A 42,038-nucleotide genomic window follows, 5' to 3' on the forward strand; every position below is an offset into this window, starting at 1 on the left:
GACCTGCGCTGGAGTAGGCCGGTGACCCTCGCGTGGTTGCAGCCAGTGTTCGCCGAGTACGGCACCAGCCTCGGCTACGACCAGGGCGTGATCAGCCATGGCCGCTACAACGCCGAACAGCACGGGCGCATGACCAGCAACTCCGTGGACTTGTTCGCGCGCGGGCAGAACGTCGCCGCCACGGTGACCTTTGCACACTCTTTGGAACGCCCGGGGCCGATCACTGAGCGTGAAGCGCCGGTTTATTTCCGCCTGGATTTCTTTCTTTAAATTTTTTACTGCCTTCGGGCATTGAGACATGACATGGACGTTCGCCAGTTCGCCTTCCTCGCGCGCCAACCTTCTGCGGCCCTGAAAAGTCGTTCCAACTTCCTTGGATTGCCCAAGCGTGGCGTGGCGTTAGTGTTGGCCAACGCGATGTTCTGGCAACCGTTGCTGGCGCAGGCGGACGGGATTGTGGTCAGCGCGCCTGGCACCAGCCTGGGCCAGGCGGCGAATGGTGTGCCGATCGTCAATATTGCTGCACCAAATGGCAGTGGGCTGTCGCATAACCAGTTCAAGGATTACAACGTCGGTCAGCAGGGCGTGATCCTCAACAACGCGACCGGTCGGACCCAGTCGACCCAGTTGGGCGGGATCATCCTCGGTAACCAGAACCTCAACGGTACGGCTGCCAGCGTGATCCTCAACGAGGTCAACGGCGGCAGCCCCAGCCAATTGCGCGGTTTTACCGAAGTGGCGGGGCAGTCGGCGCATGTGATCGTGGCCAACCCGTATGGCATTACCTGCAACGGTTGCGGCTTCATCAACACCCCACAGGCCACGCTGACCACCGGCAAGGCCGTCATCGAAAACGGCCAGATCACTCGCTACCAAGTCGATCAAGGCAGCGTCACCGTTGAAGGCGCAGAGCTCAACGCGAACAACATCGACCGCTTCGAGATCATCACCCGGTCGGCCAAGATCAATGCCGAAATCCAGGCCAAGAACCTGACGATCATCGCCGGCGCCAATGACGTCGACGCGAAAACCCTCAAGGCCACCGCCCGCGCTGCAGCCCCGGCGACTAAGCCGCAACTGGCCATCGACTCCTCGGCGTTGGGCGGTATGTACGCCGGTGCCATCAGGCTGGTCAGTAGCGAAGCCGGCGTAGGGGTAAAACTCGATGGCAAAATGGTCGCCAGCGGTGGCGATATTCAACTCGAGGCCAACGGGGACCTGAGCCTGGCGCAAGCCACGGCAGCTGAAGCGGTTGTCATTAACGCCAGGAGTCTCGATGCCCAAGATGCGATTTATGCCGGTACCCGTGTCGAAGCCACAACCCAAGGCACGCTGACCAACCGCCGATCCATCGCGGCTCAGGACAGCGTCAAGCTGACCAGCGACGGTCAGCTCAACAACCTGGGCATGATCGAGGCCGGCGTTACCCCGGAGAACACCCGCAACCAAACCGGTGATGTGACCCTCGCCGCCAAGAACATCGACAACCGTGGCCAGAGCGTCATCGCCAGTCGCGACCTTAAGGCCACCGTCACCGAGACCCTCGACAACCGCGCCGGTACGCTGTCGGCGAACACCGGGATGGTCCTCAACGCCGAGGACCTCGACAATCGCGGCGGCACCCTGATAAGCCAGGGTACGGTCAAAACTACCCTCGGTGGTACGCTCGATAACCGCGACAACGGTACCCTCGCCAGCAGCGGTGAGCAGACACTGACAGCGGCAGCGGTGAAGAACACCAACGGTGTCGTCAGCAGCCAGGACACCCTCGGCCTGGACGTGGCCAGCCTCGACAACAGCAGCGGCAAAATCACCGCCAAAGGCGCACTGACTCTGGGCGGCACCACCGTCGAAAACGGTAAGGGCCAGATCACCAGTCAGGGAGACATCCTCGCCACCGCCAAAACCTTCAATCAGCAAGGCGGCAAACTGATCAGCCAAGGCCAGCTCACTCTGGTCGCCGACACCATCGACAATAGCCTCGACGGCTACATCGCCTCCGCCAATGCCATGGCCCTCACAGCTCACGAGCAGTTGACCAATACCGGCAAAGGCATCATCAGCACTCAGCAGGGCCTGACAATCAATGGCGGTGCGGTGGACAACACCACAGGTAGCCTGCTCAGCCAGAGTGGCATCACCGCCACCTTGAGCGGTGGACTGAATAACCAAGATGGTAGCGTCATCACCCAGACCGATAACCTCAACATTGAAGCCAACAACGTTGATAACCGGGGCGGCGTTTTGGCCAGCGTTGCGGGCACGCTTAAAACCACCCTGGCGACGGTGCTGGACAACGGCAAGTCGCTGACGGCCCCGAGTGAAGCGGGACTGATCCAGGCCCAGTCGCTCAACCTGGGCGCGCAACAGTCGGTGCTCAACAACGGCGGCCAGATTTCCGCCCTGACCGGCGATACCGAGATCACCACCTCTATCCTGGACAACCAGAACGGTGCATTGCTGGCAAAGCAATTCCTGACCGTACGTGCGACCGATCTGAACAACACCCAAGGCCGTGCGGCCGCTGATGCCATCGATTTCGGCCTGACCGGCGAGCTAAACAACCAATCTGGCCTGGTCGAAGGCAGCAGCGGTTTGCTGATTGACGCTGCATCCATCAACAACCAGAACGGCAAGCTGCGCTCACTTGGCCAACAAGGCACCGCCAGCGTAGCCAGCGCGCAGTTACTGGATAACCAGAGCGGCACGATCGAAGCCGCCAACCATGACGTGTCCCTGCGCATGGCCAGCTTCAAGAACTCCGACGGTAATGTCCGCCATGTCGGTACCGGCACTTTTGGCGTTGATCTGGCGAAGTTCAGCAATATCGGTGGTAGCGTCGCCACTGCCGGCACACTGACCGTCGACGCCGCGACCTGGGACAACAGCACAGACGTTCAAGCTGATGTGCTCAACGTCACCGTAGGCCAGTTCAACCAGGCAGCCACCGGCAAGCTTGCCGCCAGCCAGAGTTTCACCGGTAAGGGCGACACGTGGACCAATGCCGGGCGCATCACCAGTGGCGGGGCGTTCTCCCTGACCGCTACCAACGTCACCAACACCGGCACCCTCGGTGGTGCGGGAGCAGTTGAGCTGAACGCCGATGCCGTGCGCAATGATCGCGGCCTAATCTTCAGCGGCACCGACATGGCGCTGCGTTTCAAGAATCTTACCAACTACTACGCCGACATCTACAGCCTAGGCGGCCTGAGTATGATGGGCCGCGATGGCGTCGCTCGCAGCGGATCGCTGGAAAACGTCTCCAGCCATATCGAAGCCGCCAACGATGTGCTGGTACGCAGCGACAGTGTGATCAACCGCAAGGATGTGTTCAGCACTGTCGACGAGGCGGTGTCGGGTAGCCTTAGTGTGCGGTGCTACGACTGCAGCGGTGACCACCACAACGTCGACTACATTGCTAACGAAGTCTCCAAAAGTGTGGTGGCGACGGATTCGGCGAGCTCATCGATCCAAAGCGGTGCCAAGCTGACCATTGATGGGTCAAGCGTGCTCAATAAATACAGCACCATGGCCTCGGGCGCGGATCTGCTGATCACCGCCGACAACTTCGCCAACATCGGCGCTACTACCGGTATCAGTACACGCACGCGTACCTGGAACACAGGCCGAGTGACGGATGGCACTGATGAGCGCTTCCGTGCCAACTGGATCAACCCCTATAACGCCCAGCCCAACCCAAAAGTATTGCCGGTTGGCGCGCTCAACTCGTTCAGCCTGGTGGGTGACACCACCACTGTGACCCCAGGCGATCCGATAGCTGCGGTGATTCAGGCCACCGGTAACGTCAATATCCAGGCAACCCAGCAGCTGGAAAACAGCAGCATCGTGCAGTTCACACCGCCCAAACCGGTCGGGGATAAGGGCGGCGCCACTACCGTAGCCCAGCCCGCAGTCGTTGTGCTCAACCCGCAACTGCCACCCGACCTGGCGCAACAACAAGTCAACCCGACCACCATGCCCGGCTTCACGCTGCCGACCGGCCAGAGCGGCTTGTTTCACCTGGTCGACAGCGCCGCTGCTGCCAAAAGCAGCCAGGACTTGAGCCAGGCCAACATCCAAGCTTCGGACGCCAGCCGTGTCATCACCGGGCCGAAATACATGGTCGTCACAGACCCGGCGCTCACCGACCTCAAGCAATTCATGAGCTCGGACTACCTGCTGGGCAAGCTCGGCTACGACCCGGAAACCAGTTGGAGGCGCCTGGGCGATGGCCTCTACGAGCAACGCCTGATCCAACAAGCCGTCACCGCCCGCACGGGCCAACGGTTCATCGACGGCCAGACCACCGATGAAGGCATGTTCAAGTACCTGATGAACAACGCCATCGCCAGCAAGGAGCAACTCAACCTCGCCGTCGGCGTGACCCTCACCTCCCAACAAGTCGCAGCGCTGACCCACGACATCGTCTGGATGGAAGACCAAGTCATCAATGGCGAGCACGTGCTGGTACCGGTGTTGTACATGGCTCAGGCGAACAACCGCCTGACGGCGGATGGGGCGTTGATTCAAGGCAAGGATGTGACGCTGATTGCCGGGGCGGATTTGAAGAACGCCGGGACCTTGCGTGCCAGTGAAAATCTGTCGGCAGCCGCGGGTAACAATCTGGTGAACACGCGGCTAGCCGAGGCTGGGGAGAAGCTAAAGCTGGTGGCGGGCAAGGACCTGGTGAACATGCAAGGCGGCATCCTCAAGGGCAAGGATGTTGAGCTGAGCACGTTGACTGGGGACATCCGCAATGACCGGACCGCCACCACGATTGAAAACAGTGGAAAAGGATTCAGCTCCAAGACTGCGGTTGTGGATAGCGCCGCAAGCATTGAAGCCGGAAACAACCTGACGATGCACGCCGCGCGCGATCTGCTGAATGTGGGCGGGGCCATTACAGCAGGAAAGAACGCGGAGTTGAGCGCGGGTAATGACGTGGTGATTGCGGCGGCTCGCGAAGAGACCGGGTCTATGCGTCAGGACAAACGGCATTTTTGGGAACAAAGCCAGACGGTGCAGCATGCCAGTGAGATCAAGGTCGGTGGGGATCTCGATGTTGTGGCGACGAATGAGCTGACGATGGTCGCCAGCCATGTAAAGGCGGGGAGCGACGTCAACCTGTCTGGCAAGGATGTGAACCTCCTGGCGGCTGCCAACGAAGAATCAACTGAGTATCGCTATAAACGCAGCGGCAAGAAGGTCAATCAGGAGGAAGACCATATTCGGCAGCAGGGTACGACGATTGATGCCGGTGGAGATGTAAACGTCGCTGCGCTGAACGACGTGACGATGGTCGCCAGCAAAATCAACGCCGGTAATGAAGCGTATCTTGTTGCCGGTAACCAGATGAATTTACTGGCTGAGCTCAATCGCGACTACTCCCTTTATGACATGACCAAGAAGGGCAGTTGGGGGAGTAACGCTGCTAAACGGGATGAGGTAACACAGCACACGAACGTCGGGAGTGAAATCAAGACGGGCGGCGATCTCACGCTCAAGAGCGGCGGCGATCAACGTTATCAAGTGACAACCCTGGACAGCGGAAAGGACCTGACACTGGATAGCGGTGGCCGCATCGTGTTTGAGGGTGTGAAGGACTTCCACGATGAGAGCCATACCAAGAGCAAGGGTGACTTGGCTTGGTACAAGATGAAAGGCGAAGGGAAAACGGATGAGACCCTTCGGCAAAGCGCTCTGATCGCTCAAGGCAAGCTTGTCATTAAAGCGGCCGAAGGCATTCGTATTGACATCAAACAGGTCGATCAACAGAGCGTTAGCCAAACCATCGACGCGATGGTTCAAGCTGATCCGAACCTTGCTTGGATGAAGCAGGCGGAAGCTCGGGGCGATATCGATTGGCGCCAAGTAAAAGAAATTCACGACAGCTTCAAGTATGAATCGTCCGGGCTGGGAGCCGGCGCCAAGATTGCCATCGCAATTCTGATGTCTTTCATACTTGGCCCTGCGGGTCTTGGGTTGAGTGGAACTAACTTGGCCGTCGCGGCCAGCTTGAGCACTACTGCAGTCACAAGCACCATTGATAACAAGGGCAATCTTGGTCTGGCGATTAAAGATACGTTCAGCGCGGGTAGCCTGAAGAACGCTGCGATTGCAGGGTTTACTGCTGGGTTTCTTGATTACGCCGACGATAAATGGTTTACGGCAGCCGATGGTGCTGGGTCCGCCACACAGGGTATTCAACCCACCGATGGTGCTGCTGTAAGCGCAGCTAACCCTTCCAAAGATATCTTCCGTTGGAGCAATGCGACTGATGCGGCGACTCGTACCGTTGGGCGGGCGCTCATCTCTAGTGGGGTGTCCTCGGCTATTGGGGGAGGCAGTTTTGGCAGCAACTTCAGCGCTGCTTTGATGGGTGAGGCCGGCAATATGGCCATGGCCTCCGGCTTCAACTGGATTGGTGATAACGCCATTCGTTTTCCAGACGGTAGCGTCCAAAAAGTTGTTGCTCACGCGATTATGGGCGGGTTGTTGGCTGAGCTGACAGGCAGTGACTTCAAGACAGGCGCAGCGGCTGCAGGGCTTAATGAAGTCTTGGTCAGCTCGATGGGCGACCTGGGCCGGGATAACAAAGAGCTGAGGTTGGTTCTATCTCAACTTACCGGCTTGGTAGCGGCTGCGGCAGTGGACGGTGATCTGGACAAGGGCGTCGCCATTGCCAAAAGCGCTACTCAGTACAATCATGACCTGCATGAGACTGCTGCGAAACAGATGGCTGAGCAGGCCCTAGACCATTGTCGCAAAAACCCACAGATATGTGATCTGGGTATCGATTTCAACAAGTTGACTGTCGACGACGTTGTTCTTGCCATGCGTGTAGAGGGGGCTCACGGAAAGGGGATAGAGAACGTCAAACCTGAAGCGATCGATTTTGTTGACGGATTTATATTCTCAAGAGCTCCGAACCTTCGTGACGTTTTGTACACTGAAACAGAGTCTGAGCGGAGTCGGCTTGATGTTGAAAATAAGGCGACCCTTGCGCTTTCGGTCATCAGTCTGGGGAATGCGGTTCGCAATTTTGGTAATTTGTTACAAGGTTTGGTGAAGGCAACTCCTTCAGGTGTGCCCATCATTAAAACTGGAGAAGAACTTGCGGCAAAGGGCGGGGCAAAAGGCACAGCGGGAACCCCAGTAACGAAGGGGCCTTGCTGCTTTGCTGCGGGTACGAAAGTTTCTACACCGCAAGGCGACCGCGTTATTGAGTCGCTCAAGGTGGGAGATGTTGTCTGGAGCAAGCCTGAGAACGGGGGCAAGCCGTTCGCTGCTGCCATTCTGGCAACGCATCAGCGTTCGGATCAGCCGATCTACCGCCTCAAGCTCAAAAGTGTTCGTGGCGCTGGCGCAGCGGAAGGCGAAACCCTGCTGGTTACGCCGAGCCACCCCTTCTATGTACCCGCCAAACGTGATTTCATTCCTGTCAAAGATCTGGAACCGGGTGACCTGCTGCAGTCACTGGCTGATGGCGACACCGAAAACACCTCGTCCGAAGTCGAATCGCTTGAGCTGTACCTTCCCGAGGGCAAAACATACAATCTAACGGTCGATGTGGGGCATACGTTCTACGTTGGCGAGCTCAAGACCTGGGTACACAACACTGGTCCTTGTGATTTGCCTCCGGATTATTTTGCGGGTGGTGCAAAAGGAACTGGGGCTGTTGTAGATGACACAATCAAGGCATTACCAGCCCCAAGACAAATAGATGCATCGTGGAGCGCGAGCACTTATAACAAAGGCGGTTTGATGACAGGTATTGAGCATGTATTCTATCGCCATGGACCTGACTCAGGATTTGCGAATGTTAGTAAGTTCTCGCAAGGAACATCTGTTAAAGATGTCTCTAGTTATGTTGATAACGCACTGAGATATGGGAAGGTAACTCCTAATGGCCCAGGTGGGCACGTTATTGAGTACAACGCAGGTAAGGTGATTGGAACAAACGTCTCAGGCGCTCCAACATCGACAATCAAAATAAATGTTCGGGATGGTGTGATTCAGACTGCATTCCCGTACTAGTTAGGAATGGTTATGAGCAGTGGCGGCACAATAATAGAACGATTTGTCGCCCAAGAGTTGGACGACAGCGTTCGCTCTATTTTGAAAGATGCCTTTGATGAGCGGATTTGCTCAAAGAGCGTTCTGTTCAGGGAGTTCGAGTTTAATTGCTTTGACGTTTCTTTGGACTTTGAAAAAGGCATCGTCACATTGCAAGATGTTCTTTCCGCTGGAGAGAGTAGCTTTCTTGATATACCGATACGTGATTTTATCTCTGCTTGTGGTTTGAATGTCTCTTGTTAATTGTAGAGGCCTAGATGTGATCTGACGCCGGCCTAGCGCTGGTGTTTTTGCACCCAATCTGCACCCTTTTTGCCGCCTTCTTGCATCCTTTCTGCAGTCAAGTTGCATCCCTTTTGCACCCACCCTGACGACCTACGGTCTAGCTGCTCAATACGCCCTTTTTGAGCATGATTTTTCGCCCCTTAACAGGAGCAAAATCTCAATACACAACACGCACCTCTTGCGAGGTGGGTATTTTCTATATGTATCAATTGGTTATCCGGTTTATGTCTTCTAGGCGCTGCTATACACTTGTAATACGAAATGCAGGTTTCACCCAATAAACACTGACGTATGGCGTATAGCTTTTGCTATACGCAGCAGCGAAGCATGGGGGGCCGGTTTACTCTTTCAGATCGGCCCTTTTTTCTGGTTACGCACTGGGTGGTCGGCTCCTGTTATCCGCCCCCATGATTTTTGATGCCTGGTACTTGAGAATCATCCCATCGAGCAGTGCTTTGATCACTGATTTCTCGGCTTCGGGCATATGGCTGACGGCCTCAAAGCGGAGGCGCAAATCGTCGGACGGCCCGCGTTCTCCTTCAGCGAACACCAAATCATCCAGACTGACGTGCAGAGCCTGAGCAAGCCGAATTAGGGCTTCTAAGGTTGGTTGCGCCGTCCCTGCCTCATAACGCCGAATCTGATTAACGTGCACTGACGCGGTGTCAGCCAGAGTTTGCTGGGTTAGATCGGCGGCTTTGCGCAGCTGAATCAAGCGTGTGGGGAAATGCATGGGTAGGAACCAGATCGTTTCGGATTCCATAACTGTATGCCCTGTCTCTGATAAGGTTTGACTTTGAGACAGTATAAGGTATTAAAATAAAACCTCAAACGAGCGTTGACGTATTTTGGAGAAAACCCGATGGCCCGCATCCCCGAAGCTGAACTGGAACGCCTCAAGCGAGAGGTGTCACTGGTTCGGCTGATCCAGTCGCAGGGTCATGAGCTGAAAAAGCGTGGTAAGGATTGGGTGATGCACTGCGTATTCCATGACGAAAGCACGCCCAGCCTGTCGGTCTCCGAGGAGAAAAATCTCTATCACTGCTTTGGCTGCGGGGCGGCAGGTTCGGTGATCGATTGGGTGATGAAAACTCAAGGCGTGTCGTTGCCGCACGCGGTCCAACTGCTACGCAACGACGCGCCGCTGGAGAACACGGAAAAAGTCGGTGTGACACGCAGCCACGCTCGACACCTCCCTTCTTTAGCTGCGGGCTCTTCTGATCTTGAAGCCGCGGCGCTGCTGCGTTCGGTGGCCGAGTTCTATCACGCCAATTTCAAACAATCCCCCGAAGCACTGGCCTATCTGGAATCTCGCGGCCTGAACCATCCCGAGCTGATCGAGTATTTCCAGTTGGGCTATGCCAACAAAACCCTGACCTACCGCTTGCCTGCCGGGCACACCCAGGCCGGTCGCCAGGTGCGTCAGCAGTTGCAGACCTTGGGTGTTTTGCGTTCCACCGGGCATGAACATTTAAACGGTTGTCTGGTCGTGCCGGTGCTGGGCCTGGAAAGCGGCGCCCAGCCGGAGCAATCCGGGCGAGTGATGCAGCTTTACGGACGGCGAATGCAGCCGAACAACAAAATTCCGGCTAACCAATCTCGGCATTTGTACTTGGCCACGCCGTTGCGCGGAGTCTGGAACGAAGCGGCGTTGTTGGCCAATCTGGAAATTATTCTCTGTGAGTCGCTGATCGACGCCATGACCTTTTGGTGTGCGGGTTTTCGCAACGTCATCAGCGCTTATGGCGTGAACGGGTTTTCCCAAGATCACTGGCAGGCCCTGAAACACCACGGCACCCAACGGGTAATCATTGCTTTCGACCGCGACTCAGCGGGAGACGCAGCAGCCGAAAAACTGGCCGAGGAACTACGCTCAGCCGGCATCGAAGTGTTTCGTTTGTTGTTCCCGCAAGGCATGGACGCCAACGCTTTCGCCTTGCAGGTGGAAAACCCGGCCCAGGCGCTGGGCGAGTTGTTGCAACAGGCGCTGTGGCAGGGCAAAGGCACGCCGGTATCGGTCGAGCCAGAAACCACTTTTTCTTTAGCCGCTGCGCCGCAGGCAGCCGCTGAGTTGCCACCGGTGCCGGGTGTTTCCGATTCGGAAACTTTGACGGTCGCGGGGCCAGTTTCCGAATCGGAAACTTTTAGCGAAAACGCCCAGGGCGATCTGTTGTTGACCGTGGCCGACCGTCGATGGCGGGTGCGCGGCTGGAAAAAGAACCTTGGCCCGGAACAAATGCGGGTCAATGTGCAGGTGCGCCGCGAGGTCGCCGAAGAGCACGTAATGGGCCGCGAAGCGGCCTATTACGTGGACAGCTTTGACTTGTACGCCGCCAAAGCCCGATACAGTTATTTGAAACAGGCGAGCATCGAACTGGGCGTGCCGGAAGAAATCATCAAGCGCGACCTGGGCAAACTGTTGCTCAAGCTGGAAGGTTTGCAGGAGGCCTCAATCCAGGCGGCACTGGCCCCGAAAAATCCCACTCCGACACTGAGCGCGGAGGATGAACTGGCCGCGTTAAACCTGTTGCGTGCGCCCAATCTGATCGAGCGCATCGAGGCGGATTTGACCCGCTGTGGGGTGGTCGGTGAATCCTACAACCTGCTGGCCGGGTACTTGGCCGCCGTGTCCCGAAAGCTGGATCAGCCCTTGGCCGTGTTGATTCAGTCATCAAGCGCGGCGGGCAAAAGCTCGTTGATGGACGCCGTTTTAAACCTGATGCCGGAAGAAGAACGCATCCAGTACAGCGCCATGACCGGCCAGAGTCTTTTTTACCTCGGCGAAACGGATCTGCAACACAAGATTCTGGCCATCGCCGAGGAAGAGGGCGTTCGCCAAGCGGCCTATGCCCTGAAATTGCTGCAATCGGACGGCGAATTGACCATTGCCAGCACCGGCAAGGACGAAGCCACCGGCAACTTGATCACCAAGCAATACACGGTCAAAGGCCCGGTGATGCTGATGCTCACCACCACGGCCATCGACGTGGACGAGGAACTGCTCAACCGTTGTTTGGTGCTGACCATCAACGAAAGCCGCGAGCAAACCGAAGCGATTCATGCCGCCCAACGTAAAAAACAAACCCTCGACGGCCTGCTGGCCGACGCCGAAAAACAGGCGATTACTCGCCTGCATCAGAACGCCCAGCGGCTGATCAAAACCGTGGCGGTGGTCAATCCGTTCGCCGATCAGTTGACCTTTCTCTCGGACAAAACTCGGACCCGGCGTGACCACATGAAATACCTGACGTTGATTCGTTGCATTGCCTTGCTGCATCAGCATCAACGCCCGGTCAAACACGTCGAGCACCGAGGCAAATCCTTGGCTTATATCGAGGTCACGAAGGGCGACATCGTGTTGGCCAACCGGCTGGCCCACGACATTCTTGGGCGCACCCTGGACGAACTGCCGCCGCAAACGCGGCGTTTGCTGGAGCTGCTACTGGGCTGGGTCGAGGCCAGAAGCCAGGTGCAGGGGCTTAAAACCAGTGAGTTTCGGTTTGGTCGCAAGGATGTGCGCGAAGCCACCGGTTGGGGTGATACCCAGTTGAAAATCCACCTGGGCCGGTTGACCGAACTGGAATATCTGCTGCTGCACCGCAAGGGGCTGGCCCATGAATACACCCTCACGTATGACGGCAAAAGCGGTCATCAACCGCACTTGATGGGCCTGATTGATGCCGACCGGCTCGACAACAAATCCGCTCGGTCGGGGCAGGAAGATCAGCGGTCGGACTCAGGTCGGACCATGGTCGGTACTCAGTCGGACACCCTGAACCACGCGCAACGCCACGCGGTTTCTGGCCTTGAGCCGAAAGCGGTCGGCCTGAATCAAAAACCACTGATCCAGCCGCCACAAAATAACCACTCCGCATTGTCCAGCGCCGTCTAAGTCGAGGTGGTTATGCCGAAAAAAGGCGAGAGCACAAAGCAGCGAGTTTCGGAACAAATCATTGGCCCACTGGGCGATCCCGGCAGCCTGTATTTTCAGATGAAACAGTTTCTGCAATACCAGCGCGAGCGCAGCTACTCCGAACGCACCGTGGGCAACCGCGAACACCTGCTGATTGCGTTTATCCGTTGGTGTGACGAGCGGGGTTTGACCCGGCCGCAAGAAATCACCCGACCGATTTTAGAGCGCTACCAACGGCATCTTTTTTTGTATCGAAAAGCCGATGGCGAAGCGCTGTCAGCCCGCAGTCAGACGGTACGTATCACGCCGATTCGGGTGTGGTTCAAGTGGCTGACCAAAACCAACCGCATCCTGTACAACCCGGCTTCTGACCTTGATCTACCGAGGATGGAACAGCGCTTGCCGAAACATATCCTCAGCAGCGACGAAGCCGAACGCATCCTCAATGTGCCGGACACCCAAACCCCGACCGGCATCCGCGACCGGGCCATGCTGGAAACCCTTTACAGCACCGGCATGCGTCGCATGGAACTGATTAGCCTGAGCTGGAGTGCCATCGACTACGAGCGCGGCACGGTGATGATTCGTCAGGGCAAGGGCAAAAAAGACCGGATGATTCCCATCGGTGAACGGGCCTTGGCCTGGATCACCAAATACCGCGACGACGTCCGGCCCCATTTTGTTTTGGGCCAGGACGATGGCTCGTTGTTTTTGACCCAGCAGGGCGAAGGATTCAGCCCCAATCGACTGACGCAACTGGTGCGCGAACACATCGAAAAAGCCAACATCGGCAAGCGTGGCAGTTACCATTTGTTCCGTCACACCATGGCCACGTTGATGCTGGAGAACGGCGCAGACATCCGTTTTATCCAGGCCATGCTCGGGCATGTCAGCCTGAACACTACGCAGATTTACACCCAGGTCAGTATCCGGGCGCTTAAGGAAATTCATACCGCGACCCATCCGGCACGCTTGCAACGTCAGAACACAGCCAGCCAAACCATGGCTGAACCCCTTCCTGACGACCCCGTCGAAGCTCTGTTAACCGCTCTGGACGCCGAAGCGGATGAAGAGAGCGAGCAGGCCTGACCAATGCCAGACAAACACATGACAAGTGCCTGACAAGCACCTGAAGCCATGACAAATGCCTGACAACCTCCCTACAAATGCCTGACAGCCCCGCAGGCCGCGAAGCGGCCTCAATCAACGGCAAAAAATACAGGCACGCCAGGGAGGTATACACCTCCCGTGCCAAAGGGTGCCCCTTTGCAACCCGAACAGCCCGCCTCTACGAGTCGAATAGCAAAAGCCTAACGCGCTGCGCTTGTTGGCCCCTGGCTGCACGGCGGCTTCGCCACCGAGCCACCAGGGGCTGCGCATTTTCGTTTGAACAGTCACACCCTGGCGTGATGAAGAACTCTCACACCAGGTTAGTGGGGCGACGGAGCGCTTGTGCCAGCGGGCCATAGGTGTTCAGAACCCGTTCGCTGTTGGCCTGATCCTCGATGCGCAAGGCATCGCGTTCGTCGTCCAAACGTCCCTGCTCCTGTAGCGACAGGGCAACCAATGATTGATCGGGTTCAGGGCGCTGCCGCTCGGTATGGATCAGCTGTGCATAGTGGCTGATCATCAAGTCCAGACACCACTCGGCCTGGTCGAATGCCTTCCAATTTTGTGCTGTGGTCATGATTGCGCTCCTGGGGTTGAGGGTTGCGGTTGTTAGATCGCGTCGCCGGTGAAGGTTCGTGCAGATGCCCGGTTGGGCTGAAAACCCGCGTCGGGGTGGTTTTGTGGGGTGACAGCGCGCCACCTGATCCGACCGGCGTGCAGGCCGCGCCACGTCTGGCGTTGCGCGTGTAGACAACGAAAATCGTGTCGGGTGATACTGTTGGTGCAAAAGGCGCAGGTGAGGTTGCCTCTATAGGCGGAAAGACCTGTGTTTATAACTGCGTTGTTGATGGCGTGACTCGTTATGTTGGAATAACCAACGACATAGTTAAGCGCGGTCAAGCTCACCTCAGAGAAAAAGGCATCACGATTGACAGAATAGAGGGTTTACAGAACCTGTCACGTGCTGACGCACGGGCAGTCGAGCAAACACTGATCGATTACCATGGCCTTGGTAAAGATGGCGGCATGTTAATCAATAAGATCAACTCTATATCGTCTGTCAAAAATCCAACTAAGTATGAGCAGGGTTTGATTCGCGGCGCCGAGCTGCTGAAAAAAGCTGGATATGAAGGATTTTAAATGGCTAAGAAGGTAAAGCTGGGCGATATTTTGCAGGTGTTAACCTCGCAGGGTGTCGCATATGCGCAAGTTACTCATAAACATCCGGAATTTGGTTTTTTAATTCGTGTTTTCCCCGGATTTCATAATGAACAACCAAAAGATTTTTCGGTTGTTGTTGATGGTGAGCCACAATTTTCCGCATTTTTTGTTGTTCAAAGTGCGGTAAATCAAGGCCTTCTATCCGTTGTGGCAAATGTTCCGGTTCCTGAAAGGTTACAAGTGTTTCCTACGTTCCGTTCCAGGAATGGCGGGCCGGGAGGCTCTATTTGGCTGTGGAATGGAAGCGAAGCACTTCGGCTGGAGAGAGAGATTGGCTCGGAAGAGCTGAAGCATTCCACAAGAGGAATTATCAGTGCGCCATTGCTTGTTGAACGTATTGAAAATAATTACAGAGCTGAGACTCATGAGGTCTGGTGAGTTGTTGAAGTTTCAACTTGATCTGACACTATCGACACCGGCCTTGCGCCGGTGTTTTTGCACCCTATCTGCATCCTAATTGCACTCTTTTTGCATCCTTTCTGCAGTCAAGTTGCATCCCTTTTGCACCCACCCTGACGACCTACGGTCTATTTGCTCATTACAGAACACGCACCCCGTCCGGGGTGAGTGTTTCCTTGTAGATCAATGGATTAGCCATTTTTCGTGCTGATTGATGGCTATACATTTGTAATAAAAAAAAGAGCTAACTATTTGATTTGTCTAGGATCATGTGTATAGCTTTTGTTATACATCGCTCCATAGCTTCGCTTGCTTAGCTCTTTCGCCTGTCCCGAGCCTTTTCCAACGGATCAACCAGTTGCTCTGTCATCGCCAGCAGAAAGAATCCCCAGACGATAGCGGCATAAGCCCAAAAGCTATTGAGGTACTGTAGCCAAATGAAATGATCGTGACCAAATATGCTCAGCAGAGCATAGGCAAACAACAAAGCTGCGATAACTGGAAAGAGCAGAAAATTTGTCTTTAGGTACAGCTCAAAATGTAGTTCGGCAATTAGTTTGTAAGTGAGAAGTGCTATTCCGCCGGACCAAATGGCTTTTAGCCCAAAAATAAGAAAGAATCGTCTCGTCTGAACAGCTTCTGAGAGGTGATCTGGTATGCCTAACCATATGCTGCCGTCAACCGAAATCTGTGGGCCACTTATTAGAAAATAAGCGACTGCCAGCATTGGCCAAGCAAGGATTTTTGAAAGGTCTTGCAGGTTTTTTACATCAGTGAGTTTCGGCATTACGTCAGCCATATTCGAGCAGTCCTTAGTTTCGTATATCTACCCGTCCTTGGTTTTCTCGGTTATGCGCCGGGCAGCCTATTGTTATCCGCCCCCATGATTTTTGATGCCTGATACTTGAGAATCATCCCATCGAGCAGTGCCTTTACCACTGATTTCTCGGCTTCGGGCATATGGCTGACGGCCTCAAAGCGCAGGCGCAAATCGTCGGACGGTCCGCGTTCTCCTTCAGCGAACACCAAATCATCCAAACTGACGTGCAGAGCCTGAGCAAGCCGGATGAGGGCTTCTAAGGTTGGTTGCGCCGTCCCTGCCTCATAACGCCGAATCTGATTGACATGTACTGACGCGGTGTCAGCCAGAGTTTGCTGGGTGAGATCGGCAGCCTTACGCAGCTGAATCAGGCGTGTTGGGAAATGCATGGGTAGGAACCAGATCTTTTCGGATTCCATAACTGTATGCCCTGTCTCTGATAAGGTTTGAATTTGATACAGTATAAGGTATCAAAATAAAACCCCAAACGAGCGTTGACGTATTTTGGAGAAAACCCGATAGCCCGCATCCCCGAAGCCGAACTGGAACGCCTCAAGCGTGAGGTATCACTGGTTCGGCTGATCCAGTCGCAGGGCCATTAGCTGAAAAAGCGCGGCAAGGATTGGGTCATGCACTGCGTGCTCCATGACGAAAGCACGCCTAGCCTGTCGGTCTCCGACGAGAAAAACCTCTATCACTGCTTTGGCTGCGGGGCTGCTGGTTCGGTGATCGATTGGGTGATGAAAACACAAGGTGTGTCATTGCCGCACGCGGTCCAACTGCTGCGCAACGACGCACCGCTGGAAAACACGGAAACAGTCGGTGTGACACGCAGTCATGCCGACACCTCACTTCTTTAGCCGCGGGCTGTTCGGCTTCTGCTGCGCCTGAGCTCGAAGACGCCGTACTGCTTCGTTCGGTGGCCGAGTTCTACCACGCCAATTTCAATCAATCCCCCGAAGCACTGGCCTATCTGGAATCTCGCGGCCTGAATCATCCCGAGCGGATCGAGCATTTCCAGTAGGGGTATGCAAACAAAACCCTGACGTATCGCTTGCCCGCAGGGCATACCCAGGCGGGTCGGCAGGTGCGACAGCACCTGCAAGATTTAGGGGTTTTGCGTTCTACCGGACACGAACATTTGAACGGTTGTCTGGTCGTGCCGGTGCTGGGTCTGGAGGACGGCGCACGGCGCACGGCCGGAGCAGGCAGGGCGAGTGATGCAGCTTTAAGGACGGCGGATGCAGCCGAACAATAAAATTCCGGCCGACCAGTCCCTGCATATGTACTTGGCCACGCCGTTGCGCGGGGTAGAGACGCCTGCAGAGATGCAGGCTTTTTTTTGCCTTTCTCCGGCGTGATCAAAGCGCACAGCCTGACCAGCATGGAGCCACCTCTAATCCTACGATTCAGAGGTAAACATCCTGAAAAGTCGCTGCAGTCGTTTCAACCAAAGGCGGGCCGGGTAAAACCACGGTCGGCGTCAACCTGGGCGCGTTCTGCGCCGATGCAGGGATCCGCATCCTGCCCATCGATCTGGATAATCAGCCGTCGCTGTCGTCGTTTTATGCGCTATCGCATGAGGCGCTTGAAAGGATTGACTACCACTTCAATGAGGGCGAGAGCATTACTGGCATTCCCAGTGGTTTGGAGGTGATGCGCCATATCACAGGCGGCTTTCAAGATGCTGATTTGATCGTCATTGCGGCGCGTCCTTCTATGGGGAAAACCAGTCTGACATTTAGTGTCGTGGATGCCACGCCACAACAGAAGCCAACCAACACGGTCCAGATCTATAGTCATGTCGATGGGAGACAAACGGCCTCCAGCACAGATCAATCCGATAGCGACCGCAGCGCTTACCCTACAAGACTCCCTTGAAGCAGTGATGGCTCGGAGACATCACTGCTATCAAAGCGTTCCTAAGTTGTACAAAAATAAATATATGTACAGCTTTTCATAAAGTTCTCAATCTCAATGCCGACAGGATGTCTGAAACGTTCAATTACATAAAACGTGATTAGCCGAATGAGCCAGACAGAGCCAGGCATTCGAGAAAATGGAGTGTTCTCAACTACACATCAACTACAAACCGTCCCATTCCGGGCTGTGAGAACTCCATGAACATCCTTGCTCCTGCCGTACACCTGGCTGACCGATTACGCTTCTCGACGAAATTCGGTGTGCTTGCAATCATCGTCCTAATCCCTTTGGTTCTGCTCGGTACGCGCGTGATCCATCAGATCAACGGAAGCCTTGAGGTCATTCGCTCGGAACAAGTAGGCCAGCGCTATCTATTGGATGTAACGCCTGTACTACGCCTATCGATGTTGCAACGCGCACTCACCAACCGCTTGCTCAGCGGGGATAGAACCGCTCAAGCCGATCTGTCGGCCAACCAGTTGAAGTTGGAGGACGCGTTTTCGAAACTGGCTGCAACCGACCGACAACTCAACACACAGCTGGAAACCGGTGATCGAGTGCAGCGTCTGCACTCTGGGGCGCAGCGTTTGATTGAGCTGGCGAAAGCGGATGCCAACCAGAGTGCCATCTTCGACGACTGGAACGATCAGCTCACCGAGACGTTGAACTTCGTGTACTACGTATCGGCCACGTCGGGCATGGTGCTGGATGAAGATTACGCATCGTTGTTCATGATCGATCAGAGCACCTTGAGGCTGCCACGACAAATCAATATCGTCGGGCAATTGCGCGGGCTGGCCAGCGGGCTACATGACGGGCAAACGTTGAATGCGGGTGAGCGCAGCGTCATCAAGTCGATGCTTAAAAATGAGTTACTCATCCATAAAGAACTTCAGCAAAGCCTGGCACTTTTGCGCCGCAGAGAACCCGCCCTCACCGATAGTATTCAGGCGCCGATCACCAGTGCTTTTGCGAGCCTCGACAGCTTCCGCGCCGACCTCGAAGTATTGATTGGCGCGCCAGGCGACATCATCAGCGGCGTGCAGAACTTGCCGGCTAAGGGCAATGCGGTGGTGGCTGAGTTGTACAAAGCGCAAGACACGCTGCAAGACGCACTGTTGAATGCGCTTGAACGTCGAGTTCAGGAAAAAACGTCGGAACGACTATTCATTTTAGGTATGTTTGTCGTTCTTGGCCTGTTGCTGATGTATGTGTTCAGCGGCATCTACAGCGCCATGCGTCGCACGATCAACGATGTTTTGATTGCCACCCAACTCATTGCTCAGGGCGACCTGAGCGTACGAGTTCAAGTGCGCGGCAAAGATGAAATGGCCGACGTGGGCAACGGCCTTAACCATATGGTGCAAGGCTTTGGCTCCTCGCTTGCCCAGGTCGAGCGCAGTTCACAATCGGTCTCCGATGCGGCGGAGCGCATTGGGCTGTCGATTGACCGGGCTAAACGCGCGATGAGCGCCCAGCAAAGCGAAACCGAACAAGTCGCTACGGCTATCAACGAGATGACCACCAGCGTTGCGGACGTGGCGCAAAACACCGAGGGTGCCGCCCACGCCGCTGGGCACGCCAGCCAGTCCTCAAACACCGGCCTGGCGAAGATGCAGGAAACTCGCGTGACTATTGAAGCCTTGGCCGATGAGGTAGAGCGCAGTGCGCAAAAGGTTTCGGCACTCGCGCAACACAGCCAGCAGATCGGCGGCGTGATTGAGGTGATCCGCAACATTGCTGATCAAACCAACCTACTGGCGTTGAACGCGGCCATTGAGGCGGCCCGCGCCGGTGAGCAGGGTCGAGGATTCGCGGTGGTCGCCGACGAGGTCAGAACTCTGGCCTCGCGCACACAAAACTCAACCGAAGAGATTCGCCGGATTATCCAAGAGCTGCAACTGGCGACAGGCGACGCCGTCGAGCAAATGAAAGCGGGCAAACTGCGCGCGCAGGAATGCATCGAATCCGCTGATCAGGCGTCGACTAGCCTGGATGCAATCAATGACGGCGTTGAGCAAATCGTAGGAATGAACACCCAGATAGCCAGCGCGGCGGTTCAGCAGCACGCCGTTTCGGAGGATATCAATCGCAATGTGACCGAGATTCGTAACGGTAGCGTTGCGCTGATGGAGGGCATAGAGGACAACGCTGTGACTGCGGAGGAGCTCACGCTGCTGGCAGGGGAATTGCGTACTGTCGTTTCGCGTTTCAAGCTGTAACGCGGCAAAGGGGGGCCGAATTTGTTGGCAATAAAAGATTTGTGGCACAGTCCGTTTCGGGTAAATGGGGTCTGACCCCAATTAGTTTTTGAGCCCTAAAACTACCGTATACCCATTAATGTAAGGGCTAAAATGAAAATTAACTTTTATTTGGAAGAGTCAATGGGTGATCCAACTCCGTGGTGTAGCACGGATGTGGGGGGGGCAAATGACGTTGATCTTCTTGCGTGCCTTTTGCTTGACGATGGAGGACTACCTTTGGGTTGCACTATTTCTTGGCTGGATGAGGGGTTGAGTAGAATAATTTCAGTGAAAAACGCCGAGAAAGTTTTCACTGATTGGGTGCGTGAAACTTGGGCAGCTGATATTTCGATAAGTGAGGTTAAAGTCTACTCACTTCATGATGAGGAGTTTGCAGTTACAATTAGTTTAGATGACTTCGAAAAGGCTTTGCTAGGTTGGAGAAATTTTGTTGTGTCATTTCAGCAGGGAGAGAAGTTTTTAGGGTGAGGTACCCATAAAGGCGTTGAGACAGTCTGCTTGCCCGAGCGTACGAATTCGATGCTCAAGAGACTATTCAGGCGGCATTATTGTTTATAAGGTCTCGCGCGATCGGGCTTTCTAGATTTTTTGATGCGATAGTGGATGACGCTGAAAAGATACTTCTGGCCGGAGACTGGCCGAAAATTCCTGACATTTACAGCATTCCAAAAGAGTATGGCTATGCCGATGCCAAGTAATAACGGCCTGGGTCAAACTAGTAGGAAAAGGCTCTTGGCTGCAAAAACGTGCATACAGATAAGGTCGAGAAAGTAGATCGCTGAGACGCCTCGTCTCCGGGTAGCTGACAACGACCGTCTCCTTTTCTTACAGATCATTAATTTGCCCAGCTTTGACAAGCCATCCCAACCCGACTAACTTTCCTGGCGTGACGCATTCATGCGAACCACGCTATGCAGCAATTCCATCTCTCCACCACGTTTTTCGTGGCCCCAGTGCGCCTAACAGCCAGCAAATGACTGTTAATCATTGGCTCCCTGGTTCGAATCCAGCTCATGGAGCCATATAGCGACATAAAGAGAAACCTGCAGAGATGCAGGCTTTTTTTGCCTTGGATTTGACCCGGCCCTCCCTGGCCAACGCACAAGTCGTTGCCTTAGACAACGATCCTCAATGTCATAGCGTTGAGTCCGTAAAGCGGGCGTTTGTCCGACTCCTGAAAAATAAAGTCATGGATCCATTTTGGATGCGGTGGAACTGGCCTTATCTGCCAACCCACCACTGGCTTGTCTGCTGGCAAACGTCATCCCAGCAGTTATTCATCCGTCACCACCCATTTATTGTTCAGGAATCCAACAACCGTGATAGCCAGCACCGCATTGCCTTATTCCGCACCTCTATCCTTTTTGCAGCGAGAGCAACCCACCACTTCGCCAATGGCGTCGCACCCACCTACCGTCCCATCACTGAATGAATCACAAACACCTGTGTACAAGCCCTTCGTCTTAACGGGCGATGCTTCCAACTACTACCTCAAGGACTCTGCCAACCCCCGTCAATCGCACTCGCTCTATCTTCTGGATACCAAGAAGGGGGTCTATAAGCAGAGCGCCACGCTCGTCATATCCGATGGGAATGGAGGCTGGCAGAGGGATGTCGGTTTGAAGGGCGGCAAGGAAGATCCGAGAGTGACACAACAAGCCACTCTTAGACGAGAGTTGCAGCAAAACCTGGTTCAGGCCAGGTCTACGGCGGTCCAGACGGCTTCAGCGGTGGACGCAGAAGGTGCTGCTAACGGCGGCTATGTTTCGAACGCAACGCTTACCGCCAACGCTGAGGCTCAGAACGCAGTGCGGCTGCTTGAAGCAGCCCTGCGTAACTTAGCGTAAGGAGGAGGGGGGAAGTGTCCGAGCACTACGTCTTGCGTGATTATCACCCCCCGGCGCGCACCAGCACGCCGCGCTCCAGTTCATCCACCACCGCACTCTGCGGCAACCAGGCAATGCCATAGCCCTCGATAGCCATGCGCATCAACCTGAAATGTTTGAGATAGGGCTCACAGTGTCGCTTTGGTCGATCCCACAACGATCCTTGCGCGCCGGTGCATCAGCCTTTCTTCAGGGGATCATGACCCCGGATAAAAAAATTTTACGGACCCCGCTTGAAATTTTTCCGCCTGAACCTACTTAGGCTTTACGCGATGCCGAATCCGGGTCGCGTACTTAATCACTTGGAGAAAACTCAGGAGATTTTGCAATGGCTACTACTCTTTCGTTGGCCCCACTGTTCCGCCACTCCGTCGGCTTTGACCGATTCAATGACCTTTTCGAATCGGCGCTTCGCAGCGAGGCCGGTACCACCTATCCTCCTCACAACGTCGAAAAGCACGGCGATGACCACTACCGAATCGTCATCGCGGCCGCAGGCCTGGTGGAGGATGACCTGGATATCCAGGTGGAAAAAGGTGTGCTGACCGTCGCCGGCGGCAAGCGCGAACACAATGAAGGCATCACCTACCTGCACCAGGGCATCGCCCAGCGCGCGTTTCGCCTGTCGTTCCGCCTGGTCGACCACATTGAAGTGCAGGGCGCGCAGCTTTCCAATGGTTTGCTGAGCATTGACCTGCTCAGGGTCGTACCGGAGGAAGCCAAGCCTAAGCGTATTGCGATTGGTGGTGCTGCGAAGGCGGATGTGAAGTCCATCAGCGAGCAGTGACTGAAATGAATAAAGGCGCTCTTTGGAGCGCCTTTATTCGTGGTCTTCATACACGATGTCGCGGTGCCCAAACGGAGCAAGCTCCCTCGCCACTGGCACAGTGTTCTCCCTTAGCTGAAGGGATCACGGCTTGTTCTGCACACCACAATCCGGGAGTGTTTGGGCTGTTTGCTGCTGCGCAGCCCGTGCCTCCCGGCTCTCCCACTTGGCAATCACCAACGGCGCCAGCGCATTGCCCAACACGTTCAGGGCGGTCGTCGGCATTTCCATCAAGCGATACACCCCCGCGATGAACGCGATCCCTTCCAATGGCAACCCGGCACTGGCCAGGGTCGCCGACAGAATCACGAACATAAACCCTGGCACCCCCGCAGCGCCTTTCGAGGTGAGCACCATCGTCACCACCAGCAGCGCCTGGTCCCCAAAGCTCAGGTCGATACCGTACAACTGCGCCACGAACAAGGTGCCGATGCCGAGGAACAGCGAGGCACCGTCGAGGTTGAACGAATACCCCACCGGTACCACAAAGCTCACCAGTGAAGGCGGGACGCCGTAGGTTTCGAGCTTCTTCATCAGTTGCGGCATCACCGCCGCCGAGCTGGCGGTGGAGAAGGCCAATACCAGTTCATCCTTGATATGCCGCATCAGCGCGAACAAGTTGATGCCGCACAGGCGTGCCACCAGGTTCAGCACCACCAGTACAAAAAAGGCGATGGCCACGTAGCTGACCATGATCAACTTGGCCAGCGGCATCAGTGAGCCGAAACCGAAGTTGGCCACGGTCACCGCGATCATGCCGAACACGCCGATGGGCGAGTAGGCCATGATCATCGAGGTGACCTTGAACATCGCATCCGAGACGCCCCGTAGCAGGGCAATCACTGGGTCTTTGCGCTCGGCGGGCAAGCGCGCCACACCCAACCCGAACATCACCGCAAAAAACAGCACCGACAACAGGCTGCCCTGGGCCATGGCGTTGATCACGTTGTCCGGGATGATGCCGACGATGATTTGCCCCAGGCTGTGGCCGCCACCATTGCTGGTGGGCAGGGTGATAGTCGCCGCGTGCAGGCTGGACAATTCCGTGCCGGCGCCCGGCTTGAGCAGGTTGCCCAGCACCAGCCCGACGATGATCGCCAAGGTGGTGATGCAGAAAAAATACCCCAGTGAGCGCGCCCCGATCCGGCCCAGGGATTTGCCGTCACCGTGGCCCGCAATGCCCACCACCATGCAGGAGAATACGATAGGCACCACGATCATCTTCATCAACTTGATAAAGATGTCGCCCGCCGGTTGCAAGAGATTGTCCACCAGCCACGGCCGGGATTCGGGAAAGCGGTGCAGCAGGGCACCCAGGGCGATGCCGGCGAGCAAGCCGATCATGATTTGCCAGACCAGCGCGATACGGGGCGTGTGCATAGGAATGCCTCATTTGAGATCAATGATTTTAAGTTGTTGTTCTAGGCAGTCAAAACAGCGGCCGTCCGTGGGTCGCCGGGTGCAGCGGGAAACCGTCAGCGCAGGTCGCGGCAAGCGTCCTTGAGACGACGGCACCCTTCTTCGATCACTTCTAACGAGCTTGCGAAGGACAGGCGCACATAGGGCGACATGCCATACGCTGCGCCGCTCACGGTGGCCAGGCCGTAGTCACGCAGCAGGTAGTCCACCAGTTGGGTGTCGCTGTCGAGGCGATCGCCTTGTGGGGTGAGCTTGCCCATCAGTGCGCTGACGTTGGCGAACACGTAGAACGCGCCGTCCGGCGGGGTGCAGCTCACGCCGGGGATGCCCGCCAGCAGGGCCAGCATGTGTGCGCGGCGTTGCTGGTATTCCTCGCGCATCGCGGCGATGGGCGTCTGGTCTCCGGCAAACGCAGCCACGGCAGCCGCCTGGCTCAACGAGCTGGGGCACGTGGTGGTCTGCGACAGCAGCTTGGCGATGGCCGCGATCAGCCAGGTGGGGCCGGCACCAAAACCCAGGCGCCAGCCGGTCATGGCGTAGCCTTTGGAGGCACCGTTGACGATCAGCGTGCGCGGCTTGAGGTCGGGCGCCAGGCGCGTCAATGGCACGTGCCGGGCTTCGCCATACACGAAGTGCTCGTAGATTTCGTCGGCCATGATCAGCACGTGAGGATGACGCCGCAGCACCTGTGCCAGCGCCTGCAGGTCGGCCTCACTGTAGACCGCGCCGCTGGGGTTGTTCGGGCTGTTGAGGATCACCCATTTGGTCCGCGGGGTGATCGCCCGTTCCAAGGCGTCGGGCGACAGCTTGAACCCCAGGCTTTCGTCGCCGGGAATAATCACCGGCGTTGCATCGTTGAGCCGTGCGATATCGGGGTACGACACCCAGTAAGGCGTGTGCACGATGACTTCATCACCCCGATTCAGCGTGGCGGCCAGCGCGTGATAGATGATGTGCTTGCCGCCGCAACCGGCCACCACTTCATCCAGCCCGTAGGCCAGGTCGTTGTCCCGTTGCAGCTTGAGGCAGATGGCCTGGCGCAGGGCGAGGGTGCCGGTGGTTGGTGTGTAATGGGTGTCGCCGCTGTGCATCGCCTGGCCGGCGGCTGCAAGGATATGCGCCGGGGTGTCGAAGTCCGGCTCGCCTACGGTGAAGTTGACTATATCGCGGCCCTGGGCGCGCAACTCGGTCACCAGCGCATTGGCGGCAATGCTGGGGGAGGGCGCGATGCCCAGGACGCGGTCAGACAAAAAGTGCTTCATGGCGCCAACCCTGCATTGTCCAGGACCTTGTCGATCCAGCTCTGGCGCACGGCACCGCTGGCGATCTCGGCTTTGACGGCGTCTTCATGTTCGGCATGCTGCGCGGCGCGGCGCAGCACTTCGGCGGCGTCTGCCTGGGAGAACGCGACCAGGCCGTCTTCATCGCCTACCAGCAGGTCGCCGGGGTTGATGATCATACCGCCGATCGACACCGGCACGTTCACTTCGCCGGGGCCGGTTTTGTACGGGCCGGTGTGCACAACGGCGCGGGCATAGCACGGGGTGTCCTCGAAGCTGGCGACATCGCGGATCGCCCCATCAATCACAAACCCCACGCAGCCGCGTTGCTGGGCGTAGAGCTTGACCAGCTCGCCGATCACCGCGTTGTTGGTATCGCCCTGGCCATCCACCACCAGCACATGGCCGGGTTGCAGCAGGCTCAAGGCTTTGTAGATCAGCAGGTTGTCGCCGGGGCGGGTTTTTACCGTGATTGCCGTACCGACCAATTTGCCGGTGCGGTTGTAGCGCGTGAGGCCACGGGCGCCGATGTGCCGGCCGAGGTTGTCGCTGACGTGCGGGGTGACCACCTGGGCGAAGGCCTCGACCAATTCGGCCGAGGCCATGGGGGCGTTGGGAAGGATGCGTGAACCGGGCAAGGACATGGCAAATCTCCAGAATCGTTGGATAGCAACGGGCTATGGCCAGATCTTAGGAGTGATGATCGGAGAGTTTTAGCGATATTTTATGATGTGTTAGCATCGCTTTTTTTCATGAGTGGTCCACCATGATCACCTTCAAGCAAATGGACGCGCTGTACTGGATCGCTGAACTGGGCAGCTTCGAAGCGGCGGCCAACAAGCTGAACATGTCGCAGTCGGCCATCTCCAAGCGTATCCAGGAGCTGGAAGACACCTTCGACGTCGAGATTTTCGACCGCAGCAAGCGCAATGCCCGGCTGACGGAAAAGGGCGGCGAGCTGCTCGACTACGCCCGTGACTTGCTCAACAGCCGCGACCAATTGCTGGAACGGGTCAGCGCCCGTGAGGTGCTGGTGCGCAGGTTTCGCCTGGGCGTCACTGAACTCACCGCGCTCACCTGGTTACCGGCGTTGGTGGAAGCGCTGCGCCAGGCCTACCCCAAGGTGCAAATCGAGCCGTCGGTGGAGCTCAGCAGCGAGCTGTTCCGCAAACTGGAAAGCGACCAACTGGACCTGGTGATCGTGCCCGACGTGTACAGCGATCCGCGTTTCCACAGCACCGCGCTGCAATGCGTGGAAAACGCCTGGATCTGTTCGCCGGGTCTTATCCCTGACGCAGACCCTGTCAGCCTTGAAACCCTGGCCAACTACACGGTGTTGACCCAGGGTTCACAGTCGGGCACCGGCTTGATCTACGAGCGCTGGCTGGCCGCGCACAACGTGCAGATGCCACGCACACTCACCAGCCATAACCTGCTGGTGCAGGTGGGGTTGGCGTTGTCGGGGATCGGTGTGAGCTATTTGCCCAAGGCGTGTCTGTCCCACCTGATCGAACAAGGGGCGTTGCGCGCGTTGGTCACGCAGCCGGAATTGCCGACTATTCAGTATGTGGCGCTGCACCGGGTGGATCGGCAATTTGGCTTGAACCAGGACGTGGCGCGGATGGCGCAGGCGTGCTGCAATTTTTCGCGCCTGTTGTTTTAGCGCACGTGGAGCGTGGCCAGGCCGGTGGGTATGCCTGTGTCTCGGTAGCGTGATGGCGTAAGTTCAACGTTCTTGACGATGCATCGACCCGCTCCTCTCTCTAGCAAGAGGTCCAAGCGCATGGCATTTACCACCCTGATACTGGATGCACCCGGCCCTCCATTGTTATTTGAGGAAGTTGACCGCTTCCTTGAGTTGGGCCTGGTGGTCACCCTCAATCTCTATTATTTCGCGGATAAACACAGCATTCGCCAACACTATGGCGAGCGCCTGCGGTACACCGAGATCAACGGCCACGACAGGCAAGCGTTCATCGATGCCGTGACTCAGGCCGGGGGGTACAGCGTGTTCAAGACGCGCCTGAATATTCCCATGGACGGTGAACTGATCCGCGCCGCCGTATCACCGGCCTTGCCCACGCCGCTGCGCGCTATCGCCCAAGCCGGTGCAGGCCTCAACCATATCGACCAGCTAGAGGCGCAGCGGTGTGGTGTGACCTTGCTGAACACGCCGGGCGCCAACGCGGCGGCGGTCGCCGATTATGTGGTGGCCCAGGCGTTGTTTTTATCCAGAGACCTGGACCACTACAACGCTGAAACGCACAGCGGTCGCTGGTCCAAGGGCACCTTGGCGCCAAGCCTCGAATTCAGCGAACTCACGCTAGGGTTGGTCGGCACGGGCAGCATTGCTCAAGAGGTCGCACGCAAAGCGGGATCGCTCGGTATCAAGGTCATCGCCACCGGTTCCGAACGTTTTACCGAGCAGGCCGCGCGCAGCCTTGGGCTTGAGCGACGACCAACCCTCGAGCACGTGCTGGGGGAGGCCGACGTGGTCTCTATCCACGTCCCGCTGACACCGCTCACCCGAGGCCTGTTCGGGCTTGCCCAGTTCAGGCAAATGCGCCAAGGGTCGGTGCTGATCAACACCGCTCGCGGCGGCATCGTCGATGAAGCCCAGTTGGCAAGCTTCATGACCGCGTTTCCCAGGCACATCAAAGCGGTCGCCATCGATACCTTCGCGCTGGAAAAAGACCGCTTCAACTCGCCCCTAGCAGGCGTCGGCACTGCCCAACTCACACCGCATATCGCAGGCAACACGACGACGGCGATCCGTAGGGCTTCACGGCAGATTGTCGACAAGATCCATGCGTTCAGCCTCACGTGAGCCTGTGGCCAGGGAGGCCGCAATATCCCAGGTCATCAGGAGTTGGCTGATCGCTGCGTCGAGGGTGGCGTGCGGGACGTTATCGCGCGCCAGAATCGAAACGCCCTGCAGGAAACTATCAAACACCGACGCCATCACTGCCGGGTTAACCGTGGGCGGCAACTGCCCCAAGCGAATCGCCCGTTCCACACACGCCACAATCCCCGCCCGCGTACGCAGCCGCGACTGCGTCAACCCATCCGCCACCCGCGCATTCTCCGGGCTCGGCGCGCTCATCACGCCCAGCGCCACCATGCAGCCCTTGGGGTGTCCGTCTTCACACTGCATGCGCGCGGATTGGCGCAGTGCGGTTTCAACGGCCCGGCGCGGTGGCAGGTTTTCGTCCCACAGGCATTCAGTGACTTGGGCGTAGGTCGCCAGGTAGCGCTGCACGCATTCGTCGAACAACGCTTCTTTGGAACCGAAGGCCGCGTAGAAACTCGGCGCGGAGATCCCGCCGCCCAGGCCGGCCTTGAGCTGGGCCAGTGACGTGGCGTCGTAGCCGTGCTGCCAGAACAGGTGCATGGCCTGTTCCACGGCGTGTTCACGGTCGAAGGTGCGTGGGCGGCCCATCTGTGCCATGAGAGATCTCCGGTGGAAAGCGAGATAAATACTAGTCGATACATAAGTCGTTGACAACGCATGGCGTACGCCCGCAACATCTGTATCGATCAGTATTTAAGTCCCGCTCAAGGAGTTTCCCGTGACCCCCTCATTGACCTTATCGGCGTCATCCGACCGTCTGCCCATCGGCGCCTTGCTCGCCCTGGCGATGACCGGCTTTATCTGCATCGTCACCGAAACCCTGCCCGCCGGCCTCTTGCCGTTGATCAGCGACGGCCTGGCGATTTCCCCGTCCATGGCCGGGCAGATGGTCACCGCGTATGCCTTGGGCTCGGTGCTGGCGGTGATCCCCATGACCATCGCCACCCGCGGCTGGCGCCGGCGTAATGTGCTGCTGCTGACCATCGTCGGCTTTTTGCTGTTCAACTCCATCACGGCGCTGTCGTCCCACTATGGCGTGACCCTGGTGGCACGCTTCTTTGCCGGTGTCGCGGCGGGGTTGGCCTGGAGCCTGCTGGCCGGTTACGCCCGGCGTATGGTCGCGCCCCATCAACAGGGCAGGGCGCTGGCGTTGGCGATGGTCGGTACGCCGATTGCGCTGTCGTTGGGTGTGCCGCTGGGTACCTGGCTGGGCGGCTTGGTGGGGTGGCGCACGACCTTCGGCCTGATGTCGGCCGTGAGCCTGGTGCTGATTGCGTGGGTGCTGGTGAAAGTTCCGGACTACGCGCCCCAGCCTGCGCATCAACGCGTGTCGTTGGGCAAGGTGCTGACGACGCCGGGCGTACGGCCGGTGCTCGCGGTGGTCATCACGTGGATGCTGGCGCACAACATTCTGTACACCTACATTGCACCGTTCGTGGCGCCTGCCGGCTTGGCGGAGCGGGTCGACCTGGTGCTGTTGGTGTTCGGGGTGGCCGCGTTGGCGGGGATCTGGATCGCGGCCAGGTTGGTGGAGCCGCTCTTGCGCAACACGGTCCTGGCCAGCCTGGCGGTGTTTGGGGGCGTCTCGCTGGTGTTGGGCTTTTTCGGTGGCGTGCCTGAAGTGGTCTACCTCGGTGTGGCGGTCTGGGGCCTGAGTTTTGGCGGCGCGGCAACCTTGCTGCAAACCGCGCTGGCCGATGCTGCGGGGGATGGCGCGGATGTGGCGCTGTCGCTGAACGTGGTGGCCTGGAACAGCGCCATTGCCGGCAGCGGCGTGGTCGGCGGGGTATTGCTGGGTACCTGGGGCGTGGCGTCGTTTCCGTGGGCGATGCTGGTGTTGGTGGGCGTGTCCCTGGCGATTGCCTGGGGTGCCAGCGCCCATGGTTTCAAGCCCGGCCGACGGGCCGGTGAGGCAATAGTGGCCCATTAAACCTTCGGTCGAGCGCCATAGGGTGTACGCTGGGTCTCAATTCATCGGATATTAGTCCTTCATGTCCACACAAAGCGAAGAGAGCCGCCAGATCGTAGCTTCTCTGGCGCACCGTGTTGGTCCCACCGCTGATATTGCAGGCATCGCCCAGGCGATCATGTCGATATTGCAGGACATGGACGCAGCACTCACCCCCATTATCGGGCAGCAAGGCTGTGTCGCGCTGTTGCGTCGCAGCCTGCACCTCAGCGCCTCGAAGCATGCGCGACTGGCCGGTGTGCATGACCGCGTGCAGGCCGCGCCGGATCGGGCCGAACTCAAAGCCCTATTGCTCGAGCAGAGCGAAGCCGATGCGCTGTTTTTCGGTGAAGAGCTGTTGACCACCTTTTACGCCTTGCTCACCACGCTGATCGGGCCCTCGCTGACCGCGCGTTTACTGCGCGACGTATGGGCACCTTCTTTGAGCGACACCCCTTCGCAGGAAAATTCGCCATGAGCACCAAAGTAACTATCAACCGCCTGGCTACCGGTGTGCCAGGTCTGGACGAGGTGCTGGGCGGAGGTTTGCCGGAGTTTTCGTTCAACCTGATCGCCGGCCCGCCTGGCTGCGGCAAGACCACCTTGGCGCATCAGATGATGTTCGCCTTGGCGACACCTGAACGCCCTGCGCTGTTTTTCACCGTGCTGGGCGAGCCGCCGCTGAAGATGCTGCGTTATCAGCAGCAGTTCGACTTTTTCGACAACGAGGCGATCAACCAGTCGATCCGCTACATCAACCTGGTCGACGACACCCTGGCCGGTGATTTGGATGAAGTGCTGCGGCGCATCGTCAGCGAAGTCGAGGCGCATTCACCGTCGCTGGTGTTTGTCGACTCCTTCCGTTCGGTGGTGCTGGCCAGCCAGACCCAGCACAACCCCAACAACAACCTGCCGCAGTTCGTTCAGCAACTGGGCATGTTGATGACCACCTGGCAGGCGACCACCTTCCTGATCGGCGAGTATTTCACCGAAACCGACACCAACCCGATTTTCACCGTGGCCGATGGGCTGATCTGGTTGCGCCAGAGCGTCGAGCGCAATTCGATGGTGCGCAAGATGGAAATCATGAAGATGCGCGGCCAGCCGACCTTGCCGGGGCTGCACACGTTCCGGATCGCCAGTTCGGGCATTAAGGTGTTCGCACCGGCCCCGCTCAACCCGGTCGAGACGCCGATGACGCTGCCGGTGCAACGCCTGAAAATGGGCGTGCCACGCCTCGACGAGATGCTCGGCGGCGGCCTACCCCGTGGTTACTCGCTGCTGGTGGCGGGGCCTTCGGGGTCGGGCAAAAGCATTCTCGCGGCAACCTTCCTGGCCGAGGGCGCACGCAATGGCGAAACCGGGGTTATCGCGGTGTTCGAGCAACGCCCCAATCACTCGCAAAACGGCACGCTCGCTGACTTGATCCTCAGCGGCAAGGTTGGCCTGGTGGACAGCCGGGCGCCGGACCTGTCGATTGATGAGATCGTCCAACTGCTGCTCAGCGAAATCAGCCGCCTGAGCGCCACGCGGGTAGTCATCGATTCACTGTCGGGCTTTGAGTTGGCTTTGGCGCCGACCTTTCGCGCCGACTTCCGCGAGTCGTTGTCGCGCATGGTCACCGCGTTGACCCGCGCCGGGGTCAGTGTGTTGATGACGTCGGAGCTGGAAGACCGCTACACCGACCTGCGCTTCAGCCCCTACGGCACGGCGTTCCTCACCGACGCGATCATCGTGCAGCGCTACATCGAAGTGCGCAGCCGCCTGTTGCGCATCATGGCCGTGGTCAAAGTGCGCGCCAGCGCCCACTGCGACGAGCTGCGCCAATACCACATCAATGACGATGGCCTGCAGATCGGCGAGATGCTCGTTGACCAGGAGGGGCTGCTCGGTGGACGCCCGACCACCCGGCGCACAGGAGACCCTGATGTTTGAGCTGACCCATGAGTAATACGCCCGGAGAGGAGGAGCGTAAGGTGGCCAATGCTGCCCACGAACTCTTCCTGCTCGGCCAGAAAACCGTTGAAGCCCGCGCGGTATTGGCCGCGCTGCAGCAACAGCTGGACGACGCCAACAGCCGTTTGGAGGATTCCCAGCACGTCGAGCAACTGATCGAGGCCAACCAGCAGTTAGTGTTGGCGATACTCCTGGCGCAATCCGACGCGGTTGCGGCCCCCCAGGTCGAGGATCAGCCGCTGTTTCAGGCGCTGCGCGAAGCGAACGCGCAGTTGGTGATCGCCGCACTCAGCGCCCAGGACCTGCAGGCCACGGCGGAGCAGGCTTTGGGCCAGCAAAAAAGCATCCTGGCGATGGTCGCCCACGAGCTGCGCAGCCCGCTGACGCCGATCAGCCTGATTGCCGAGCGCATGGTGCGGCTGCCCAGCGACCAACTGCCGCGCATGCGCGAGTTGATCGAAGGCCAGGTGCAGCATATTTCCCAATTGGTCGACGACCTGTTGGATGTCTCACGCGCCAGCACCGGCAAACTGCGCATCCACCGCCGTGAGGTGGACATGCTGCGCATCCTGAATGCTGCCGTCGACGCCTGCAGCCCGGTGATGATCTCCCGCAAACAGCAATTCGACGTGGCGCTGCCCGACGCCGTCCTGACCGTGGACGGCGACCCCGTGCGACTTGCGCAGATCCTGCACAACCTGCTGGGCAACGCGGCCAAGTACACCCAGGCGGGCGGCACCATTGCGATGGTGGTGACCGCGGAGGCCGGACAGCTGAAGATCAGCATTGCCGACAACGGCATTGGCGTAACCGCCAAGGCCTTGCCGTTCATTTTTGATCCTTATGTGCAAGACGCCCACGCCATCGGTTTCAACAGTGCCGGCCTGGGCATTGGTTTGACCGTGGTGCGCGAACTGGTCGAAGCCCATGGCGGCACGGTGACGGGCAAGAGTGAGGGGCATGGCAAGGGCAGCGAGTTTGTGGTGAGGCTGCCCCTGTCGAGCTAAGGGATCAACCGCGCGGTGCGCAACTGATCGAACACCGCGAAAAACGCCTGGTCGCTGGCCTGGTAAGCGGTGAACCCCAGCTGGCGGCTCTTGGACATGTCCGTGACCACCTCGATCGGCCGCCCCAGGTCGGCATCGGTGTGCCACGGCGAGACGAGCCGGCTGATGTCGGCTTCTTTCAACCCATGCTGCGCAACCATCTGGCTCCAGGCGGACTGGTCATCGGCCATCTGCTGCTCAAGCGGGCAGGGCTGGGCGGGGAAGTCTGCCGGGGTGAGGCCGAAGTAATCGGCGATTTGCCCCCACATCCATTGCCAGCGAAACACATCGCCATTGGTGATGTTGAACGCCTGGTTCGCCGCCGCCGGTGTGGTCGCTGCCCATAGCTGTTGTTGGGCCAGTTGCCGGGCATCGGTCATGTCGGTGAGGCTGTCCCACTGCACACGCGAACCTGGGAACACAAACGGGCGCCCGGTGTGTTTGCACACGCTGGCGTAGACGGCGAGGGTGGTCGCCATGTTCATCGCATTGCCCACGGCCACGCCCGTGACGGTGTGCGGGCGGTGCACGCTCCAGGTGAAGCCGTCTTTCTCGGCCGCAGCGAACACTTCGTCCTCTTGGGCGTAGTAGAAATTCTCCACGTCCAAGCGGCCTTGTTCTTCGCGGAACGGGGTCTGCGGCAGGCTGCCCTTGCCATAGTTTTCGAACGGGCCGAGGTAGTGCTTCAAACCGGTCACCAGGGCCACATGCTGCACCGTGCCGGCGGGGCGCACGGCGTCCAGCACGTTGCGCACCATGGCGGCGTTGACGCGGATGTTCTCGGCTTCCGTGGCCTGGCGCGACCAGGTGGTGATGAACACATGGGTGGGTTTCAACTCGGCCAGTGCCTGCTGTACTGAGGCCGGGTCTTGCAAGTCGGCGGCTACCGGGATCACGCCGGGTATCTGGGACGGGCTACGGGACAGCGCGGCAACCTGCCACTGGTTATCGAGCAGTAACTGGGTGGTGGCGCTGCCAACGATGCCGCTGGCGCCCACGACGAGTGCGGTCTGGGTCATACAATTCTCCCTAGGATGTAGGGTTCTGAGCCCTGGCGTGTAGGAGAGGTTCAACCTTATCCGTGAGCCTTGCGGCACCAAACCGGCATATCAGGGTCCATACGCCCCGCACGAACATTCGCGCTCGTCCGTTTACCCTCACCATAAGATCTAACGCATGTACCTACGCAAGATTGCAGTCGGGCTGTCGGCCCTCGTTTTACTCTCCACCGCTGTAGACGCACGCAGCCTGGCCAATCCCTACACCCCCACGCAGCAACGCAGTTCGTTTGACGGTTGCGCCCAACTTTTTCCCGCCACCACCCCGATCAACATGGCCACCGTCCCGGCGTCGATGAAGCCCTTGGCCCTGTGCTCCGACACCTTCGCGGTGCTGTACTCGCAAACCAGCAAGACCCCGCTGGTGGTGGTTGAACGCCTGAATGCCGCGCAGTTGAAAGACGCCAAAGGCGAGGAGCGCACCAACCAGTTCTACCCCGACCCACGCATCCCCAAGGCCGGGCGCGCCGAGCTGAGCGACTACCGCAGCCAGCACCCGGCCGTGGACCGTGGCCACCAGGCCCCGGCCGCCGATGCACCCAACGCCCATGCCATGGCTCAATCCTTCGCGCTGTCGAACATGGTGCCGCAAGACCCCACCAACAACCGCAAGATCTGGAGCAAGGTCGAGGCCGACGTGCGCAAGTTTGCCCAGCGCTCCGGCGGCGATGTGTACGTGTTTACCGGCCCGCTGTTCGACGCCGGCTACAGCACCATCGGTAAAAACAAGGTCTGGGTGCCGACGCGCCTGTTCAAGCTGGTGTACGACGCCTCGTCCCGGCGCGCCTGGGCGTATGTGCTGCCCAATGCTGAGACGCGCATCCAGAAGCCGATGGACTACGACACCTTCGTGAAGAGCACCGGGCTCAAGTTGTTGGGGAATCTTCCGGTTTCCGGGTCGGTGGGGCGGACGTGATCGACGCGGGCCGATCCATCTGGCGCTTGAGGGTATAGAGCGCCACACCCACCGCCAGGATGCCCGACACGGCGCCGACCCCCAGCGCCCAGCGCGGCCCGAGGTGGTCGGCCACCCAGCCGACGATAGGCGCGCCGATCGGCGTGCCGCCCAGGGCCACGCCGACACGCAGGGCGATCACCCGGCCGCGCATGGCCGGCTCGGTGGTGAGTTGCATCAGGCTGTTGGTGGTGTTGCTGAAGGTCATGGCGCCCACGCCGATGATCACCAGCGCCACGGCAAACAGCCAGTAGTTCGGCGCGAGGGCCGCCAACGTGCAGCCGATCCCGAAGATCGCCGCGCCGTTGAGCAGTGACCTGAACTGCGGCCGTTCACGGCCAGCCGCGATCAAGGCGCCGGCGATGGTGCCGATGGCCAACGTCGAAGACAACAGGCCATAGCCGCGCGCATCGGTATCGAACACGCGGACCGCCATGGTCGAGATGAAAATCGGAAAGTTCATGCCGAAGGTGCCGATCAGAAACAGCATCAGCAGGATCGCCTTCAAGTCCGGCCGCGCCCACACATAGCGCAAGCCCTCGGTGAGGCTGCCCTTGGTGCGCAGGGCGCGAACCTTGGCGTGCTGCCCCGACACCCGCAGGAAAAACAACGACGCCAGCACCGCAAAAAAACTGCTGCCGTTGAGCAGGAATGCCCAGCCGGTGCCCACCGACGCGATGGTCAGGCCGGCCACCGCCGGGCCGATCATGCGCGCCATATTGAACGAGGTGGAATTGAGCGCGATGGCGTTGGACAAGTCCTTCTCGGCCACCAGCTCCGCGACGAAAATCTGCCGCACCGGCGCATCGAACGCCGACGCGCAGCCGGACAGGAACGCGAACACATACACGTGCCACAGCTCGACAAACCCGGTGATGGTGAACACCCCCAGCGTCAGCGCCAGCAAGCCCATGACCGCCTGGGTGACGATCAGCAGCTTGCGCTGGTCATAGTGGTCGGCGGCAAACCCGGTCCACGGCAACAGCAGCAACTGCGGCCCGAACTGCAACGACATGACGATGCCGACAGCGGCGGCGTTGTGCGGGGTGAGCTGAGTGAGTACCAGCCAGTCCTGGGCGGTGCGTTGCATCCAAGTGCCGATATTGGACACCAACGCACCCGCGGCCCAGATGCGGTAGTTGGGGCTGCGCAGCGAGCGGAAGGTGCCGAGGAAACTCATGGCGGTATTTTTACTCCTCAAGGCGAGATGATCTAAACAGCGCCTGGGTGTATGACGCGGCAGGCGCAGTTCACCGCCACAGTGAAGATCAATGTGGGAGTTGTCGAGCCCCAGCGAGGCTACGAAGGCGGCGGTATTGCTGGCATTTTCTTTGCCTGACCCACCGCCATCGCAGCCTCGCTGAAGCTCGACAGCTCCCACACTGAATATCCCCCCACGGCGTTATACTCGCCCCCTCGCAATCAACCCATTCAATCAACCCGGGATACCCCATGAGCACCTCTCTCCCTTTCACCCCTGCGCGCAAGCCTGTCGCGCCGCTGGTGGCCTTTATCATCCTGGTGCTGGGCGCCCTGTTCCTGCAAAACAGTGTCGGCTCACGCCAGGTGCTGTTACTGGTGGTCGGCGCTGCACTGGGCTTGACCCTTTACCATGCGGCCTTCGGTTTTACCTCGGCCTGGCGTGTGTTTATCAATGATCGCCGTGGCGCCGGCTTGCGTGCGCAGATGGTGATGCTGGCGGTGGCGGTGCTGCTGTTCTTCCCCGCGTTGGGGGCGGGCAGCTTGTTCGGCCAGCCGGTGGTCGGGCTGGTGGCGCCGGCCGGGGTGTCGGTGGTGTTCGGGGCGTTTATCTTCGGGATCGGCATGCAGCTGGGCGGCGGTTGTGCGTCGGGCACGTTGTTCACCGTGGGCGGCGGTAATGCGCGCATGCTGGTGACGTTGTTGTTCTTCATCTGTGGTTCGTTGATTGCCACACACCACGTTGACTGGTGGTTTGCGCTGCCTGCGTTCCCGGCGGTGTCCATCGTCAAGAGCTTCGGTGTGCTGCCGGCGCTGGGCTTGAGCCTGACTGTGTTTGCGCTCATTGCGGTTATCACCGTGCGCCTGGAGAAGGGCCGTCATGGTCAGCTGGAAGAGGGCGTAAAAAGCGAGCACCAAGGCGTGCGCCGCTTCCTGCGTGGGCCATGGCCACTGGTGTGGGGCGCCATCGGCCTGGCCCTGCTCAACTACGCCACCCTGGCATTGGCGGGGCGGCCATGGGGTATTACTTCTGCGTTCGCCTTGTGGGGCGCCAAGGTGGCAAGCGGTCTGGGTGTGGACGTGGCCAGCTGGGCGTTCTGGCAAATGCCGGGCAATGCCAAGGCCCTCGCCGCGCCGGTATGGGAAGACATCACCAGCGTCATGGACATCGGCATTGTCCTCGGCGCGTTGTTGGCCGCAGGCCTGGCCGGGCGTTTCGCCCCCAGCCTGAACATCCCGGCGCGCTCGCTGGTGGCGGCGGTGATCGGCGGCCTGTTGCTCGGCTATGGCTCGCGTCTGGCCTACGGCTGCAACATCGGCGCGTACTTCAGCGGCATCGCCTCGGGCAGCCTGCATGGTTGGGTGTGGCTGGTGGCGGCGTTTATCGGCAATGGTGTGGGCGTGCGGTTACGGCCGTTTTTCTTTGCCGGCGAGCGGCCGCAGGTCGCGTTGAGCGGTTGCTGAGTCAGCTCTGCGGGGAAATGTCTGGCGCCTGAGCGGCTTCAGCCGCCAGCTTTTCCCGGTCCGCCTTGCTGACGTACGTATCTTTTTTCTTCGGCGCCAATTTGGCGCTGGCTTTTTTGGCTTTGGCCTTGAAGAGCTGCTGGAGTTTTTTCTGGCGATTCATGTCTTTTACCAACCTTTGAAAGGCCTCGATGATACCAGTTTAAAAAAGCGGGCTGTTCCCCTGCGCGCTTTTCAGCATAAGGCGCTTGATAAAGCCTTTTCCGACTGTTGGCGTTGCTCTTAGGGGTGAGCCGTGCGCTGCAAAAATTCGCTGATCAGCGCGATCACCTGCTGCTGGATCACCGCTCGCGGCCGAGCGCCCTCACCATCCCGGCAGATCATGCCATCGCCTGGCGAACTCTCTTCAACCAAGGCCATGCCACCTGGCTTGCAGATCGGCATGAAACTGAAGTGAGTGGCATCGTCGATCTTCACGTACTGCGTCGACGCCTCTGGCAGCCGCTTGGCCAAGTCGGCGGACTCCAGATTGAAGTCCATATCCTCGGTTGGCACGCCCCCAGCAATCACCAATGTCGGCACTTGCAGTGCGGCCAGGCTGGCGTCGGTCATACCGCGCGACAGGCCCAGGTCCAATGACACGATGGCGGTAACGCGCTTGTCGCGCAAATCCGCCGCCAGTTGGGCCTTCCCGTCTGGTGTGCCGGCGGGGTTCATCTCCCGGTAGCCAATGCAACCGCCCAGCTTGGGGTGGACGGCGCAGTCGCGACTGAACAGGTCGGGGTCGAAGCGCGCCCCGGCGATTTCCAGCACGGTCCAGCCGCCGAGGGAGTGGCCCACGGCGGCAATCTGGTTTTTCGCCACCGCGCCAAATTGCTTCGGCTGGGCCAGGACCGCGTCGATAGCACGGCTCAGGTCGGCCGGGCGTTGCCATAACTGCGCGGCGTTTTGCGGGCTGCGGTCCTGGGTAGTGGTGCCGGGGTGGTTGACCGCCGCCACGATGTAACCCTTGTGCGCCAAAGCACTGGCCAGCCACACCTGTTTGCCCCAATTGCCGCCGTAACCGTGGGAGAGCACGACCAGCGGATGGTCGCCGCTGGCCGGTGGTGCGTCAGGCACGGCAAGGGCGCCGATGAAGACCGCGTTGTCGGCGATCAGCTGGGGTTGAACAGTGGTGGCGGCGGGGTACCAGACCACCATTTCAAGCGCGCGGTTGGTTTGCGCGGCGGGCAGCGTGGTGGTTGTGAAACCGACGGAGCGTTCGTCGGCGAAGGCAGGCGTGGCCAGGCAGAGCAGGAACAGGGCGCGAAAAGCAGTTTTCATTTTTGTTATCGTCCTTGATTCGGGGCGTGCATCATTACCTGAAACCGTTCGTCCGGGTATCCCCCCAACCCGCCCTTGGTATTGGCCAACACAGCCCCATAACTACCCTGTATCCATTCAGGGGAAATGCCGACCATGACCAACCAAACCGAAACCGCCATTCTTGCCGGCGGTTGCTTCTGGGGCATGCAAGACCTTTTGCGCCGCTACCCCGGCGTGCTGTACACGCGGGTTGGCTACACCGGCGGCGATGTGCCGAACGCCACCTACCGCAACCATGGCAACCATGCCGAAGCGATTGAGATCGTGTTTGACCCGGCGGTGATCAGTTACCGGCAGCTTCTTGAATTCTTTTTCCAGATCCATGACCCGAGCACGGCTAACCGACAGGGCAATGACCTTGGGCCCAGTTATCGCTCGGCGATTTATTACCTGAGTGAGCAGCAGCGGGATATCGCTGAAGATACGGCTGCGGATGTCGATGCATCCAAGTTGTGGCCGGGTCGGGTGGTGACAGAGATCGAGCCGGCCGGACCGTTTTGGGAAGCGGAGCCGGAGCATCAGGATTATCTGGAGCGGATTCCTAATGGGTATACGTGCCACTTTGTGCGGCCAAATTGGAAGCTGCCGAAGCGGGGTTGAAGAGGGCGGTGAGGAGGAAGGTCAAGGGTGGCGGCGCGCCAGCGAAAGGTGTGCGCGCCGCCTCTTGATGTGAACCGTTGCCTTGCCTACGCGTGGGTCAGCCCGGTCAACGTATCCGCAATGGTTTTGGTGCGTTGCGCCGTGCCTTCCGTGGCGCGGCTGGAGGCCTCCAGTGCATCGAGCATCTCGCGCAGTGCGCCGACCCCGGTGGACTGATCTTCAATCTGCTGCGCAACGCGCTGGATCTCACTCGACAGCAGGTCGATATCCACACCGATTTCCGCCGCATTCTTACGCGTGATCTCCGCCAGTTTTCGCACCTCATCGGCCACCACCGCAAAGCCCCGGCCCAGGTCACCCGCGCGCGCCGCTTCGATGGCGGCGTTGAGCGCCAGCAGGTTGGTCTGCCCGGCGATCTGCTGGATCACCTGCACAATCGACTGGATACGCAAACTCGAACCGGCCAGCGTCCGCGCGCCTTCAACGGCAACATCCGCCTGGCTGGACAGCCCCTCCACCGTCGCCCCTGCCTGGGCCGACACGCTGTTTTGCCGATCAATAGTGCCCACCAGGTCGTCCATCGACGCATGCAGCTCACCGGAGTAATGCTTGAGCTGCGCAGCGATGTCCTCCTGCTGACGCTCGGCATGTGCCAGCACCAGGCCCAAGTCCGCCAGGCCTTCGAACACCGGCAGGATATTGCGGTCCAGCCCACGGGTATTCAGGGTGTTGGTGAAGTCGTTGTTCTTGAATGCGGCAATCTGCTTGACCACCACATGGTTCAACCCCGCCAGCTTCTTCACCTGGCGACGTAGGAAAAACGCCTTGAACTCGCCATAGTGCGCGATGAAATTATCCACGTACTCATCACTGAAACTGGCACCCTTGGCGACCCGAAAAAAGAAAATCGCCGTCAGCGTCTGGTTCAGGTTCAACCCCAGAATCTCCCCAAAGGTCGAGAACCCCGCCAGCGGCACATCGCCAAACGTCCCGGCCATGCTGCCCAGCTCGGCGGCGTTGTTGAGCCGACGCAAAATGCAGTCATTCAAAATACCCGCCACCGGCACACCGCCCTTGCCACGCAAAAATTGCTCGTAGTCCAACCGCGTCGCCTCACGCAACGGTGTGCGCCGCACCATCACCAACTCCTCGCCCGGCGCCACGTCGCAAAACAACTGCACGATCTGCTGCTCAAAGTCGATGCGCGCAATGGACCGCACGAACAACTCACTGCCCACCCGGATCGCGAACGAATAATCCGCCAGCTTCGACTCCAGCGCCTGGGGCGCACAACTGAACGCATCACACAGCGCCTGCACCATGCTCTTGATATTGCCGGCGCTGTCGATCACCTGATCAATTGTGCGGTCCTCCACCGAAGCCGTCAGCACACTGAAGGTCAAATCCGCCGGCTTGAAGTTCTGGCTCTTGAACACCCCAAACCGCACCTGCGCCGCCGTCTTCAGGAACACAATCTGAGCATGGTGCTGATAACTGCGCTGGCCGTCATGAATCAGTGTCTTCTTGAAATCCGATTTACCCCCGGCCGACCCCCCCACAAACAGGCAAGGAAAGCGGCCCGACTCATACAGCGCCTCCATAAAAAACGACTCCGACGCCGACAACCCATCGAACACCACATACGCCAACGTATCGCGATGATCAATCGCGGTCCGCACCTGCACCCGCTTGATATTGCTCACCAACTTGGCAATGCGCTCCTGCATGCCCATGCGCTTGCCGCCACTGCGGATGTCCTCGCATTCCAGCGGCACCATCACGACTTCGGCGGAGGCGATCACACTGTCGTCGAACAGCTGCAAGACGATCCGGTCCCAACGCTCGCCCGTGGCGCAATACAGCGAATTGGGTGCGTTGCAGAGCTCGCCGGAGGTGGTGCAGAGGCTGATGGTGGACTGGGGGAAGCGGCGTTTGAGCTTGACGGCGATGGCGTCGATGTCGAGGTGGGGGGAAATGAAACCGGTGATCAGGGTGGGGGTGATGCGCAGGGTGGTGAGGGAAGCGTCCAGGTCGTTGGCGGTGCAGGTGAGCGTGGTGGTGTTTTGACGAGCGGCCCGGGGGCTTTTGAAGAGGGACAACTCCGGCGGTTTTGCCTTCCATATCGCCGGGCAGTTCCCGGGCTTGAACCTGGCCTTCTGGGCGATCCGAGGAT

33 protein-coding genes and 6 pseudogenes are annotated in these 42,038 nt (G+C 58.6%); 25 read left to right on the plus strand and 14 right to left on the minus strand.

Annotated features, from left to right (window positions below):
• The 3 genes and pseudogenes from AC3ZU9_RS26460 to AC3ZU9_RS26470 form a co-directional block, all read left to right on the plus strand.
• Nucleotides 1–270: pseudogene (locus AC3ZU9_RS26460) on the plus strand (ShlB/FhaC/HecB family hemolysin secretion/activation protein); the annotation flags it as partial.
• 33 nt (nucleotides 271–303) lie between these two features.
• A complete protein-coding gene (locus AC3ZU9_RS26465; RefSeq protein WP_490091559.1) occupies nucleotides 304–8,037 on the plus strand; it encodes a two-partner secretion domain-containing protein in 7,734 nt (2,577 codons plus the stop codon).
• A gap of 12 nt (nucleotides 8,038–8,049) precedes the next feature.
• Nucleotides 8,050–8,319 carry a hypothetical protein gene (locus AC3ZU9_RS26470; RefSeq protein WP_024696033.1) on the plus strand — a complete coding sequence of 90 codons (270 nt, stop codon included), beginning with the start codon at nucleotides 8,050–8,052 and terminating at the stop codon, nucleotides 8,317–8,319.
• A gap of 412 nt (nucleotides 8,320–8,731) precedes the next feature.
• On the opposite strand, the gene AC3ZU9_RS26475 is transcribed toward AC3ZU9_RS26470, so the two are convergent.
• A complete protein-coding gene (locus AC3ZU9_RS26475; RefSeq protein WP_240884082.1) occupies nucleotides 8,732–9,124 on the minus strand; it encodes a helix-turn-helix domain-containing protein in 393 nt (130 codons plus the stop codon).
• Between the two features lie 99 nt (nucleotides 9,125–9,223).
• Here AC3ZU9_RS26475 and AC3ZU9_RS26480 point away from each other — a divergent pair, with 99 nt between their 5' ends.
• Nucleotides 9,224–12,253, plus strand: a complete 3,030-nt coding sequence (locus AC3ZU9_RS26480) for a CHC2 zinc finger domain-containing protein (RefSeq protein ID WP_490091560.1) — start codon at nucleotides 9,224–9,226, stop codon at nucleotides 12,251–12,253.
• Nucleotides 12,254–12,265: 12 nt separating this feature from the next.
• Complete coding sequence (xerC, locus tag AC3ZU9_RS26485) at nucleotides 12,266–13,363, plus strand: site-specific tyrosine recombinase XerC (RefSeq protein ID WP_490091561.1); 1,098 nt, start codon at nucleotides 12,266–12,268, stop codon at nucleotides 13,361–13,363.
• 331 nt (nucleotides 13,364–13,694) lie between these two features.
• Here xerC and AC3ZU9_RS26490 read toward each other — a convergent pair whose 3' ends face one another.
• Nucleotides 13,695–13,961, minus strand: coding sequence for a hypothetical protein (locus AC3ZU9_RS26490; protein WP_490091562.1), 267 nt, complete (start codon nucleotides 13,959–13,961; stop codon nucleotides 13,695–13,697).
• Between the two features lie 185 nt (nucleotides 13,962–14,146).
• Between AC3ZU9_RS26490 and AC3ZU9_RS26495 the strand changes: the two genes are divergently transcribed.
• Both AC3ZU9_RS26495 and AC3ZU9_RS26500 read left to right on the plus strand, forming a co-directional pair.
• Complete coding sequence (locus AC3ZU9_RS26495; RefSeq protein ID WP_490091563.1) at nucleotides 14,147–14,524, plus strand: hypothetical protein; 378 nt, start codon at nucleotides 14,147–14,149, stop codon at nucleotides 14,522–14,524.
• Entirely contained in the window at nucleotides 14,525–14,983 is a 459-nt protein-coding gene (locus AC3ZU9_RS26500; protein WP_122811216.1) for a hypothetical protein, read from the plus strand.
• A 334-nt stretch (nucleotides 14,984–15,317) separates the two neighbouring features.
• Here the strand turns inward: AC3ZU9_RS26500 and AC3ZU9_RS26505 are convergent, their stop codons facing one another.
• Both AC3ZU9_RS26505 and AC3ZU9_RS26510 read right to left on the minus strand, forming a co-directional pair.
• Entirely contained in the window at nucleotides 15,318–15,803 is a 486-nt protein-coding gene (locus tag AC3ZU9_RS26505; protein ID WP_154845897.1) for a hypothetical protein, read from the minus strand.
• Nucleotides 15,804–15,853: 50 nt separating this feature from the next.
• Nucleotides 15,854–16,243 carry a helix-turn-helix domain-containing protein gene (locus AC3ZU9_RS26510; protein WP_206077242.1) on the minus strand — a complete coding sequence of 130 codons (390 nt, stop codon included), beginning with the start codon at nucleotides 16,241–16,243 and terminating at the stop codon, nucleotides 15,854–15,856.
• A gap of 183 nt (nucleotides 16,244–16,426) precedes the next feature.
• Between AC3ZU9_RS26510 and AC3ZU9_RS26515 the strand changes: the two genes are divergently transcribed.
• The 7 genes and pseudogenes from AC3ZU9_RS26515 to AC3ZU9_RS26545 all read left to right on the plus strand — a co-directional run bounded on the left by AC3ZU9_RS26515 (nucleotide 16,427) and on the right by AC3ZU9_RS26545 (nucleotide 21,858).
• Nucleotides 16,427–16,684 carry a CHC2 zinc finger domain-containing protein gene (locus tag AC3ZU9_RS26515; RefSeq protein ID WP_224795908.1) on the plus strand — a complete coding sequence of 86 codons (258 nt, stop codon included), beginning with the start codon at nucleotides 16,427–16,429 and terminating at the stop codon, nucleotides 16,682–16,684.
• A 568-nt stretch (nucleotides 16,685–17,252) separates the two neighbouring features.
• Nucleotides 17,253–17,705 (plus strand): annotated as a pseudogene (locus tag AC3ZU9_RS26520) (ParA family protein); the annotation flags it as partial.
• A 1,277-nt stretch (nucleotides 17,706–18,982) separates the two neighbouring features.
• A pseudogene (locus AC3ZU9_RS26525) lies at nucleotides 18,983–19,102 on the plus strand (HAMP domain-containing protein); the annotation flags it as partial.
• A 330-nt stretch (nucleotides 19,103–19,432) separates the two neighbouring features.
• Nucleotides 19,433–19,969, plus strand: a pseudogene (locus AC3ZU9_RS26530) (methyl-accepting chemotaxis protein); the annotation flags it as partial.
• A gap of 132 nt (nucleotides 19,970–20,101) precedes the next feature.
• A complete protein-coding gene (locus AC3ZU9_RS26535) occupies nucleotides 20,102–20,479 on the plus strand; it encodes a hypothetical protein (RefSeq protein ID WP_224795907.1) in 378 nt (125 codons plus the stop codon).
• Nucleotides 20,480–21,062: 583 nt separating this feature from the next.
• Complete coding sequence (locus AC3ZU9_RS26540; RefSeq protein WP_122811212.1) at nucleotides 21,063–21,443, plus strand: hypothetical protein; 381 nt, start codon at nucleotides 21,063–21,065, stop codon at nucleotides 21,441–21,443.
• 13 nt (nucleotides 21,444–21,456) lie between these two features.
• Nucleotides 21,457–21,858, plus strand: a complete 402-nt coding sequence (locus AC3ZU9_RS26545) for a hypothetical protein (RefSeq protein ID WP_122811211.1) — start codon at nucleotides 21,457–21,459, stop codon at nucleotides 21,856–21,858.
• Between the two features lie 46 nt (nucleotides 21,859–21,904).
• Here AC3ZU9_RS26545 and AC3ZU9_RS26550 read toward each other — a convergent pair.
• A pseudogene (locus tag AC3ZU9_RS26550) lies at nucleotides 21,905–22,003 on the minus strand (LysR family transcriptional regulator); the annotation flags it as partial.
• Nucleotides 22,004–22,225: 222 nt separating this feature from the next.
• Here AC3ZU9_RS26550 and AC3ZU9_RS26555 point away from each other — a divergent pair.
• On the plus strand, nucleotides 22,226–22,684 hold the full coding sequence (locus AC3ZU9_RS26555) for an Hsp20 family protein (protein WP_015885070.1): 459 nt from the start codon (nucleotides 22,226–22,228) through the stop codon (nucleotides 22,682–22,684).
• 123 nt (nucleotides 22,685–22,807) lie between these two features.
• Here the strand turns inward: AC3ZU9_RS26555 and AC3ZU9_RS26560 are convergent, their stop codons facing one another.
• The 3 genes from AC3ZU9_RS26560 to AC3ZU9_RS26570 form a co-directional block, all read right to left on the minus strand.
• Nucleotides 22,808–24,103, minus strand: coding sequence for a cation:dicarboxylate symporter family transporter (locus AC3ZU9_RS26560; RefSeq protein WP_015885069.1), 1,296 nt, complete (start codon nucleotides 24,101–24,103; stop codon nucleotides 22,808–22,810).
• A 95-nt stretch (nucleotides 24,104–24,198) separates the two neighbouring features.
• On the minus strand, nucleotides 24,199–25,404 hold the full coding sequence (locus AC3ZU9_RS26565) for a pyridoxal phosphate-dependent aminotransferase (protein WP_490091564.1): 1,206 nt from the start codon (nucleotides 25,402–25,404) through the stop codon (nucleotides 24,199–24,201).
• The gene (locus AC3ZU9_RS26570; protein WP_122811209.1) at nucleotides 25,401–26,066 is read right to left on the minus strand and encodes an RraA family protein; all 666 of its coding nucleotides are present in this window, start codon (nucleotides 26,064–26,066) and stop codon (nucleotides 25,401–25,403) included. Before AC3ZU9_RS26570 ends, AC3ZU9_RS26565 begins: the two co-directional genes overlap by 4 nt.
• Nucleotides 26,067–26,188: 122 nt before the next feature.
• On the opposite strand from AC3ZU9_RS26570, the gene AC3ZU9_RS26575 reads away from it, so the two are divergent.
• The gene (locus AC3ZU9_RS26575; RefSeq protein ID WP_102061933.1) at nucleotides 26,189–27,085 is read left to right on the plus strand and encodes a LysR family transcriptional regulator; all 897 of its coding nucleotides are present in this window, start codon (nucleotides 26,189–26,191) and stop codon (nucleotides 27,083–27,085) included.
• Nucleotides 27,086–27,205: 120 nt separating this feature from the next.
• On the plus strand, nucleotides 27,206–28,249 hold the full coding sequence (locus AC3ZU9_RS26580; RefSeq protein WP_102061932.1) for an NAD(P)-dependent oxidoreductase: 1,044 nt from the start codon (nucleotides 27,206–27,208) through the stop codon (nucleotides 28,247–28,249).
• On the opposite strand, the gene AC3ZU9_RS26585 is transcribed toward AC3ZU9_RS26580, so the two are convergent.
• A complete protein-coding gene (locus tag AC3ZU9_RS26585) occupies nucleotides 28,205–28,870 on the minus strand; it encodes a TetR/AcrR family transcriptional regulator (RefSeq protein WP_250948210.1) in 666 nt (221 codons plus the stop codon). The genes AC3ZU9_RS26580 and AC3ZU9_RS26585 overlap by 45 nt on opposite strands.
• Before the next feature lie 121 nt (nucleotides 28,871–28,991).
• Between AC3ZU9_RS26585 and AC3ZU9_RS26590 the strand changes: the two genes are divergently transcribed.
• The 4 genes from AC3ZU9_RS26590 to AC3ZU9_RS26605 all read left to right on the plus strand — a co-directional run bounded on the left by AC3ZU9_RS26590 (nucleotide 28,992) and on the right by AC3ZU9_RS26605 (nucleotide 33,184).
• Nucleotides 28,992–30,203, plus strand: coding sequence for an MFS transporter (locus AC3ZU9_RS26590; RefSeq protein ID WP_122811207.1), 1,212 nt, complete (start codon nucleotides 28,992–28,994; stop codon nucleotides 30,201–30,203).
• A gap of 61 nt (nucleotides 30,204–30,264) precedes the next feature.
• Entirely contained in the window at nucleotides 30,265–30,699 is a 435-nt protein-coding gene (locus AC3ZU9_RS26595) for a hypothetical protein (RefSeq protein WP_064052793.1), read from the plus strand.
• Entirely contained in the window at nucleotides 30,696–32,156 is a 1,461-nt protein-coding gene (locus AC3ZU9_RS26600; protein WP_490091565.1) for an ATPase domain-containing protein, read from the plus strand. Before AC3ZU9_RS26595 ends, AC3ZU9_RS26600 begins: the two co-directional genes overlap by 4 nt.
• A gap of 8 nt (nucleotides 32,157–32,164) precedes the next feature.
• On the plus strand, nucleotides 32,165–33,184 hold the full coding sequence (locus tag AC3ZU9_RS26605; RefSeq protein WP_490091566.1) for a sensor histidine kinase: 1,020 nt from the start codon (nucleotides 32,165–32,167) through the stop codon (nucleotides 33,182–33,184).
• Here AC3ZU9_RS26605 and AC3ZU9_RS26610 read toward each other — a convergent pair.
• Entirely contained in the window at nucleotides 33,181–34,242 is a 1,062-nt protein-coding gene (locus AC3ZU9_RS26610; protein WP_102061926.1) for an SDR family oxidoreductase, read from the minus strand. The two genes, AC3ZU9_RS26605 and AC3ZU9_RS26610, sit on opposite strands and share 4 nt — an antisense overlap.
• A gap of 157 nt (nucleotides 34,243–34,399) precedes the next feature.
• Here AC3ZU9_RS26610 and AC3ZU9_RS26615 point away from each other — a divergent pair, with 157 nt between their 5' ends.
• Entirely contained in the window at nucleotides 34,400–35,197 is a 798-nt protein-coding gene (locus AC3ZU9_RS26615) for a DNA/RNA non-specific endonuclease (protein ID WP_154845898.1), read from the plus strand.
• Here AC3ZU9_RS26615 and AC3ZU9_RS26620 read toward each other — a convergent pair.
• The gene (locus tag AC3ZU9_RS26620) at nucleotides 35,148–36,416 is read right to left on the minus strand and encodes an MFS transporter (protein WP_015885057.1); all 1,269 of its coding nucleotides are present in this window, start codon (nucleotides 36,414–36,416) and stop codon (nucleotides 35,148–35,150) included. The two genes, AC3ZU9_RS26615 and AC3ZU9_RS26620, sit on opposite strands and share 50 nt — an antisense overlap.
• 272 nt (nucleotides 36,417–36,688) lie before the next feature.
• Here AC3ZU9_RS26620 and AC3ZU9_RS26625 point away from each other — a divergent pair, with 272 nt between their 5' ends.
• Complete coding sequence (locus tag AC3ZU9_RS26625; RefSeq protein WP_046036693.1) at nucleotides 36,689–37,900, plus strand: YeeE/YedE family protein; 1,212 nt, start codon at nucleotides 36,689–36,691, stop codon at nucleotides 37,898–37,900.
• A 1-nt stretch (nucleotide 37,901) separates the two neighbouring features.
• On the opposite strand, the gene AC3ZU9_RS26630 is transcribed toward AC3ZU9_RS26625, so the two are convergent.
• Both AC3ZU9_RS26630 and AC3ZU9_RS26635 read right to left on the minus strand, forming a co-directional pair.
• Nucleotides 37,902–38,063 (minus strand): DUF2986 domain-containing protein, encoded by a 162-nt coding sequence (locus AC3ZU9_RS26630; protein WP_080567208.1) that lies wholly within the window; start codon nucleotides 38,061–38,063, stop codon nucleotides 37,902–37,904.
• A 119-nt stretch (nucleotides 38,064–38,182) separates the two neighbouring features.
• The gene (locus AC3ZU9_RS26635) at nucleotides 38,183–39,223 is read right to left on the minus strand and encodes an alpha/beta hydrolase family protein (protein ID WP_046036692.1); all 1,041 of its coding nucleotides are present in this window, start codon (nucleotides 39,221–39,223) and stop codon (nucleotides 38,183–38,185) included.
• A 135-nt stretch (nucleotides 39,224–39,358) separates the two neighbouring features.
• On the opposite strand from AC3ZU9_RS26635, the gene msrA reads away from it, so the two are divergent.
• Nucleotides 39,359–39,865 carry a peptide-methionine (S)-S-oxide reductase MsrA gene (gene msrA, locus AC3ZU9_RS26640; RefSeq protein WP_102061924.1) on the plus strand — a complete coding sequence of 169 codons (507 nt, stop codon included), beginning with the start codon at nucleotides 39,359–39,361 and terminating at the stop codon, nucleotides 39,863–39,865.
• An 86-nt stretch (nucleotides 39,866–39,951) separates the two neighbouring features.
• On the opposite strand, the gene AC3ZU9_RS26645 is transcribed toward msrA, so the two are convergent.
• Complete coding sequence (locus tag AC3ZU9_RS26645) at nucleotides 39,952–41,964, minus strand: methyl-accepting chemotaxis protein (protein ID WP_490091567.1); 2,013 nt, start codon at nucleotides 41,962–41,964, stop codon at nucleotides 39,952–39,954.
• Between AC3ZU9_RS26645 and AC3ZU9_RS26650 the strand changes: the two are divergent.
• A pseudogene (locus AC3ZU9_RS26650) lies at nucleotides 41,963–42,038 on the plus strand (hypothetical protein); the annotation flags it as partial. The gene AC3ZU9_RS26645 and the pseudogene AC3ZU9_RS26650 overlap by 2 nt on opposite strands.

Source organism: Pseudomonas sp. A39, from assembly GCF_058145955.1.

What these genes read in the sequence shown, in the direction of transcription:
- AC3ZU9_RS26465 (WP_490091559.1), top strand. Translation starts at nt 304, where the DNA reads ATGGACGTTCGCCAGTTCGCCTTCCTCGCGCGCCAACCTTCTGCGGCC.
- AC3ZU9_RS26470 (WP_024696033.1), top strand. Translation starts at nt 8,050, where the DNA reads ATGAGCAGTGGCGGCACAATAATAGAACGATTTGTCGCCCAAGAGTTG.
- AC3ZU9_RS26475 (WP_240884082.1), bottom strand. Translation starts at nt 9,124, where the DNA reads ATGGAATCCGAAACGATCTGGTTCCTACCCATGCATTTCCCCACACGC.
- AC3ZU9_RS26480 (WP_490091560.1), top strand. Translation starts at nt 9,224, where the DNA reads ATGGCCCGCATCCCCGAAGCTGAACTGGAACGCCTCAAGCGAGAGGTG.
- xerC (WP_490091561.1), top strand. Translation starts at nt 12,266, where the DNA reads ATGCCGAAAAAAGGCGAGAGCACAAAGCAGCGAGTTTCGGAACAAATC.
- AC3ZU9_RS26490 (WP_490091562.1), bottom strand. Translation starts at nt 13,961, where the DNA reads ATGACCACAGCACAAAATTGGAAGGCATTCGACCAGGCCGAGTGGTGT.
- AC3ZU9_RS26500 (WP_122811216.1), top strand. Translation starts at nt 14,525, where the DNA reads ATGGCTAAGAAGGTAAAGCTGGGCGATATTTTGCAGGTGTTAACCTCG.
- AC3ZU9_RS26505 (WP_154845897.1), bottom strand. Translation starts at nt 15,803, where the DNA reads ATGGCTGACGTAATGCCGAAACTCACTGATGTAAAAAACCTGCAAGAC.
- AC3ZU9_RS26510 (WP_206077242.1), bottom strand. Translation starts at nt 16,243, where the DNA reads ATGGAATCCGAAAAGATCTGGTTCCTACCCATGCATTTCCCAACACGC.
- AC3ZU9_RS26535 (WP_224795907.1), top strand. Translation starts at nt 20,102, where the DNA reads ATGAAAATTAACTTTTATTTGGAAGAGTCAATGGGTGATCCAACTCCG.
- AC3ZU9_RS26540 (WP_122811212.1), top strand. Translation starts at nt 21,063, where the DNA reads ATGCAGGCTTTTTTTGCCTTGGATTTGACCCGGCCCTCCCTGGCCAAC.
- AC3ZU9_RS26555 (WP_015885070.1), top strand. Translation starts at nt 22,226, where the DNA reads ATGGCTACTACTCTTTCGTTGGCCCCACTGTTCCGCCACTCCGTCGGC.
- AC3ZU9_RS26560 (WP_015885069.1), bottom strand. Translation starts at nt 24,103, where the DNA reads ATGCACACGCCCCGTATCGCGCTGGTCTGGCAAATCATGATCGGCTTG.
- AC3ZU9_RS26565 (WP_490091564.1), bottom strand. Translation starts at nt 25,404, where the DNA reads ATGAAGCACTTTTTGTCTGACCGCGTCCTGGGCATCGCGCCCTCCCCC.
- AC3ZU9_RS26570 (WP_122811209.1), bottom strand. Translation starts at nt 26,066, where the DNA reads ATGTCCTTGCCCGGTTCACGCATCCTTCCCAACGCCCCCATGGCCTCG.
- AC3ZU9_RS26575 (WP_102061933.1), top strand. Translation starts at nt 26,189, where the DNA reads ATGATCACCTTCAAGCAAATGGACGCGCTGTACTGGATCGCTGAACTG.
- AC3ZU9_RS26580 (WP_102061932.1), top strand. Translation starts at nt 27,206, where the DNA reads ATGGCATTTACCACCCTGATACTGGATGCACCCGGCCCTCCATTGTTA.
- AC3ZU9_RS26585 (WP_250948210.1), bottom strand. Translation starts at nt 28,870, where the DNA reads ATGGCACAGATGGGCCGCCCACGCACCTTCGACCGTGAACACGCCGTG.
- AC3ZU9_RS26595 (WP_064052793.1), top strand. Translation starts at nt 30,265, where the DNA reads ATGTCCACACAAAGCGAAGAGAGCCGCCAGATCGTAGCTTCTCTGGCG.
- AC3ZU9_RS26600 (WP_490091565.1), top strand. Translation starts at nt 30,696, where the DNA reads ATGAGCACCAAAGTAACTATCAACCGCCTGGCTACCGGTGTGCCAGGT.
- AC3ZU9_RS26605 (WP_490091566.1), top strand. Translation starts at nt 32,165, where the DNA reads ATGAGTAATACGCCCGGAGAGGAGGAGCGTAAGGTGGCCAATGCTGCC.
- AC3ZU9_RS26610 (WP_102061926.1), bottom strand. Translation starts at nt 34,242, where the DNA reads ATGACCCAGACCGCACTCGTCGTGGGCGCCAGCGGCATCGTTGGCAGC.
- AC3ZU9_RS26615 (WP_154845898.1), top strand. Translation starts at nt 34,400, where the DNA reads ATGTACCTACGCAAGATTGCAGTCGGGCTGTCGGCCCTCGTTTTACTC.
- AC3ZU9_RS26620 (WP_015885057.1), bottom strand. Translation starts at nt 36,416, where the DNA reads ATGAGTTTCCTCGGCACCTTCCGCTCGCTGCGCAGCCCCAACTACCGC.
- AC3ZU9_RS26625 (WP_046036693.1), top strand. Translation starts at nt 36,689, where the DNA reads ATGAGCACCTCTCTCCCTTTCACCCCTGCGCGCAAGCCTGTCGCGCCG.
- AC3ZU9_RS26630 (WP_080567208.1), bottom strand. Translation starts at nt 38,063, where the DNA reads ATGAATCGCCAGAAAAAACTCCAGCAGCTCTTCAAGGCCAAAGCCAAA.
- AC3ZU9_RS26635 (WP_046036692.1), bottom strand. Translation starts at nt 39,223, where the DNA reads ATGAAAACTGCTTTTCGCGCCCTGTTCCTGCTCTGCCTGGCCACGCCT.
- msrA (WP_102061924.1), top strand. Translation starts at nt 39,359, where the DNA reads ATGACCAACCAAACCGAAACCGCCATTCTTGCCGGCGGTTGCTTCTGG.